The 55,846-nt window shown below is 69.6% G+C and carries 53 protein-coding genes and 2 pseudogenes (1 of these 55 cut by a window edge); 12 read left to right on the top strand and 43 right to left on the bottom strand.

Going from position 1 to position 55,846, the window contains the following annotated elements; all coding sequences use genetic code 11:
- Positions 1 to 1,831 carry the 5' portion of a DNA helicase RecQ gene (gene recQ / locus ACFY4A_RS19495; RefSeq protein WP_390830709.1) on the bottom strand. 170 nt of this gene lie to the left of the window's left edge, so only the first 1,831 of its 2,001 coding nucleotides appear in the window; it begins with the start codon at positions 1,829 to 1,831; its stop codon lies off the left edge, out of view.
- A 199-nt stretch (positions 1,832 to 2,030) separates the two neighbouring features.
- Here recQ and ACFY4A_RS19490 point away from each other — a divergent pair, with 199 nt between their 5' ends.
- Positions 2,031 to 2,636 carry a Uma2 family endonuclease gene (locus ACFY4A_RS19490; protein WP_390830634.1) on the top strand — a complete coding sequence of 202 codons (606 nt, stop codon included), beginning with the start codon at positions 2,031 to 2,033 and terminating at the stop codon, positions 2,634 to 2,636.
- A gap of 68 nt (positions 2,637 to 2,704) precedes the next feature.
- On the opposite strand, the gene nuoN is transcribed toward ACFY4A_RS19490, so the two are convergent.
- From nuoN to ACFY4A_RS19420, 14 genes are read right to left on the bottom strand one after another with little or no spacing between them, the layout of a single operon-like run.
- Complete coding sequence (gene nuoN, locus ACFY4A_RS19485; protein WP_390830633.1) at positions 2,705 to 4,354, bottom strand: NADH-quinone oxidoreductase subunit NuoN; 1,650 nt, start codon at positions 4,352 to 4,354, stop codon at positions 2,705 to 2,707.
- The gene (locus tag ACFY4A_RS19480) at positions 4,351 to 5,922 is read right to left on the bottom strand and encodes an NADH-quinone oxidoreductase subunit M (protein ID WP_390830632.1); all 1,572 of its coding nucleotides are present in this window, start codon (positions 5,920 to 5,922) and stop codon (positions 4,351 to 4,353) included. The genes nuoN and ACFY4A_RS19480 overlap by 4 nt, the downstream gene beginning before the upstream one ends.
- Before the next feature lie 5 nt (positions 5,923 to 5,927).
- Entirely contained in the window at positions 5,928 to 7,841 is a 1,914-nt protein-coding gene (gene nuoL, locus ACFY4A_RS19475) for an NADH-quinone oxidoreductase subunit L (protein ID WP_390830631.1), read from the bottom strand.
- Positions 7,842 to 7,856: 15 nt separating this feature from the next.
- Entirely contained in the window at positions 7,857 to 8,156 is a 300-nt protein-coding gene (gene nuoK, locus ACFY4A_RS19470; RefSeq protein ID WP_100569676.1) for an NADH-quinone oxidoreductase subunit NuoK, read from the bottom strand.
- Positions 8,153 to 8,995 (bottom strand): NADH-quinone oxidoreductase subunit J, encoded by an 843-nt coding sequence (locus ACFY4A_RS19465; RefSeq protein WP_390830630.1) that lies wholly within the window; start codon positions 8,993 to 8,995, stop codon positions 8,153 to 8,155. The genes nuoK and ACFY4A_RS19465 overlap by 4 nt, the downstream gene beginning before the upstream one ends.
- On the bottom strand, positions 8,992 to 9,621 hold the full coding sequence (gene nuoI / locus ACFY4A_RS19460; protein ID WP_390830629.1) for an NADH-quinone oxidoreductase subunit NuoI: 630 nt from the start codon (positions 9,619 to 9,621) through the stop codon (positions 8,992 to 8,994). The genes ACFY4A_RS19465 and nuoI overlap by 4 nt, the downstream gene beginning before the upstream one ends.
- Positions 9,614 to 10,978 (bottom strand): NADH-quinone oxidoreductase subunit NuoH, encoded by a 1,365-nt coding sequence (gene nuoH, locus ACFY4A_RS19455; protein ID WP_390830628.1) that lies wholly within the window; start codon positions 10,976 to 10,978, stop codon positions 9,614 to 9,616. Before nuoH ends, nuoI begins: the two co-directional genes overlap by 8 nt.
- Positions 10,975 to 13,479 carry an NADH-quinone oxidoreductase subunit G gene (locus ACFY4A_RS19450; protein WP_390830627.1) on the bottom strand — a complete coding sequence of 835 codons (2,505 nt, stop codon included), beginning with the start codon at positions 13,477 to 13,479 and terminating at the stop codon, positions 10,975 to 10,977. Before ACFY4A_RS19450 ends, nuoH begins: the two co-directional genes overlap by 4 nt.
- On the bottom strand, positions 13,476 to 14,858 hold the full coding sequence (nuoF, locus tag ACFY4A_RS19445; RefSeq protein ID WP_390830626.1) for an NADH-quinone oxidoreductase subunit NuoF: 1,383 nt from the start codon (positions 14,856 to 14,858) through the stop codon (positions 13,476 to 13,478). The genes ACFY4A_RS19450 and nuoF overlap by 4 nt, the downstream gene beginning before the upstream one ends.
- A complete protein-coding gene (gene nuoE / locus ACFY4A_RS19440) occupies positions 14,855 to 15,733 on the bottom strand; it encodes an NADH-quinone oxidoreductase subunit NuoE (RefSeq protein ID WP_390830625.1) in 879 nt (292 codons plus the stop codon). The genes nuoF and nuoE overlap by 4 nt, the downstream gene beginning before the upstream one ends.
- Entirely contained in the window at positions 15,730 to 17,061 is a 1,332-nt protein-coding gene (locus ACFY4A_RS19435; protein ID WP_390830624.1) for an NADH-quinone oxidoreductase subunit D, read from the bottom strand. The genes nuoE and ACFY4A_RS19435 overlap by 4 nt, the downstream gene beginning before the upstream one ends.
- Positions 17,058 to 17,828 (bottom strand): NADH-quinone oxidoreductase subunit C, encoded by a 771-nt coding sequence (locus tag ACFY4A_RS19430; protein ID WP_390830623.1) that lies wholly within the window; start codon positions 17,826 to 17,828, stop codon positions 17,058 to 17,060. The genes ACFY4A_RS19435 and ACFY4A_RS19430 overlap by 4 nt, the downstream gene beginning before the upstream one ends.
- The gene (locus ACFY4A_RS19425; RefSeq protein ID WP_007383964.1) at positions 17,825 to 18,379 is read right to left on the bottom strand and encodes an NADH-quinone oxidoreductase subunit B family protein; all 555 of its coding nucleotides are present in this window, start codon (positions 18,377 to 18,379) and stop codon (positions 17,825 to 17,827) included. The genes ACFY4A_RS19430 and ACFY4A_RS19425 overlap by 4 nt, the downstream gene beginning before the upstream one ends.
- Positions 18,380 to 18,394: 15 nt before the next feature.
- Complete coding sequence (locus ACFY4A_RS19420) at positions 18,395 to 18,754, bottom strand: NADH-quinone oxidoreductase subunit A (protein WP_100569667.1); 360 nt, start codon at positions 18,752 to 18,754, stop codon at positions 18,395 to 18,397.
- Between the two features lie 804 nt (positions 18,755 to 19,558).
- On the opposite strand from ACFY4A_RS19420, the gene ACFY4A_RS19415 reads away from it, so the two are divergent.
- Positions 19,559 to 20,383 carry a C40 family peptidase gene (locus ACFY4A_RS19415; protein WP_390830622.1) on the top strand — a complete coding sequence of 275 codons (825 nt, stop codon included), beginning with the start codon at positions 19,559 to 19,561 and terminating at the stop codon, positions 20,381 to 20,383.
- A gap of 152 nt (positions 20,384 to 20,535) precedes the next feature.
- Here the strand turns inward: ACFY4A_RS19415 and ACFY4A_RS19410 are convergent, their stop codons facing one another.
- On the bottom strand, positions 20,536 to 21,876 hold the full coding sequence (locus ACFY4A_RS19410; RefSeq protein ID WP_390830621.1) for a geranylgeranyl reductase family protein: 1,341 nt from the start codon (positions 21,874 to 21,876) through the stop codon (positions 20,536 to 20,538).
- 48 nt (positions 21,877 to 21,924) lie between these two features.
- Between ACFY4A_RS19410 and ACFY4A_RS19405 the strand changes: the two genes are divergently transcribed.
- Positions 21,925 to 22,431, top strand: a complete 507-nt coding sequence (locus ACFY4A_RS19405; RefSeq protein ID WP_390830620.1) for a GNAT family N-acetyltransferase — start codon at positions 21,925 to 21,927, stop codon at positions 22,429 to 22,431.
- Between the two features lie 113 nt (positions 22,432 to 22,544).
- Positions 22,545 to 22,874 (top strand): PASTA domain-containing protein, encoded by a 330-nt coding sequence (locus ACFY4A_RS19400; RefSeq protein WP_390830619.1) that lies wholly within the window; start codon positions 22,545 to 22,547, stop codon positions 22,872 to 22,874.
- Positions 22,875 to 22,889: 15 nt separating this feature from the next.
- Here the strand turns inward: ACFY4A_RS19400 and ACFY4A_RS19395 are convergent, their stop codons facing one another.
- Positions 22,890 to 23,582 (bottom strand): demethylmenaquinone methyltransferase, encoded by a 693-nt coding sequence (locus tag ACFY4A_RS19395; protein WP_390830618.1) that lies wholly within the window; start codon positions 23,580 to 23,582, stop codon positions 22,890 to 22,892.
- Positions 23,583 to 23,762: 180 nt separating this feature from the next.
- On the opposite strand from ACFY4A_RS19395, the gene ACFY4A_RS19390 reads away from it, so the two are divergent.
- Entirely contained in the window at positions 23,763 to 24,758 is a 996-nt protein-coding gene (locus tag ACFY4A_RS19390) for a chitinase (protein WP_390830617.1), read from the top strand.
- A gap of 34 nt (positions 24,759 to 24,792) precedes the next feature.
- Here the strand turns inward: ACFY4A_RS19390 and ACFY4A_RS19385 are convergent, their stop codons facing one another.
- The 4 genes from ACFY4A_RS19385 to ACFY4A_RS19370 form a co-directional block, all read right to left on the bottom strand.
- A complete protein-coding gene (locus ACFY4A_RS19385; protein WP_390830616.1) occupies positions 24,793 to 25,239 on the bottom strand; it encodes a hypothetical protein in 447 nt (148 codons plus the stop codon).
- Positions 25,240 to 25,246: 7 nt separating this feature from the next.
- Positions 25,247 to 26,446, bottom strand: a complete 1,200-nt coding sequence (gene mqnC / locus ACFY4A_RS19380; RefSeq protein WP_390830615.1) for a cyclic dehypoxanthinyl futalosine synthase — start codon at positions 26,444 to 26,446, stop codon at positions 25,247 to 25,249.
- Between the two features lie 79 nt (positions 26,447 to 26,525).
- Positions 26,526 to 27,359, bottom strand: a complete 834-nt coding sequence (locus ACFY4A_RS19375) for a prepilin peptidase (protein ID WP_390830614.1) — start codon at positions 27,357 to 27,359, stop codon at positions 26,526 to 26,528.
- The gene (locus ACFY4A_RS19370; RefSeq protein ID WP_390830613.1) at positions 27,356 to 30,304 is read right to left on the bottom strand and encodes a BTAD domain-containing putative transcriptional regulator; all 2,949 of its coding nucleotides are present in this window, start codon (positions 30,302 to 30,304) and stop codon (positions 27,356 to 27,358) included. The genes ACFY4A_RS19375 and ACFY4A_RS19370 overlap by 4 nt, the downstream gene beginning before the upstream one ends.
- A 208-nt stretch (positions 30,305 to 30,512) precedes the next feature.
- Between ACFY4A_RS19370 and ACFY4A_RS19365 the strand changes: the two genes are divergently transcribed.
- Both ACFY4A_RS19365 and ACFY4A_RS19360 read left to right on the top strand, forming a co-directional pair.
- Positions 30,513 to 31,196: a hypothetical protein gene (locus ACFY4A_RS19365; protein ID WP_390830612.1), complete on the top strand. Its 684-nt coding sequence runs from the start codon at positions 30,513 to 30,515 to the stop codon at positions 31,194 to 31,196.
- Entirely contained in the window at positions 31,196 to 32,275 is a 1,080-nt protein-coding gene (locus tag ACFY4A_RS19360) for a hypothetical protein (RefSeq protein WP_390830708.1), read from the top strand. Before ACFY4A_RS19365 ends, ACFY4A_RS19360 begins: the two co-directional genes overlap by 1 nt.
- A gap of 128 nt (positions 32,276 to 32,403) precedes the next feature.
- Here the strand turns inward: ACFY4A_RS19360 and ACFY4A_RS19355 are convergent, their stop codons facing one another.
- Together ACFY4A_RS19355 and ACFY4A_RS19350 are read right to left on the bottom strand one after the other, a co-directional pair.
- On the bottom strand, positions 32,404 to 32,664 hold the full coding sequence (locus ACFY4A_RS19355) for a hypothetical protein (protein WP_390830611.1): 261 nt from the start codon (positions 32,662 to 32,664) through the stop codon (positions 32,404 to 32,406).
- 249 nt (positions 32,665 to 32,913) lie between these two features.
- Positions 32,914 to 33,321 (bottom strand): ATP-binding protein, encoded by a 408-nt coding sequence (locus ACFY4A_RS19350; protein WP_390830610.1) that lies wholly within the window; start codon positions 33,319 to 33,321, stop codon positions 32,914 to 32,916.
- Positions 33,322 to 33,552: 231 nt separating this feature from the next.
- Between ACFY4A_RS19350 and ACFY4A_RS19345 the strand changes: the two genes are divergently transcribed.
- Genes ACFY4A_RS19345 through ACFY4A_RS19335 form a run of 3 tightly spaced genes read left to right on the top strand, consistent with a single transcriptional unit; the run spans position 33,553 to position 35,191 of the window.
- Complete coding sequence (locus ACFY4A_RS19345; RefSeq protein ID WP_390830609.1) at positions 33,553 to 34,404, top strand: helix-turn-helix transcriptional regulator; 852 nt, start codon at positions 33,553 to 33,555, stop codon at positions 34,402 to 34,404.
- Between the two features lie 8 nt (positions 34,405 to 34,412).
- A complete protein-coding gene (locus tag ACFY4A_RS19340; protein WP_390830608.1) occupies positions 34,413 to 34,610 on the top strand; it encodes a DUF397 domain-containing protein in 198 nt (65 codons plus the stop codon).
- Positions 34,607 to 35,191, top strand: coding sequence for a hypothetical protein (locus ACFY4A_RS19335; protein WP_390830607.1), 585 nt, complete (start codon positions 34,607 to 34,609; stop codon positions 35,189 to 35,191). Before ACFY4A_RS19340 ends, ACFY4A_RS19335 begins: the two co-directional genes overlap by 4 nt.
- Here the strand turns inward: ACFY4A_RS19335 and ACFY4A_RS19330 are convergent.
- From ACFY4A_RS19330 to ACFY4A_RS19265, 14 genes and pseudogenes are all read right to left on the bottom strand, one after another.
- Entirely contained in the window at positions 35,183 to 35,773 is a 591-nt protein-coding gene (locus ACFY4A_RS19330; protein WP_390830606.1) for a hypothetical protein, read from the bottom strand. The two genes, ACFY4A_RS19335 and ACFY4A_RS19330, sit on opposite strands and share 9 nt — an antisense overlap.
- Positions 35,774 to 35,781: 8 nt before the next feature.
- On the bottom strand, positions 35,782 to 36,399 hold the full coding sequence (locus tag ACFY4A_RS19325; protein WP_390830605.1) for a hypothetical protein: 618 nt from the start codon (positions 36,397 to 36,399) through the stop codon (positions 35,782 to 35,784).
- Positions 36,396 to 37,727 (bottom strand): hypothetical protein, encoded by a 1,332-nt coding sequence (locus ACFY4A_RS19320; protein ID WP_390830604.1) that lies wholly within the window; start codon positions 37,725 to 37,727, stop codon positions 36,396 to 36,398. Before ACFY4A_RS19320 ends, ACFY4A_RS19325 begins: the two co-directional genes overlap by 4 nt.
- Positions 37,724 to 39,151: a hypothetical protein gene (locus ACFY4A_RS19315; RefSeq protein ID WP_390830603.1), complete on the bottom strand. Its 1,428-nt coding sequence runs from the start codon at positions 39,149 to 39,151 to the stop codon at positions 37,724 to 37,726. Before ACFY4A_RS19315 ends, ACFY4A_RS19320 begins: the two co-directional genes overlap by 4 nt.
- Positions 39,148 to 39,465 (bottom strand): hypothetical protein, encoded by a 318-nt coding sequence (locus ACFY4A_RS19310; protein ID WP_390830602.1) that lies wholly within the window; start codon positions 39,463 to 39,465, stop codon positions 39,148 to 39,150. The genes ACFY4A_RS19315 and ACFY4A_RS19310 overlap by 4 nt, the downstream gene beginning before the upstream one ends.
- An 8-nt stretch (positions 39,466 to 39,473) precedes the next feature.
- Positions 39,474 to 39,947, bottom strand: a complete 474-nt coding sequence (locus tag ACFY4A_RS19305; RefSeq protein ID WP_390830707.1) for a pilus assembly protein TadG-related protein — start codon at positions 39,945 to 39,947, stop codon at positions 39,474 to 39,476.
- A 5-nt stretch (positions 39,948 to 39,952) separates the two neighbouring features.
- Positions 39,953 to 40,381 carry a TadE/TadG family type IV pilus assembly protein gene (locus tag ACFY4A_RS19300; protein ID WP_390830601.1) on the bottom strand — a complete coding sequence of 143 codons (429 nt, stop codon included), beginning with the start codon at positions 40,379 to 40,381 and terminating at the stop codon, positions 39,953 to 39,955.
- Positions 40,382 to 40,855 carry a TadE family protein gene (locus ACFY4A_RS19295; protein ID WP_390830600.1) on the bottom strand — a complete coding sequence of 158 codons (474 nt, stop codon included), beginning with the start codon at positions 40,853 to 40,855 and terminating at the stop codon, positions 40,382 to 40,384. It lies immediately after the preceding gene.
- Positions 40,856 to 40,950: 95 nt separating this feature from the next.
- On the bottom strand, positions 40,951 to 41,202 hold the full coding sequence (locus ACFY4A_RS19290) for a hypothetical protein (RefSeq protein WP_100569654.1): 252 nt from the start codon (positions 41,200 to 41,202) through the stop codon (positions 40,951 to 40,953).
- Positions 41,203 to 41,252: 50 nt separating this feature from the next.
- Positions 41,253 to 42,176 (bottom strand): type II secretion system F family protein, encoded by a 924-nt coding sequence (locus ACFY4A_RS19285; protein WP_390830599.1) that lies wholly within the window; start codon positions 42,174 to 42,176, stop codon positions 41,253 to 41,255.
- On the bottom strand, positions 42,173 to 43,102 hold the full coding sequence (locus tag ACFY4A_RS19280) for a type II secretion system F family protein (protein WP_390830706.1): 930 nt from the start codon (positions 43,100 to 43,102) through the stop codon (positions 42,173 to 42,175). Before ACFY4A_RS19280 ends, ACFY4A_RS19285 begins: the two co-directional genes overlap by 4 nt.
- A 35-nt stretch (positions 43,103 to 43,137) precedes the next feature.
- Positions 43,138 to 44,445 carry a CpaF family protein gene (locus ACFY4A_RS19275; protein WP_390830598.1) on the bottom strand — a complete coding sequence of 436 codons (1,308 nt, stop codon included), beginning with the start codon at positions 44,443 to 44,445 and terminating at the stop codon, positions 43,138 to 43,140.
- Between the two features lie 110 nt (positions 44,446 to 44,555).
- A pseudogene (locus ACFY4A_RS19270) lies at positions 44,556 to 45,440 on the bottom strand (hypothetical protein); the annotation flags it as partial.
- A gap of 16 nt (positions 45,441 to 45,456) precedes the next feature.
- The gene (locus ACFY4A_RS19265; RefSeq protein WP_390830597.1) at positions 45,457 to 46,185 is read right to left on the bottom strand and encodes a hypothetical protein; all 729 of its coding nucleotides are present in this window, start codon (positions 46,183 to 46,185) and stop codon (positions 45,457 to 45,459) included.
- Between the two features lie 471 nt (positions 46,186 to 46,656).
- Here ACFY4A_RS19265 and ACFY4A_RS19260 point away from each other — a divergent pair.
- Positions 46,657 to 46,893 (top strand): annotated as a pseudogene (locus ACFY4A_RS19260) (hypothetical protein); the annotation flags it as partial.
- A gap of 62 nt (positions 46,894 to 46,955) precedes the next feature.
- On the opposite strand, the gene ACFY4A_RS19255 reads toward ACFY4A_RS19260, so the two are convergent.
- The 6 genes from ACFY4A_RS19255 to ACFY4A_RS19230 all read right to left on the bottom strand — a co-directional run bounded on the left by ACFY4A_RS19255 (position 46,956) and on the right by ACFY4A_RS19230 (position 50,820).
- Positions 46,956 to 47,504, bottom strand: coding sequence for a hypothetical protein (locus ACFY4A_RS19255; RefSeq protein ID WP_390830596.1), 549 nt, complete (start codon positions 47,502 to 47,504; stop codon positions 46,956 to 46,958).
- The gene (locus ACFY4A_RS19250; RefSeq protein ID WP_390830595.1) at positions 47,501 to 48,199 is read right to left on the bottom strand and encodes a hypothetical protein; all 699 of its coding nucleotides are present in this window, start codon (positions 48,197 to 48,199) and stop codon (positions 47,501 to 47,503) included. Before ACFY4A_RS19250 ends, ACFY4A_RS19255 begins: the two co-directional genes overlap by 4 nt.
- On the bottom strand, positions 48,196 to 48,768 hold the full coding sequence (locus tag ACFY4A_RS19245) for a hypothetical protein (RefSeq protein ID WP_390830593.1): 573 nt from the start codon (positions 48,766 to 48,768) through the stop codon (positions 48,196 to 48,198). Before ACFY4A_RS19245 ends, ACFY4A_RS19250 begins: the two co-directional genes overlap by 4 nt.
- An 11-nt stretch (positions 48,769 to 48,779) precedes the next feature.
- Positions 48,780 to 50,036, bottom strand: coding sequence for a putative T7SS-secreted protein (locus ACFY4A_RS19240; protein ID WP_390830592.1), 1,257 nt, complete (start codon positions 50,034 to 50,036; stop codon positions 48,780 to 48,782).
- Positions 50,037 to 50,062: 26 nt separating this feature from the next.
- On the bottom strand, positions 50,063 to 50,377 hold the full coding sequence (locus ACFY4A_RS19235) for a hypothetical protein (protein WP_390830591.1): 315 nt from the start codon (positions 50,375 to 50,377) through the stop codon (positions 50,063 to 50,065).
- A 134-nt stretch (positions 50,378 to 50,511) separates the two neighbouring features.
- Entirely contained in the window at positions 50,512 to 50,820 is a 309-nt protein-coding gene (locus ACFY4A_RS19230) for a WXG100 family type VII secretion target (RefSeq protein WP_390830590.1), read from the bottom strand.
- A gap of 279 nt (positions 50,821 to 51,099) precedes the next feature.
- Here ACFY4A_RS19230 and ACFY4A_RS19225 point away from each other — a divergent pair, with 279 nt between their 5' ends.
- Positions 51,100 to 55,755 (top strand): FtsK/SpoIIIE domain-containing protein, encoded by a 4,656-nt coding sequence (locus ACFY4A_RS19225; RefSeq protein WP_390830589.1) that lies wholly within the window; start codon positions 51,100 to 51,102, stop codon positions 55,753 to 55,755.
- Positions 55,756 to 55,846 lie beyond the last annotated feature (91 nt).

The raw sequence follows: 55,846 nt of genomic DNA, 5'->3' as shown, positions 1-55,846 counted from the left end.
ACGTCACCAGCTTCTTCTCGCCGACGCCGCCGACCGTGCCGAGCTGCGCCACCGACGTCGGCCAGATCGTGACGATCTCCCGGAGCGTGGCGTCGTGGAAGATGACATACGCCGGGACGCCCTGCTCGCGGGCCTGTTCGGCGCGCCAGGCGCGCAGGGCCTCGAAGGCGGGAAGCAGTTCCTCGGGCAGCTCGGGCGCCGCCGCCCTGGACCGGCGGTCGTCCCGGGCGGCCGAAGCCCGCGACGCGGCCGGCTTCTTCGGCTCCTTGCGCAGCGGCACCTCCCGCTCGCCGCGCAGCACCGACGCGCTGGTGTCGGTCAGCACCAGCGTGCCGTACTCGCCCTCGACCGCGAGCAGTCCCTGCGCCAGCAACTGCCGTACGACACCGCGCCATTCGCCTTCGGTGAGCTCGTCGCCGATGCCGAACACGGACAGCTGGTCGTGGTCGAACTGGATCACCTTGCCGGTGCGCTTGCCGAGCAGGATGTCGATGATCTGGCCCGCGCCGAACTTCTGCCCCCGCTCCCGCTTCAGCCGCACCACCGTCGACAGCACCTTCTGGGCCGCGACCGTGCCGTCCCAGCTCTCGGGCGGGGTCACGCAGGTGTCGCAGTTGCCGCAGCCGGCCGGGCCCGGTTCCTGGCCGAAGTAGGCGAGGAGCTGGCCGCGGCGGCACCGGGCCGTCTCGCACAGGGCGAGCATCGCGTCCAGGTGGGCCTGGGCCCGGCGGCGGAACGCCTCGTCGCCCTCACCGGACTGGATGAGCTTGCGCTGCTGTACGACGTCGTTCAGGCCGTAGGCCATCCAGGCCGTCGACGGCAGGCCGTCCCGGCCCGCACGGCCCGTCTCCTGGTAGTAGCCCTCCACCGACTTGGGCAGGTCCAGGTGGGCGACGAACCGGACGTCGGGCTTGTCGATGCCCATGCCGAAGGCGATGGTGGCGACCACGACCAGGCCGTCCTCGCGCAGGAAGCGGGACTGGTGCGCCGCGCGGGTGCCCGCGTCCAGGCCCGCGTGGTACGGCACCGCCTCGACGCCGTTGCGGCTGAGGAACTCGGCCGTCTTCTCCACCGAGTTGCGCGACAGGCAGTACACGATGCCCGCGTCGCCCGGGTGCTCCTGGCGCAGGAAGGACAGCAGCTGCTTCTTGGCGTCGGCCTTGGGCACGATCCGGTACTGGATGTTGGGCCGGTCGAAGCTGGCCACGAAGTGCCGGGCCTGCGGCATGTTCAGCCGCTGGGTGATCTCCTGGTGCGTGGCGCGGGTGGCCGTCGCGGTGAGCGCGATCCGCGGCACGTCCGGCCAGTGCTCGCCCAGCAGGGACAGTGCCAGGTAGTCGGGGCGGAAGTCGTGGCCCCACTGGGACACGCAGTGCGCCTCGTCGATGGCGAAGACGGAGATCTTGCCGCGGGAGAGCAGGTCGAGCGTGGCCTCCAGGCGCAGCCGCTCCGGTGCCAGGTAGAGCAGGTCGAGCTCGCCGGCCAGGAACTCCGCCTCGACCACCCGGCGCTCGTCGAAGTCCTGAGTGGAGTTCATGAACCCGGCGCGCACGCCCAGCGCCCGCAGCGCGTCCACCTGGTCCTGCATCAGCGCGATGAGCGGCGACACCACGACGCCCGTACCGGGTCTGACCAGGGCCGGAAGCTGGTAGCACAGCGACTTGCCGCCACCGGTCGGCATGAGCACGACGGCGTCACCGCCCGCCACCACGTGCTCGACGACCGCTTCCTGCTCACCCCGGAAGTCCTCGTACCCGAAGACCCGGCGCAGCGTCGCCAGCGCCTCGCTCTCCGTCACTGCCATGCCGGTGCCACCACCCGTCCCGCCCATCGTCTCGTCCCCCACACCTCGCTCCACGACCACTGCCTCCACGATAGGCGCCCTCACGGACAGCCCCGGAGTTGTCCACAGGCCTGCGCCACCTCCCCCGGTCAACGACACGACCTCGTTCACACGTACGCAGGAGACTCGTCCCTTTCGGGCCGATAGTCTGAACCGACCGGCGAGACTCCGTCCCATGGGAGTACTGATGAGCGTCGCACCGAAGGCGTCCGAGCCCACCTGGCCGACCCCGCCGAAAGGCGGCTGGACCGCCGACGACCTGGACCGCCTCCCGAATCTGCCTCCGCACACGGAATTGATCGACGGGAGCCTTGTCTTCGTGAGCCCGCAAACCGCCTTCCATGAGCGTGCCGTCGACTTCTTCAAGTGGCACTTGCAGTCGCTGGCACCGGAGGACTACGAGGTCTTTCGCGAGTTCACCATCGACATCGACCGTCAGAACAGGCCCGAGCCCGACGCGGTTGTCGTACGAGGAGACGTGGTGGACGACGGCCCGGGGCAGACGAGGTTCCCGGCCGAGGCCGTGATCCTGGCAGTGGAGGTCGTCTCCGAGGACTCCGTCTCCCGGGACCGCGAGACCAAGCCGCTCAAGTACGCGCGGGCGAAGATCCCCCACTACTGGCGGGTCGAGAACGAGGACGGCCGCGCCGCCGTGCATGTCTTCGAACTGGAACCCACGACCGGCTCCTACACCAGCGTCGGCATCTTCAGGGGGCGGATGAAGGTGGAGGCCCCGTTCTCCGTGGACCTGGACCTCACCGAGATCAGGACGCGCCACGGCAAGGGCAAGTAGGCCCGAGCACGCCGGAACGCGGTGGCCCGGCCCCTTGGTGGGGCCGGGCCACCGCGTTCCGCGCTGCCTCAGCGCACGAACACTCCCGCCTGGTTCGCCAGGTCCAGGAAGTACTGCGGGGCCACGCCGAGGACCACCGTGACCGCCACGCCCACACCGATCGCGGTCATCGTGAGCGGGGACGGCACCGCCACCGTCGGGCCCTCCGGGTGGGGCTCACTGAAGAACATGAGCACGATGACGCGGATGTAGAAGAAGGCCGCGACCGCCGACGAGATCACACCGATCACGACCAGAGGCACCGCGCCGCCCTCGGCCGCCGCCTTGAACACCGCGAACTTCCCGGCGAAGCCGGAGGTCAGCGGAATGCCCGCGAAGGCCAGCAGGAACACCGCGAACACGGCCGCCACCAGCGGGGAACGCCGGCCGAGCCCCGCCCACTTGGACAGGTGGGTCGCCTCGCCGCCCGCGTCCCGCACCAGCGTGACCACGGCGAACGCGCCGATCGTCACGAAGGAGTAGGCGGCCAGGTAGAACAGCACGGACGAGACGCCGTCCTTCGAGGTCGCGATGACACCGGCGAGGATGAAGCCCGCGTGGGCGATCGACGAGTACGCGAGCAGCCGCTTGATGTCGGTCTGCGTGATCGCGACGATCGCACCGCCCAGCATGGTGACGATCGCGACGGCCCACATGACCGGCCGCCAGTCCCAGCGCATACCCGGCAGGACGACGTACAGCAGCCGCAGCAGCGCGCCGAAGGCCGCCACCTTGGTCGCCGCCGCCATGAACCCGGTGACCGGGGTCGGAGCGCCCTGGTAGACGTCCGGCGTCCACATGTGGAACGGGATCGCGCCCACCTTGAACAGCAGACCCATCACGACCATCGCGGCGCCGATGAGCAGCAGCGCGTCGTTGCCCATGGTGTTGGCGAGCGCCGGGTCGACGTTCGGCACGTTGCCGTCGACGACCTGCGCGATCCTGGCGTACGACACGGAGCCCGCGTACCCGTACAGCAGCGCGATGCCGAACAGGGTGAACGCGGAGGCGAACGCGCCCAGCAGGAAGTACTTGACCGCGGCCTCCTGCGACATGAGCCGCTTGCGGCGGGCCAGCGCGCACAGGAGGTACAGCGGCAGGGAGAAGACCTCCAGGGCCACGAACAGGGTCAGCAGGTCGTTGGCCGAGGGGAACACCAGCATGCCGGCGACCGCGAAGAGCAGGAGCGGGAAGACCTCGGTGGTGGTGAAACCGGCCTTGACCGCGGCCTTCTCGCTCTCACCGCCCGGTACGGCCGCCGCCTGCGCGGCGAAGGAGTCGACGCGGTTGCCGTGCGCCGCCGGATCCAGTCGCCGCTCGGCGAAGGTGAACAGGGCGACCAGGCTCGCCAGCAGGATCGTGCCCTGGAGGAAGAGCGAGGGTCCGTCGACGGAGATGGCCCCCATGGCCGCGATGTGCGCCTTGGTGGTGCCGTATCCGTCCACCGCGAGCGCGACGACCGCGGCGAACGCGGCCGCGAGCGCGACGACGGACACGAACACCTGTGCGTAATAGCGCGACCTGCGCGGGACGAACGCCTCGACGAGCATTCCGACGATCGCCGCGCCCACGACGATCAGGGTGGGCGACAACTGCCCGTATTCGATCTTCGGCGCCTCGATCTTCGAGATCGGGTCGGCCGCGGTTGTCCACAGGCTGTGGACGGCTGCTCCGCTCACTTGGCCGCCTCCACTGCGGGCTTCGGGTCGGTCTGGTGTACGTCGGACATGGTCTGCTTGACCGCCGGGTTGACGATGTCCGTGACGGGCTTCGGATAGACACCCAGGAAGATCAGCAGCACGACCAGCGGGGCCACGACCACCAGCTCCCGCACCCGCAGGTCCGGCATCGCCGAGACCTCCGGCTTCACGGGACCGGTCATCGTCCGCTGGTACAGGACGAGCGTGTACAGCGCGGCGAGCACGATGCCCAAGGTGGCGACGATGCCGATCGCCGGGTAGCGCGTGAACGTGCCGACCAGGACCAGGAACTCACTGACGAAGGGCGCGAGTCCCGGCAGGGACAGGGTGGCGAGGCCACCGATCAGGAAGGTGCCGGCGAGCACCGGAGCGACCTTCTGCACACCGCCGTAGTCGGAGATGAGCCGGGAGCCGCGCCGGGAGATCAGGAAGCCGGCGATCAGCATGAGCACGGCCGTCGACAGGCCGTGGTTGACCATGTAGAGCGTCGCCCCGGACTGGCCCTGGCTGGTCATCGCGAAGATGCCCATGATGATGAAGCCGAAGTGCGAGATCGACGCGTACGCGATCAGGCGCTTGATGTCCCGCTGGCCCACCGCGAGCAGCGCCCCGTAGATGATGCTGATCAGGGCGAGGACGAGGATGGCGGGTGTGGCCCACTTGCTCGCCTCCGGGAACAGCTGGAGGCAGAAGCGGAGCATCGCGAAGGTGCCCACCTTGTCCACGACCGCGGTGATGAGGACGGCCACCGGCGCGGTGGACTCCTGCATCGCGTTGGGCAGCCACGTGTGCAGCGGCCACAGCGGCGCCTTCACCGCGAAGGCGAAGAAGAAGCCGAGGAACAGCCAGCGTTCGACGTCGGTCGCCATGTGCAGCGAGCCGTTGGCGCGCGCCTGCGCGATCTCGGTGAGCGAGAAGCTCCCGGCGACCACGTACAGCCCGATCACCGCGGCCAGCATGATCAGACCGCCGGTCAGGTTGTAGAGGAGGAACTTCACCGCCGCGTACGACCGCTGGGTCGACGCCGCCTCCTCGCCGTGCTCGTGGGCACGGTCCCCGAAGCCGCCGATGAGGAAGTACATCGGGATCAGCATGGCTTCGAAGAAGATGTAGAAGAGGAAGACGTCGGTGGCCTCGAAGGAGATGATCACCATCGCCTCGACGGCCAGGATCAGCGCGAAGAAGCCCTGCGTCGGCCGCCAGCGGCGGCTTCCGGTCTCCAGCGGGTCGGCGTCGTGCCAGCCGGCCAGGATCACGAACGGGATGAGCAGGGCGGTCAGCCCGATCAGCGCCACCCCGATGCCGTCCACGCCCAGTTCGTACCTGACGCCGAAGGACGCGATCCAGGAGTGGGACTCGGTGAGCTGGTAACGGGCGCCGCCCGGGTCGAAGCGGACCAGGACGGTGACGGCCAGCGCCAGCGTGGCCAGCGAGGCGACCAGCGCGAGCCACTTCGCGGCGGTGCGCCGGGCGGCCGGCACGGCGGCCGTGGCGATGGCCCCGAGGGCCGGGAGCACCGCCGTCGCTGTCAGCAGAGGAAAGGACATCGGTATCAGACCGCCCTCATCAGCAGGGTCGCGGCGACCAGGAGCGCCGCACCGCCGAACATCGAGACCGCGTAGGAGCGCGCGAAGCCGTTCTGCAGCCTGCGCATCCGCCCGGACAGGCCGCCGACCGAGGCCGCCGTGCCGTTGACGACTCCGTCGACCAGGGTGTGGTCGACGTACACCAGGGACCGCGTGAGGTGCTCGCCGCCGCGGACCAGGACGATGTGGTTGAAGTCGTCCTGGAGCAGGTCCCGGCGGGCGGCCCGGGTGAGCAGCGACCCGCGCGGGGCGACGGCCGGGACCGGCTTGCGGCCGTACTGGGCCCAGGCGATGGCCACGCCGACGAGCAGGCACACCATCGTCGCGCCGGTGACCGTCCACGCGCTGAGCGGCGAGTTGCCCTCGCTGTGCCCGGTGACCGGCTCCAGCCAGTGCAGGAAGCGGTCGCCGATGCTGAAGTACGCGCCACCCAGGGCCGAGCCGACGGCCAGCACGATCATCGGGATCGTCATCACCTTGGGCGACTCGTGCGGGTGCGGCTCGTTGCCGTTCTCGTCGGGCTGCCAGCGCTTCTCGCCGAAGAACGTCATCAGCATCACGCGCGTCATGTAGAACGCCGTGATGGCCGCGCCCAGCAGGGCCGCGCCGCCGAGGATCCAGCCCTCGGTGCCGCCCTTGGCGAAGGCCGCCTCGATGATCTTGTCCTTGGAGAAGAAGCCGGACAGGCCCGGGAAGCCGATGATGGCGAGGTAGCCGAGGCCGAAGGTGATGAAGGTGACCGGCATGTACGTGCGCAGCCCGCCGTACTTGCGCATGTCCACCTCGTCGTTCATGCCGTGCATGACCGAACCGGCGCCGAGGAACAGCCCGGCCTTGAAGAAGCCGTGCGTCACCAGGTGCATGATCGCGAAGACGTAACCGATGGGGCCGAGGCCCGCGGCCAGCACCATGTAGCCGATCTGCGACATGGTCGAACCGGCCAGCGCCTTCTTGATGTCGTCCTTCGCGCAACCGACGATCGCACCGAACAGGAGCGTGACCGCGCCGACGACGGTGACCACCAGCTGCGCGTTCGGCGCCGCGTTGAAGATCGCCGCGGAGCGGACGATGAGGTAGACACCCGCCGTCACCATGGTCGCGGCGTGGATGAGGGCCGAGACCGGGGTCGGACCCTCCATCGCGTCCCCGAGCCAGGACTGCAGCGGCACCTGGGCGGACTTGCCGCAGGCGGCGAGCAGCAGCATCAGCGCGATGGCGGTGAGCTTGCCCTCGGTGGCGCCGCCCACGAGACCCGGTTCGCCGTGGGTGCCGAGCAGCGGCCCGAAGGCGAAGGTGCCGAATGTCGCGAACATCAGCATGATCGCGATGGACAGGCCCATGTCGCCGACCCGGTTGACCAGGAAGGCCTTCTTCGCCGCGGTCGCCGCGCTGGGCTTGTGCTGCCAGAAGCCGATCAGCAGGTAGGAGGCGAGACCGACGCCCTCCCAGCCGACGTACAGCAACAGGTAGTTGTCGGCGAGGACGAGCAGCAGCATCGCCGCGAGGAACAGGTTGAGGTAGCCGAAGAAGCGGCGGCGCCGCTCGTCGTGCTCCATGTACCCGACCGAGTACAGGTGGATCAGCGAGCCGACGCCGGTGATCAGCAGGACGAACGTCATCGACAGCTGGTCGAGCCGGAACGTGACGTCCGCCTGGAAGCCGGCCACCGGGATCCAGCTGAACAGGTGCTGGGTCAGTGTCCGTTGGTCGGCGCTCCTGCCGAGCAGGTCGGCGAAGAGGACCAGGCCGATCACGAAGGAGACGGCCGCGAGCAGGGTGCCGATCCAGTGGCCGGCGGCGTCGAGTCGCCGGCCGCCGACCAGGAGGACGGCCGCTCCGAGCAGGGGCGCCGCGATCAGCAGCGCAATCAGGTTCTCCACGATTCTTCCGACCCCTTACAGCTTCATCAGGCTGGCGTCGTCGACCGAGGCCGAGTGGCGGGAACGGAACACCGACACGATGATCGCGAGCCCGACCACGACCTCCGCTGCGGCGACGACCATCGTGAAGAACGCGATGATCTGGCCGTCGAGGTTGCCGTGCATCCGGGAGAAGGTGACGAGCGCGAGGTTGCAGGCGTTCAGCATCAACTCGATGCACATGAAGACCACGATGGCGTTGCGCCGGATCAGCACGCCGGTGGCGCCGATCGTGAACAGCAGGGCGGCGAGATAGAGGTAGTTCACAGGGTTCACTTCGACGCCTCCTCGGGCCGCTTGAAGGCCGTCGGCTCGATCGCGGTGCGCTCCAGGCGTTCCGCGGCGCGCTGCTCCAGGGCCTTGAGGTCGTTGAGTGCCTCGGCCGAGACGTCACGGATCTGCCCGCGCTCGCGCAGCGTCTTGCTGACGGTGAGCTCGGACGGGGTGCCGTCGGGCAGCAGTCCGGCGATGTCCACGGCGTTGTGCCGGGCGTACACGCCGGGGGCGGGCAGCGGCGGTACGTGCCGTCCCTCGCGCACGCGCTGCTCGGCCAGCTCGCGCTGGGTCCTGGCCCGCTCGGTGCGCTCCCGGTGGGTGAGCACCATGGCGCCGACGGTGGCCGTGATGAGCAGCGCGCCGGTGAGTTCGAAGGCGAAGACGTACCGGGTGAAGATGAGGGACGCCAGGCCCTCCACGTTGCCGCCCGCGTTGGCCCTGCCGGTGCCGTTGAACTCCTTCAGGGAGGCGTTGGCGATGCCGGCGACGAGCAGGATGCCGAAGCCGAGCCCGCACAACAGGGCCAGCCAGCGCTGGCCCTTGATGGTCTCCTTCAGGGAGTCCGCGGCGGTCACGCCGACGAGCATCACCACGAACAGGAACAGCATCATGATCGCGCCGGTGTAGACGACGATCTGCACGATGCCCAGGAAGTAGGCGCCGTTGGCGAGGTAGAACACCGCCAGGACGATCATGGTGGCGGCCAGGCACAGCGCGCTGTGCACGGCCCTCTTCATGAAGACGGTGCACAGGGCGCCGATCACCGCGACGGTGCCGAGCACCCAGAACTGGAAGGCCTCTCCGGCGGAGGTGGAGTAGGCGGCGAGCTGCGCGCTCATGCGTCAGCCCCCTGTTCTTCGGCCGGGCCCGAAGGGCCTGACATGTGACCCTGTTCTCCCCTGGAGACGGCGACCTGGCGCACCGTGCCGGGCGCGGCCTCCGTCACCAGGCCCCGGTAGTAGTCCTGCTCGTCCGTCCCCGGGTAGATGGCGTGCGGCGTGTCGACCATGCCCTCTTCGAGACCGGCGAGCAGCTGCTCCTTGGTGTAGATGAGGTTGGCGCGGCTGGAGTCGGCCAGTTCGAACTCGTTGGTCATCGTCAGCGCGCGGGTGGGGCACGCCTCGATGCACAGGCCGCACAGGATGCAGCGGGCGTAGTTGATCTGGTAGACGCGGCCGTACCGCTCGCCCGGCGAGTAGCGCTCCTCGTCGGTGTTGTCGGCGCCTTCCACGTAGATGGCGTCGGCGGGGCAGGCCCAGGCGCACAGCTCGCAGCCGACGCACTTCTCCAGGCCGTCCGGATGGCGGTTGAGCTGGTGCCGTCCGTGGAAGCGCGGAGCCGTGGTCTTCTTCTGCTCCGGGTACTGCTCGGTCAGCCGCTTCTTGAACATGGCCTTGAAGGTCACGCCGAAGCCGGCCACGGGGTTCAGGAAACCGGGTTTGGTCTCCTTGGGCTCCTCAGCCATCGGACGCCTCCTTTCCATCCAGAGGTCCGTCACTGGCAGTGTCCGACCCGCCACTGACAATCAACTCCCGCTCGCGGCGCGAGCGGCGCCGCGGCACCGGCGGCAGCTCCTGCCCCGGCAGCGGCGGTACGGGGAATCCGCCGGCCATCGCGTCGAAGGCGGCCGGCTGGGCCTCGGGCTTCTCGGCGCTCTTCGTCCGCTCGCGGAACATGTCGGCGACGAAGGACAGGACCAGCACCGCCAGCACGGCACCGGCGACGTAGAGGGCGATGTCGGCGAAGCCGTAGTTCTCGTTGCGCAGGACCCGGACGGTCGCGACGAGCATCAGCCAGGCCACGGAGACCGGGATGAGGACCTTCCAGCCGAGCCTCATCAGCTGGTCGTAGCGGACCCGCGGGAGCGTGCCGCGCAGCCAGATGAAGAAGAACAGCAGCAGCTGGACCTTGATCACGAACCAGAGCAGCGGCCACCAGCCGTGGTTGGCGCCCTCCCAGAAGGTGCTGATCGGCCAGGGGGCCCGCCAGCCGCCCAGGAAGAGCGTGGTCGACACCGCGGAGACCGTCACCATGTTCACGTACTCGGCGAGCATGAACATCGCGAACTTGATCGACGAGTACTCGGTGTTGAAGCCGCCGACCAGGTCGCCCTCGGACTCCGGCATGTCGAACGGCGCGCGGTTGGTCTCCCCGACCATCGTGACGATGTAGAGGACGAACGAGACCGGCAGCAGCAGGATGTACCAGCGGTCGTGCTGCTGCTCGACGATCGTCGAGGTCGACATCGAGCCCGAGTACAGAAAGACCGAGGCGAACGCGGCGCCCATGGCGATCTCGTAGGAGATCATCTGCGCGCAGGACCGCAGGCCGCCCAGGAGCGGGTAGGTCGATCCGGAGCTCCAGCCCGCCAGCACGATGCCGTAGATGCCGACGGAGGCGACCGCGAGGATGTAGAGCACCGCGATCGGCAGGTCGGTCAGTTGCATCGCGGTGCGGTGACCGAAGATCGAGATCTCGTTGTTCGCCGGTCCGAAGGGGATCACGGCGATCGCCATGAAGGCCGGGATGGCCGCGACGATCGGCGCGAGGACGTAGACCACCTTGTCCGCGCGCTTGACGACGACGTCCTCCTTGAGCATCAGCTTCACGCCGTCGGCGAGCGACTGGAGCATGCCCCAGGGCCCGTTCCTGTTGGGGCCGATGCGCAGCTGCATCCAGGCGACGACCTTGCGCTCCCAGACGATGGAGAACAGCACCGTCACCATCAGGAAGGCGAAGCAGAACACCGCCTTGACGACGACCAGCCACCAGGGATCGGTGCCGAACATCGACAGGTTCTCAGCGGCGAGGTACGGGCTCATGCCTCCACCTCCTTGGGGGCCTCGGTCGAGGACGTCGCCGGGCCGATGCGGACGAGGGAGCCGGGCAGCGCCCCGGTGTCGGAGGCGACGCCCCCGCCGACGGAGTTCAGCGGGAGCCACACCACCCGGTCGGGCATCTCGGTGATCTCCAGCGGGAGTTCGACCGTCCCGGCGGGACCGGTCAGGGCGAGCACGGCGGAGTCCGCGACGCCCGCCTCGGCGGCCGTGGCGGCCGACACGCGTGCGCGTGCGGCGTGCCGGGTCCCGGCGAGCGCCTCGTCGCCCTCCTGGAGGAGGCCCTGGTCGAGCAGCAGCCGGTGCCCCGCGAGTACGGCCTCCCCGGCGGCCGGCCGCGGCGCCGGGCCCGCGCTGCGCACCGGGTCGGTGGCGCGCGGTCCGGTCCAGGCGCCCAGCCGGTCCAGCTCCGTGCGCACGGTCCGCAGGTCCGGCAGGCCCAGGTGGACGTCCATGGCGTCGGCCAGCATCTGCAGCACGCGCGCGTCGGAGGGCGACAGGGTGCGCGTCATCTGGTCGGGCTTGAGCGCGGCCTCGAAGAAGCGGACCCTGCCCTCCCAGTTGAGGAAGGAGCCGGCCTTCTCGGCGACGGCGGCGACGGGCAGGACCACGTCCGCGTGTTCGGTGACCTCGCTGGGCCGCAGCTCGAGCGACACCACGAAACCCGCCTCGGACAGTGCCGCACGCGCACGTGCCGGATCGGGCAGGTCCGCGACCTCCACGCCGGCGACGAGCAGGGCCTGGAGCTGTCCTCCCGCCACGGCCTCGATGATCTGCCCGGTGTCGCGGCCGTAGCGGTGCGGGAGTTCGGTGACGCCCCAGAGCGCGGCGACCTCCTCCCGCGCGCGCGGGTCGGTGGCCGGACGCCCGCCCGGCAGCAGCGACGGCAGCGCGCCGGCCTCGACGGCGCCGCGCTCGCCGGCCCGGCGCGGGATCCACACCAGCTGTGCGCCGGTCGCGGCGGCGGCCCGCACGGCGGCGGTCGGGCCACCGGCGACTCCGGCGAGCCGTTCGCCGACGACGATGACCGCGCCCTCGGCCCGCAGGGCCTCGGCGGCCCGGGTGCCGTCGTCCTCCAGTCCGACGCCGCCCGCCAGCGCGTCCAGCCACTCGTTCTCGGTGCCGGGCGCGGCCGGCAGCAGGGTGCCGCCCGTCTTCTCCAGGCCCCGTGTGGCGTGCGTGGCCAGCGCGAACACCTTCTGCCCGTGCTTGCGCCAGGCCTTGCGCAGCCGGAGGAAGACGCCGGGGGCCTCCTCCTCGGACTCGAACCCGACGAGCAGCACGGCGGGCGCCTTCTCCAGCGCGGTGTACGTGACACCGCTGCCGTCGAGGTCCCGGCCGCGGCCGGCGATCCGGGCGGCGAGGAAGTCGGCCTCCTCGTCGCTGTGCACACGCGCGCGGAAGTCGATGTCGTTGGTGTCGAGCGCCACGCGCGCGAACTTGCTGTAGGCGTAGGCGTCCTCGACGGTGAGCCGGCCGCCTGTGAGGACACCGGTCCGCCCGCGCGAGGCGAGCAGGCCCTGGGCGGCGATCTCCAGCGCCTCCGGCCAGGACGCCGGCACCAGCTCACCCTCGGGGTTGCGCACCAGGGGCGTGGTCAGCCGGTCCTTCAGCTGCGCGTACCGGAACGCGAACCGCCCCTTGTCGCAGATCCACTCCTCGTTGACCTCGGGGTCGTCGGCGGCGAGCCGTCGCATGACCTTGCCGCGCCGGTGGTCGGTGCGGGTGGCGCAGCCGCCGGAGCAGTGCTCGCACACCGACGGCGAGGAGACCAGGTCGAAGGGGCGGGAGCGGAAGCGGTACGCCGCCGAGGTGAGCGCCCCGACCGGGCAGATCTGGATGGTGTTGCCGGAGAAGTACGACTCGAAGGGGTCGCCTTCGCCGGTGCCGACCTGCTGGAGCGCGCCCCGCTCGATCAGCTCGATCATCGGGTCGCCGGCGATCTGGTTGGAGAACCGGGTGCAGCGGGCGCACAGCACGCACCGCTCCCGGTCGAGCAGCACCTGCGTGGAGATCGGCACGGGCTTCTCGTAGGTCCGCTTCTTCCCCTCGAAGCGGGACTCGGCGTTGCCGTGCGACAGGGCCTGGTTCTGCAGCGGGCACTCGCCGCCCTTGTCGCAGACCGGGCAGTCCAGCGGGTGGTTGATGAGCAGCAGCTCCATCACACCGTGCTGGGCCTTCTCGGCGACAGGCGAGGTCAGCTGGGTCTTGACGACCATCCCGTCCGTGCAGGTGATCGTGCAGGAGGCCATCGGCTTGCGCTGGCCCTCGACCTCGACGATGCACTGGCGGCAGGCACCGGCCGGGTCGAGCAGGGGGTGGTCGCAGAACCGGGGGATCTCGATGCCGAGCTGTTCGGCGGCCCGGATGACCAGGGTGCCCTTGGGCACGCTGATCTCGACCCCGTCGATCGTCAGCGTCACGAGATCTTCCGGCGGGACCGCCGCCTCTCCCCCGCCCGCGGGAGCGTTGGTGGTCACGGTCATGCGTTCACCTCCGTGCGATCGGCCCAGGCCGTGGACTTGGCCGGGTCGAAGGGGCATCCCCGGCCCGTGATGTGCTGCTCGTACTCCTCGCGGAAGTACTTGAGGGAGGAGAAGATCGGCGAGGCGGCACCGTCGCCGAGGGCGCAGAACGACTTGCCGTTGATGTTGTCGGCGATGTCGTTCAGCTTGTCGAGGTCGGACATGACGCCCTTGCCGGCCTCGATGTCCCGCAGCAACTGCACCAGCCAGTACGTTCCTTCACGGCACGGCGTGCATTTGCCGCAGGACTCGTGGGCGTAGAACTCGGTCCACCGGGTCACCGCCCGCACCACGCAGGTCGTCTCGTCGAAGCACTGGAGGGCCTTGGTGCCGAGCATCGAGCCCGCGGCGCCCACTCCCTCGTAGTCGAGCGGCACGTCGAGGTGCTCGTCGGTGAACATCGGCGTCGAGGAGCCGCCCGGCGTCCAGAACTTCAGCCGGTGCCCGGGGCGCATGCCGCCGCTCATGTCGAGCAGCTGACGCAGCGTGATGCCGAGGGGGGCCTCGTACTGGCCGGGGCTCGCGACATGGCCGCTGAGCGAGTAGAGCGTGAAGCCGGGGGACTTCTCGCTGCCCATCGACCTGAACCATTCCTTGCCGTTGTGCAGGATCGCGGGAACCGACGCGATGGACTCGACGTTGTTCACCACGGTCGGGCACGCGTAGAGGCCCGCGACGGCGGGGAAGGGGGGACGCAGCCGCGGTTGACCGCGGCGGCCTTCGAGCGAGTCCAGCAGCGCGGTCTCCTCACCGCAGATGTACGCGCCGGCACCGGCGTGCACGGTGAGTTCGAGGTCGAGGCCGCTGCCCAGGACGTTCTCGCCGAGGTAGCCGGCCGCGTAGGCCTCGCGCACGGCCGCGTGCAACCGCCGCAGTACGGGGACGACTTCGCCCCGCAGATAGATGAAGGCATGCGACGACCTGATGGCGTAGCACGCGATGACGATGCCCTCGATGAGGCTGTGCGGGTTCGCGAAGAGGAGCGGGATGTCCTTGCAGGTCCCGGGCTCCGATTCGTCGGCGTTGACAACAAGATAGTGCGGTTTGCCATCACCCTGGGGAATGAACTGCCACTTCATTCCCGTCGGGAACCCGGCGCCGCCGCGCCCGCGCAGACCGGAGTCCTTGACGTACGCGATCACGTCGTCCGGCGACATGGCGAGCGCCTTGCGGAGTCCCTCGTACCCCTCGTGCCTCCGGTACACGTCCAGCGTCCAGGACCTGTCCTCGTCCCAGAAGGCCGACAGCACGGGTGCGAGCAGCTTCTCGGGGCTGCTCTCTCCCCCGCCCTCGACTCCGCTCGGGCGGGCGGTGCCCCCATTCTCGGGTGCCAAGGTCATCCCTCCCCCTCCTCTCCGACAGGTCCCGCCGGATGGGACGGATCGGATGCGGATGTCTCCTGCGGCGCGTCGTGCGAGCTCAGGTGCTCGGTCGGCGACGGCTGGTGCACGGCGGCGTCGTGCGGACCGGCGTCGTGCGGTCCGCCGTCGCGCGGGTGGACCACGCGCGCGGGTGCGGCCTCTCCCCTGGCCAGGCGGAGGCCCACCAGCGAGGCGGGTCCCGCGCTGCCGCCGGACTCCGTCGCCCCTTCGCGCTCGTCGGGGAAGCCCGCCAGGATCCGGGCGGTCTCCTTGAACGTGCACAGGGGCGCGCCGCGCGTGGGCGTCACCGGCCGCCCCGCGCGCAGGTCGTCGACCAGGCGCTTGATGCTCGCCGGGGTCTGGTTGTCGAAGAACTCCCAGTTGACCATCACGACCGGCGCGTAGTCGCAGGCGGCGTTGCACTCGATGTGCTCCAGGGTGACCTTGCCGTCGTCGGTGGTCTCGCCGTTGCCGACGCCGAGGTGCTCCTGGAGGGCCTCGAAGATGGCGTCGCCGCCCAGCACGGCGCACAGGGTGTTGGTGCAGACGCCCACCTGGTAGTCGCCGGACGGCTTGCGCCGGTACATGGTGTAGAAGGTGGCGACCGCGGTGACCTCGGCCGTGGTCAGGCCGAGCGTGTCCGCGCAGAACCGCATCCCGGTGCGCGTGACGTGCCCCTCCTCCGACTGCACCAGGTGCAGCATCGGCAGGAGGGCGGACCGGGAGTCCGGGTAGCGGGCGACGATCTCGCGCGCGTCCCGCTCGAGCCGGGTGCGGACGTCGTCCGGGTAGTCGGGCGCGGGCAGTTCGGGCATGCCCAGGCTGACGCCCCGCTCCGAAGAACTGGTGGTCACCGGTCGACGCCTCCCATCACGGGGTCGATGGACGCGACGGCGACGATGACGTCGGCGACCTGGCCGCCCTCGCACATCGCCGCCATCGCCTGCAGGTTGGTGAAGGACGGGTCCCGGAAGTGGACCCGGTAGGGGCGGGTGCCTCCGTCGGAGACGGCGTGCACCCCGAGTTCGCCCTTGGGGGACTCGACCGCCGCGTACGCCTGTCCCGGCGGGACGCGGAAGCCCTCGGTGACCAGTTTGAAGTGGTGGATCAGGGCCTCCATGGAGGTGCCCATGATCTTCTTGATGTGGTCGAGGGAGTTGCCGAGTCCGTCCGGTCCCAGGGCGAGCTGGGCGGGCCAGGCGATCTTCTTGTCGGCGACCATGACCGGACCCGGCTCCAGCCGGTCCAGGCACTGCTCGACGATCCTGAGCGACTGGCGCATCTCCTCCAGGCGGATCAGGAAGCGGCCGTAGGAGTCGCAGGTGTCGGCGGTCGGGATGTCGAAGTCGTACGTCTCGTAGCCGCAGTAGGGCTGGGTCTTGCGCAGGTCGTGCGGCAGGCCGGTGGAGCGCAGGATCGGGCCGGTGGCGCCGAGGGCCATGCAGCCGGCCAGGTCGAGGTAGCCGACGTCCTGCATACGGGCCTTGAAGATGGGGTTCCCGGTGGCGAGCTTGTCGTACTCGGGGAGGTTCTTCTGCATCTTCTTCACGAATTCGCGGATCTGGTCCACCGCGCCGGGCGGCAGGTCCTGGGCGAGTCCGCCGGGGCGGATGTACGCGTGGTTCATCCGCAGGCCCGTGATGAGCTCGTAGAGGTCGAGAATCATTTCACGATCACGGAATCCGTAGATCATGATCGTGGTGGCGCCGAGCTCCATGCCGCCGGTGGCGATGCACACCAGGTGGGAGGAGATCCGGTTCAGCTCCATCAGGAGCACCCGGATGATCTTGGCGCGCTCGGTGATCTGGTCCTCGATGCCGAGGAGTTTCTCCACGGCGAGGCAGTAGGCGGTCTCGTTGAAGAAGGACGTCAGGTAGTCCATGCGCGTGACGAAGGTGGTGCCCTGCGTCCACGTGCGGAACTCGAGGTTCTTCTCGATGCCGGTGTGCAGATAGCCGATGCCGCAGCGGGCCTCGGTGACCGTCTCGCCGTCGATCTCCAGGATCAGGCGGAGCACGCCGTGGGTGGACGGGTGCTGGGGACCCATGTTGACGACGATGCGCTCGTCGTCGGCGCGGGCCGCGGACCGGGCGACCTCGTCCCAGTCGCCACCGGTGACCGTGTAGACCGTGCCCTCGGTGGTCTCGCGTGCGGAGGCTGACGACGGGGTGTGCGTGCTCATGAGTACGACCTCCGCTGGTCCGGAGCCGGGATCTGGGCGCCCTTGTACTCGACGGGGATGCCGCCGAGGGGGTAGTCCTTGCGCTGCGGATGGCCCTGCCAGTCGTCCGGCATCATGATCCGCGTCAGGGCCGGGTGGCCGTCGAAGACGATCCCGAAGAAGTCGTAGGTCTCGCGCTCGTGCCAGTCGTTGGTCGGATAGACGGAGACCAGGGACGGGATGTGCGGGTCGGCGTCCGGGGTACTGACCTCGAGGCGAACCAGCCGGTTGTGGGTGATCGAGCGCAAGTGGTACACGGCGTGCAGCTCGCGGCCCTTGTCGTGCGGGTAGTGGACACCGCTGACGCCGGTGCACAGCTCGAAGCGCAGGGCGGGGTCGTCGCGCAGGGTACGGGCGACGCGCACCAGGTGCTCGCGTTCGATGTGGAAGGTCAGTTCGCCGCGGTCGACGACCGTCTTCTCGATCGCGTTCTCCGGGAGGAGGCCCTGTTCCTCCAGCGCGCCCTCGAGTTCGTCGGCGATCTCGTCGAAGCATCCGCCCGGGCCGCCGTAGGGACGGCTCGTCGGCCCCGGGAGCCGGACCGAGCGGACCAGCCCGCCGTAGCCGGAGGTGTCGCCGCCGTTGTTGGCGCCGAACATGCCGCGCTGGACGCGGATCTCCTCGCCGCCCTGGCCGCGCCGGCCGGGGAGGTTCTCGGCGGACAGGTCCTTCTCGGGGTTGACCCCGTTCGCGGACCCGTTCACGCCCTTGCCGTGTCCGTCGCTCATCGCAGCAGCCCCTTCATCTCGATCGTGGGCAGGGCCTTGAGCGCCGCCTCCTCCGCCTCGCGGGCGGCCTCCTCGGCGTTCACGCCGAGCTTGGAGGACTGGATCTTCTGGTGCAGCTTGAGGATCGCGTCCATCAGCATCTCGGGCCGGGGCGGACAGCCCGGCAGGTAGATGTCGACGGGGACGATGTGGTCGACGCCCTGGACGATCGCGTAGTTGTTGAACATGCCGCCCGAGGAGGCGCAGACGCCCATCGAGATCACCCACTTGGGGTTGGGCATCTGGTCGTAGACCTGCCTCAGGACCGGCGCCATCTTCTGGCTGACCCGGCCGGCCACGATCATCAGGTCCGCCTGACGGGGCGAACCGCGGAAGACCTCCATGCCGAAGCGCGCCAGGTCGTAGCGGCCGGCGCCGGTGGTCATCATCTCGATCGCGCAGCAGGCGAGGCCGAAGGTGGCCGGGAAGACGGACGCCTTGCGCACCCAGCCCGCGGCCTGCTCGACGGTCGTCAGCAGGAAGCCGCTCGGCAGCTTTTCTTCGAGTCCCATGTCGTTAAAGGCCCCTCAGTCCCATTCCAGGCCGCCGCGCCGCCATACGTACGCGTACGCGACGAAGACGGTGAGCACGAAGAGCAGCATCTCCACGAGCCCGAAAACACCCAGGGCGTCGAAGCTGACGGCCCACGGGTAGAGGAAGACGATCTCGATGTCGAAGACGATGAAGAGCATCGCCGTCAGGTAGTACTTGATGGGGAAGCGCCCGCCGCCGGCCGGCGTGGGGGTCGGCTCGATACCGCACTCGTACGCCTCGAGTTTGGCGCGGTTGTACCGCTTCGGTCCGATCAGCGTGGCCATGACCACGGAGAAGATCGCAAAGCCTGCCCCGAGGGCTCCCAGTACGAGGATGGGCGCATACGCGTTCACCGCTCCTCGCTCCTCTCAGTCGGCACTGACTGCTGGCGGTCGCTGGGCTCACGGCTGCCTCGTCCGTCCCCCCGTCCCCGGCTCGTCCGGCCAAGATCGAGAACATGTGAAGCAGGTCACAAGCCCAACTGCCTCGCATCTTATGCCCGACGCTCTGTGATCTGCGACACGGGGTATTGCTTGAGCTTTGTGATCTCCACCACCTGACGAACGATCATCAAGTCGGATGAGCGGTGATCTTCGCACGCGAAGCACCTGTGTGATCACTACTGGTCACATTTTACCTCGTATTTGCAGGTCGGAGGGGGTGTGCACTATCAGATGCCCGGCGTCCGGCGCAAAGTGGCGAACAGTGTCAAGGCCTTGATATGGGCCTGCTTTTCACACATCAGGGGGACGGCGACGCGGGATGTGGACACGTTCACCCGTTCACAAGCCGGAGGCCGTGACGCACGAGGCCGCTCGGGCGGACTTTGCCTAATGGGGCTCAAGTGACAAATGGGACCTGTGAGTCAACCGCGCGGACGCGCTGCGGGACGGTGACCGTTCCGTGACCTCCATCACGTCCGCGAGAGAACCCTGAGAGCCGGGCTTGGCCAACGATCCACACGGATGGTAGGTCGAGAGCAATTCGGGCGTAACAGCGAAAGACCATGATCAAAGGCATGATCACGTGCGCCCGCAATGTCCGTTACGGCGTCAATAAGGAACCTCGGCCATGGGATTTGGCCGCCCCGTTGAGCAAATGTGGCGCACCACACGTTTCTTGAAGATATGAAGGAGCCCCTGGTACCGGTTGTTCTCATGTCCCACACCGCTCACATACGCAGCCACCGCAAGCCCCGCCGTAGCGCGTCGAGAGTCGCGATGCGGGCCGGAGTTGCCGGCGGCGTCCTCGGCACCCTGGCAGTGGCCGGCACGTCGGCCTCGTCGGCGAACGCCGCCGAGCCGGTGACCCAGACCCTCGAACTGCCCACCCTGACCTCCGACCTGGCCGCCCAGGTGGCCCAGTCGGCGGACGCCACGGAGCAGGCCGCCGCCAACTACCGGCTGGGCGCCGAGCGCGACGCGGCCGCCTCGAAGGCCGCGAAGCAGGCCAGGGCGGACCTGGCCGACGCCAAGAAGAAGGCGGAGGCCCGCAAGAGGGCCGCCGAGGCCGCCCGGAAGAAGGCCGCCGAGGCCGCCGCCGAGCGTGCCTCGCGCACGGCCGAGCGGCCCACGCTCACCGCCTCGGCGAGCGTCGGCAGCACCTCCACGAGCGTGTCCACGGCGACCGGTTCGGCCGCGGCGGTGGTCTCGTTCGTCAAGGCCCAGGTCGGCAAGGCCTACGTCTCCGGCGCCACCGGCCCGTCCGCCTACGACTGCTCCGGTCTGGTGCAGACCGCCTTCAAGCAGGTGGGCATCAGTCTGCCGCGCGTCTCCCAGGACCAGTCGACCGCCGGCACCCAGGTGTCGCTGTCCAACCTCCAGCCGGGCGACATCCTCTACTGGGGCGGCGCGGGCAGCGCGTACCACGTGGGTGTCTACGTCGGCAACGGTATGTTCGTCGGTGCGCAGAACCCGTCCACGGGCGTCGTCGAGCGTCCGCTGTCCTACGACCCGCCGAGCGGCGCGGTCCGGGTGCTCTGAGGACGCCCGCGCACTGCCGTACGGACTGAAGGGCCGCAGCCGCTCGGGGGCAGCGGCCCTTCCGGCGTTCCCGATTCGCCCGCTTCACCCCCTATGACGCGGCCGGGGCCGGCTCGTTCACGAGCCGGCCCCGCTGTCGTCCCCGCGGGTGCTCACGCCTTCGGGGCCACCTTGCTCAGGCCGTTGATGATGCGGTCCATCGCGTCGCCGCCCGTCGGGTCGGTGAGGTTGGCCAGGAGCTTGAGGGTGAACTTCATCAGCAGCGGGTGGGTCAGCCCGCGCTGGGTGGCGATCTGCATGACCTTCGGGTTGCCGATGAGCTTCACGAAGGCGCGGCCCAGCGTGTAGTAGCCGCCGTAGGTGTCCTTCAGGACGCGCGGGTAGCGCCGCAGGGCGAGTTCGCGCTGCGCCGGGGTGGCCCGGGAGTGGGCCTGGACGATGACGTCGGCGGCGAGCTGGCCGGACTCCATCGCATAGGCGATGCCCTCGCCGTTGAAGGGGTTGACCAGACCGCCCGCGTCGCCGACGAGCAGCAGGCCCCTCGTGTAGTGGGGCTGGCGGTTGAAGGCCATGGGCAGGGCGGCGCCGCGGATCGGGCCGGTCATGTTGTCCGGGGTGTAGCCCCAGTCCTCGGGCATCGACGCGCACCAGGCCTTGAGCACCTCGCGCCAGTCCAGTTCCTTGAAGGACCCGGAGGTGTTGAGCACGCCCAGGCCGACGTTGGAGGTGCCGTCGCCCATGCCGAAGATCCAGCCGTAGCCGGGCAGCAGCCGGTCCTGGGGGCCGCGCCGGTCCCACAGCTCCAGCCAGGACTCCAGGTAGTCGTCGTCGTGGCGCGGGCTGGTGAAGTAGGTGCGCACCGCGACGCCCATCGGGCGGTCCTCACGGCGGTGCAGGCCCATCGCCAGGGACAGCCGGGTGGAGTTGCCGTCGGCGGCGACGACGAGCGGCGCGTGGAAGGTGACCTCGCGCTTCTCCTCGCCCAGCTTGGCCCTGACCCCGGTGATGCGGCCGGTGCGGTCGTCGACGAGGGGCGCAGCCACGTTGCAGCGCTCGTACAGCCGCGCGCCCGCCTTCTGCGCCTGCCGGGCGAGTTGCTCGTCGAAGTCGTCGCGCTTGCGCACGAGTCCGTAGTCGGGGAAGGAGGCGAGGTCGGGCCAGTCCAGCTGGAGGCGGACGCCTCCGCCGATGATCCTCAGGCCCTTGTTGCGCAGCCAGCCGGCTTCCTCGGAGATGTCGATGCCCATCGCGACGAGTTGCTTGACGGCGCGTGGGGTGAGGCCGTCGCCGCAGACCTTCTCCCGCGGGAACTCGGTCTTCTCCAGCAGGAGTACGTCGAGTCCGGCCCGGGCGAGGTGGTAGGCGGTGGTGGACCCGGCCGGCCCCGCGCCCACGACGATCACATCGGCGGTGTTCTCGGAGAGGGGCTCAGTCACGGTCACGGCGGGATCTCCCCAAGGTTCGGAATCTGCGTGCCGACCGGCACTGGACATGGGCAGTCTATGCAGCAGAACTGATCACCCGGCTGAAGGGCTGCCCTCGTGAACCGAGCTCTCCCCGTCGTACGACTGCGTGTCCCCACCGATGAGGACGCCGTCGCCTGGCACCGGATCTTCGCCGACCCGGACGTCATGGAGTTCCAGGGCGGCAGCCCCGCGGAGCTGTCCGTCTACGAGGAGCTCACCGCCCGTCAGCGACGGCACGACGCCGAACGCGGCTTCTGCCTGTGGACGATGCTCGACGAGACCGGCCGGGTCATCGGCTTCACCGGCGCCCAGCCGTGGGAGCGGGACTGGGGCCCCACGGGCGAGATCGAGATCGGCTGGCGGCTCGGCCGCGAGCACTGGGGCCGCGGATACGTCACGGCGGCCGCCCACATGACCCTGGAGCGGCTGCGCGCGGCCGGCCTGACGAGCGTGGTGGCCATGGTCGACGCCCGCAACAAGCGGTCCATCGCGGTCACCGAGCGCCTCGGCATGCGCCTGGCACAGACCTTCGTGACGCCGGTGTCGCAGCGGCAGGGGCACTGCTACCGGCTGGAGCTGTGACACGCGAACGATTACCCTGGGTAATCGACTGTCACAGAAAGACACTCGCCGCTTCCGGGTGACACCCCTGGCCGGTTACCCTGCCAGTACCGCTGGGGGTGACGTCTGTGTACATGACACCCAAGACACCCGAAGTACGCGTGCCGCGCCTGGTCGGGCTGATGGCCGTGGACGCGCGCGAGACCGCCCGGGCCCAGGGCCTGCTCCTCAACGCGCCGGACCGCCCGGACTTCCATCTCACGGTCGTTGACCACGTCGTCCGCCAGTACCCGCAGCCCGGTGCCGAGGTGCCGCGGGACTCCATGGTGTACGTGTGGTTCGACTTCGGCACGGGCGAGGGCGGCGGAGGCGTCCGCGAGCCGCGCGTCCCGCGACCGCCCACGGGCGGCCTCCAGCGCGAACTCGACGAACCGGGCGATCCGTACGCGGTCAGTCCCGTGTGACGGTCGGCGCGGCCGTCAGCCCTTGAACCCCCGGTGCAGGGACACGATCCCGCCGCTGAGGTTGCGCCAGGCCACCTTCGACCAGCCGGCCGTGCGCAGCAGCCCGGCCAGCGCGGGCTGGTCGGGCCAGGCCCGGATGGACTCGGCGAGGTAGACGTACGCGTCCGGGTTGGAGGACACCGCGCGCGCCACGGGCGGCAGGGCGCGCATCAGGTACTCGGTGTAGACGGTGCGGAACGGCGCCCAGGTGGGGTGGGAGAACTCGCAGATGACCACCCGGCCGCCGGGCCGGGTCACCCGGTACATCTCGCGCAGGGCCGTTTCGGTGTCCTGTACGTTGCGCAGCCCGAAGGAGATGGTGACGGCGTCGAAGGTGTCGTCCTTGAACGGCAGCCGCGTCGCGTCGCCCGCCGTGAACGGCAGCCAGGCGTGCCGCCGCTTGCCGACCCGGAGCATCCCGAGCGAGAAGTCGCAGGGGACGACGTAGGCGCCGGCGCGGGTGAAGGGCAGCGAGGAGGTGGCGGTGCCGGCGGCGAGATCGAGGATCTTCTGCGCGGGCCGGGCGTCGACCGCCCTGGCGACCTCCTTCCGCCACCGCCGGTCCTGCCCCAGGGACAGCACGTCGTTGGTCAGGTCGTACCGTTCCGCCACGTCGTCGAACATCGAGGCGACGTCGTGCGGCTGCTTCTCCAGGGATGCGCGGGTCACCGGCCCATTGTGGCAGGCGGGGGTGGCGCCTGTCGGAAGTGCCCCGGCGGCACGGCTCTCGATGGCAGGCTCGGAACGCGGTTCCCGGACCGGAGGCATGTCCTCTCCGGTCCGGGATCCCGCTGTGTTTGGCTGTGTCTCGGTTCCTGGACGGACATCACGAGGGCTGGTGCATGCGCAATGAGGAGTTTCCTGACGCCGGCGGCCGGGCTCGCCTGCCTGTTCGCCCTGGCCGCCACGGGCTGCTCCTCGGTGTCCGACGGCACGTCGGACGCGGCCGCCAAGGCGCCGGAGTCCAGCACCTCGTACGCCCCGTACGTGAGCGCCACGACGGCTACGGCCACCGAGTCCGCGGGCTCGCCCACGACGTACAACCTCGCCTTCGTCATCTCCGGCGGCAGCGACTGCGCACCGCGGTGGGACGGCATGTCCGGGATGGACGACGCCGAGGTGAAGTCCCGGATCGCGAAACTGAGGAAGTCGGGCGCCACGGTGCGCGTCTCCTTCGGCGGGGCCTCCGGCAAGGAGCTGGCGACCACCTGTGACAACGCCTCCGCGCTGGCGGACGCGTACGGGAAGGCCCTGGACGCGGCGGGCTCGGCGCAGGCCGACTTCGACATCGAGGGCCGTACGCTGACCGACTCCGCATCCGTCGACCTGCGCTCCCGGGCGATCGCACGCCTTCAGAAGCAGCGCCCCGGGCTGGAGGTGTCCTTCACGCTGCCCGTCATGCCCTCCGGGCTGGACTCCCACGGCCTGTCCCTGCTGGAGTCCGCGAACGTGCACGACGTCCAGGTCTCGACCGTCAACCTCATGACGATGAACTACGCGGAGTCCTACACCGGCGACATGGGCGACTACGCCCTCACCGCCGCGAAGGCCGCCCACACCCAGCTGAAGAAGGTCTTCGGGCTCTCGGACGCGGCCGCCTGGGAGGGCATGGCGCTCACCTCGATGATCGGCGCCAACGACGTCTCCGGCGAGACCTTCACGCTCGAGGACGCGGCCCAGGTGCGCTCCTTCGCCGAGGAGAGGCGGATCGCCTGGGTCTCGATGTGGTCCACCTTCCGCGACCGGCAGTGCGAGAAGGGCGTCCCGTCCCGGGACGACGCGGCGACCGACTGCAGCGGGGTGAAGCAGAAACCGGGAGCGTTCGCCCGGGAGTTCGGCGGCTGAGGCGGGCGTTCGGAGGCTGGGACGGGCGGCGGCCTCAGCGCCTGCGGTGCACCAGGCGCCCCGCGCACACGGTGGCGAGGCAGGCGCCGCTGCCGTCGAAGACGGCGAGGTCGGCACGGCCGCCCTCCACCACCGCCGCCGGCCGGGGTCCGGCAAGGACGGCGACGTCGTTCCGGGCGGCGGCCTCCCGCAGTCCGGGCGCGTCCGCGTGCCCGGCGAGCACGGCCGTCGCGCCGAGCTTGAGGACCGCGTGGACACGCTCGCGCGGACTCGGCGCGTCCGGCAGCGGCCCTTCGTGGACGCGCGCGGGTCCGAGCACGCCCGGCCAGCGCCGCACGCGCGCGTACGGAAACCGCCGTTCCAGCTCGGCGAGCGTCCCCACGGCCGCGACCCGGGCGCCCTCGACGGCGACCGCGCCGCCCTCGACCGGTTTCGCGTCCCAGTCGGCGCGGACCTCGTCCGCCGCGTGAATCGTCAGCACCCGTACCTCAGTTGGAGGCGAGCAGCTTCAGCTCGGGGTGGGCCGTCCCACCCGCGATCGCCGTCGACGAGATGTGGGACATCACGCGGTCGTCGACCGGGTCGTTCGCCGGGTCGTCGTGGACGACGAGGTGCTCGTACGTCGTCGACCGCTGCGCCGGAACCCGCCCCGCCTTCCGGATGAGCTCGATGATCTCCATCCGGTTGGACCGGTGCTTGGCGCCGGCCGACGACACGACGTTCTCCTCGAGCATGATCGAGCCCAGGTCGTCGGCGCCGTAGTGCAGGGTCAGCTGGCCGACCTCCTTGCCCGTGGTCAGCCAGGAGCCCTGGATGTGCATCACGTTGTCGAGGAAGAGGCGCGCGATCGCGATCATCCGCAGGTACTCGAAGAGGGTGGCCTGCGTACGGCCCTTCAGGTGGTTGTTCTCCGGCTGGTAGGTGTACGGGATGAACGCCCGGAAGCCGCCGGTGCGATCCTGCACGTCACGGATCATCCGCAGGTGCTCGATCCGCTCCGCGTTCGTCTCGCCGGTGCCCATGAGCATCGTCGAGGTGGACTCCACGCCCAGCCGGTGCGCGGTCTCCATGATCTCCAGCCAGCGCTCCCCGGACTCCTTCAGCGGGGCGATGGCCTTGCGCGGCCGCTCCGGCAGCAACTCGGCGCCGGCGCCGGCGAAGGAGTCCAGGCCGGCCGCGTGGATGCGGGTGATGGCCTCCTCCACCGACACGCCCGAGATCCGCGCCATGTGCTCCACCTCGGAGGCGCCCAGCGAGTGGATCACCAGCTGCGGGAAGGCCTCCTTGATGGCGCTGAAGTGCTTCTCGTAGTACTCGACGCCGTAGTCCGGGTGGTGGCCGCCCTGGAACATGATCTGCGTGCCGCCGAGCTCGACGGTCTCGGCGCAGCGCCGCAGGATGTCGTCGAGGTCACGGGTCCACCCCTTCGCGGTGTCCTTGGGGGCGGCGTAGAAGGCGCAGAACCTGCACGCGGTGACGCACACGTTCGTGTAGTTGATGTTGCGCTCGATGATGTACGTCGCGATGTGCTCGGTGCCCGCGTACCTCCGGCGGCGCACGGCGTCGGCGGCGGCGCCCAGCGCGTGCAGCGGCGCGTGACGGTAGAGGTCGAGCGCTTCCTCGGGGGTGATCCGTCCGCCCGCGGCGGCACGGTCGAGGACGGACTGAAGGTCGGCCTTCTCGGTCACCGGCGTCCCTTTCGCAAGGTTCGTAAGGGGTTGTGGACAGACCGAACCAGCCTACGCCAGGCGTTTCGCGGCACGGACCTCAGGTTGCGTACGCGCCGATCAGGACGCCCGTGAACGCCCCCGCGAGCAGGAACGGCCCGAACGCGATCGCCGTCCTGCGTCCCGCCCGCCGTACGACGACGAGCGCGCCGCCGTACAGCGCGCCGAACAGGAACCCGGCGAAGGTGCCCAGCATGACGGTGGGCCAGCCGTACCAGCCGAGGACGGCGCCCGCCCCGAGGGCGAGTTTCACGTCGCCGAAGCCCATGCCGGCGGGGTTGACGAGGAACAGCACGAAGTAGCCGCCGCCGAGCGCGAACGCGCCGTACAGCGCGGTCGGCCAGTGACCCGCGTGCCCGGGGACCAGGGTGGCCAGGCCGAGGAGCGCGAGGGCGGCGCCCGCGAGGGGCAGGGTCAGCACGTCGGGCAGCCGCCGCACCCGGAAGTCGACCGCCGCGAGCAGCACGCCGACCGGCGCGAGCAGCAGCCAGACGGCGAGTTCGGGCCGCGCACCGGTGGCGGCGGCGAGCGCGGCGCAGACCAGGGCGGTGGCGACGGCTGCCGGCAGGGTGCGGGGCCCGTACGAGGCGCCGTCGCCGGCGGGGGTGGCTGCCGGGTCACCGGCAGGGATGACGGCCGGGCCACCGGCAAGAGTGGCTGCCGGGTCACCGGCAGGGGTGGCGGCGCACTGTCCGCACCGCCCGCGCCCGATCCAGCCCCGTACCGGATGCCCGCCCGGGCAGCGCCCCCGCCACGCCTCCCCCGACGGCACGGAGAACCGGTACGCGGCACGCGGCAGCGACGCGCCCGCCACCGCGCCCCACAGCGCGGCGGCGGCGACCAGCGGCAGCCCGGCTGTCGGCACGGTGCTCATCCCGCGGCGACGGCGGTGCGCCAGGCCGGCAGCAGTTCGTCGAGCAGGGCCTCGGTGCGCGGCGGCAGGCCGCGGGAGCCGCCGCGGCCGACGAGGTCGGCGGCGAGCGCCTCGAGGCGGGCGGTGTCGCCGGTGGCGTGCGTGGCGCGCAGCAGCTCGTTCCACAGGCGCTCGTCGGCCGGGGCGGTGCGCAGCGCGGCGTCCAGCGCCTCGATCGCCTTCTCCGCGCGGCCCTTCTCCAGGTGGAAAGAGGCCAGGGCGAGCCCGATGTCCGCGACGATGAGGGGCAGTTGGGCGTCGACGATCTCGTGGGTGAGCCACCGGTAGCGGCCCTCGGGCCGGTCGGCGAGCAGCGGTCCGCGCACCACCACCAGCGCGTCGGTGAGCAGCCGGCCGCGTACGGCCCGGCTGTCCGCGCCCTTGCCCTGCGTGGCCTCGTGGTACAGCGAGCGCAGCACGTCCAGGTCGGAGACGACGGACTTGGCGAGGGTGAGCCGCCCGGAGTCGTCCGTACCGAGCCGGGGGGTGCCGTCGGGGTCGGTGCCGAGCCAGGAACGCAGCCGCTCGACGAGCGCGTCCCGCACGTCGTCGGTGACCCCGCGCGGCCACAGCGCGGAGGACAGCACCCGCGGATGCACACCCTCCCGGTGCAGGAGCAGCAGCGCCAGCGCCTCGTGCAGCAGCGCACTGCGCTCGTCGTCCGGGGTGTCGAGACCGATGATCTCGTACGGGCCCACGAGCCGCGCGTACACCGCGGGCCGCCCCTGCTCACTGATGTCGACGAGGAACGGCGGGGTGGGCACCGGCCCGTCGGGCCCGCTCTCCGGGTCGGCCTCGACGAACAGCTCGACCACCGCCCGCTGTTCGGCGGGCGGCAACATCTGGGCGTCGAGTTCGAGCCCGAGCAGCGGGGCGAGCAGCCTGCCCTCGCCGGTGATCTCCATCTCCCAGGCGGCGCCGGGCAGTTCACCGGACTCGGTGCCGACGAGGTAGCCAATGCCCAACCGGGCGGCGTCGGCAGCGAGTTCGGCGAGCCTGCGGGCGTCCTCGGCCGAGGGCTCGGCGGCCAGCAGCACCAGGTGCGGGGCCCAACGCGTGTGCTGGGCGGGCCCGGTGCGGCCGGTGAGCACGGAGTCGTGCCCGGCGGCGCCCAGTGCGCCGCGACGCTGACGGGTCTCGGCCTCCATGGTCTCCAGCAGCGCCTCGATACCGTCCAGGTGGCGCAGGCGGTTGGGGGCGAGCGGGGTGAGGCCCTGGCCGAAGCCGACAAGGGTCACGGTCATACGGTCCGACCAGCCGTTGGTGGCGAGTTCGGCGGCGACCGAGGCGAACACGGCGGCCCGGTCGGCGGCGCGGCCGCTCAGCGAGACGATGCCGGGCACCGCCTCCAGGTTGAGCAGCAGGCGTGAGTCGTCCATGGTGCCGAGGCTGACGAGCCCGGGGTACGGGGCGGCGGTGCCGGCGTCCTCGTACTGCTCGGCGTCGGCGCGCGCCAGCATCCAGAACGTCTCGTCCTGCCCGGTCTGCCAGGGCGCGGGGGGCTTGCCGGCCGGCTGCGCGAGCTGAAGGTGCAGGTCGCCTCCGGTGAGCCAGGCGGCGTAGACGACGGGCAGCGGCCGGGACTCGGCGGCGAGGGCGGCGGCGAGCCCGCGCAGGGACCGGTCGAGCCGCCGTACGCCCTCGGGGTCGGCGCCCACCAGCAGCGCGTCCTGCACGTCCAGCGCGTCCCCGGTCGGGGTCGGCGGCTCCATGCCGCGCCGCCCGCCGACGGCACCGAGCGCCGACTGCCACAGCGCCTGCCGACGCCGGTGACCTAGTGCGCCGAGGAGACCGGCGGCGAGGAGCGGGGCGCCGAGGAGGGCTTCGGGCAGTCCGAAGGAACGCCCGGAGGAGGCGGGGGTGGCGGCGGTGCCGCCGTCGTGGTGCTGCCGCTGACCCTGCCCGGCGTCGGGCGCGGGCCGCTGGGCCGGAACGGAGGCGTGGGAGCCACCGCCCTGCTGATGGCCGCCGCCCTGGGCGTGCTCGCCGGTCTTGGCGTAGTCGTGGATCTGCTGCCGCACCTGCTCGGAGACGCCCGGCGCGCCGTCGGGCATCTCGACGAGCTCGCCGCCGTGCGCGTCCGCGGGCATCTCCATGATCCAGCCGGGCCGGATGAGGCTGGCCTCGGACAGCCGGGAGCCGTCGGGCTGGGCCCGGTCCTTGTTGAGCTCGTAGATCTCCTTGTACCGGCGCCCGTCACCGAGGTGCCGCTGGGCGATCTCCCAGAGCGAGTCGTGGTGGCGTCCCTCGGGCGGCTGGATCCGGTAGTACTTCGTCTCGCCCTGCTTGGCCTCCGCCTGCGCGGCGGCGCTCGCGGCCTGCTCGGCGACGGCCGCCGCGGCGTTCGCGGCCTGCTCCCGCTGCTGCCCGAACAGCCCGCCCGGCGTCTGCTGCGCGGCGGCGACGGTCCCCTTCTGGTTCCCCTCCAGGCCGTGCCCGAGCTGCGACAGGCCCGGCGTGAGGCTGGCGGCCGTGGCCCCGACGAGCAGCAGCGCGGCGACGAGCTGCCGCGCGAGCAGCTGACTGGGGCCGGCCCCGGGCACCCGCCCGGGCACCCCGACCCCGGAGAGCGCGGCCTTCATCTCCACGAGCACACAGGCGGTGAACTGCGCCCAGGCGAGCCAGACGACGACCGTCAGGATGTTCAGGAAGGTCTGGACGGTGATCTCCTGCTGGAGCCAGTCCAGGCTCGGCACGCCGTGCGGCAGCGGCCATCCGATCTGCGTGGCCAGCGCCAGCGGCACGCCGACGAGCAGGACGAGCAGGGCCAGGAAGGCGAGGAACGCCTTCACGAAGTCCCCGACCGTACGCCGCCGTACCCGCACCGGCTGCGGCGTCCGGTTCCTCGGGGCCGTCGAGCCTCCCGTCGGGTTTCCCGTCGAGCTTGAACTACGGCGTCGCGGCATGGCGGGTGTCCTGATGGTGTGTGAAGTGGGTGCGGTATAGGGGACGTACTGAGCCTACAGAGATCCTATTGACGGGGGCGACACAGCTTCCGCCCCTCAACCTCGGACACCCCCACGCCGTTCACAACAGCCGCGCCGTACCTCTCGACTTCCCCCACAATCCCCCGCCGACCACCCAGATCCTCCCCTGTCACCCCTGATAGCTTCGTTGTCCGCTGCACACGTCGTCGTCTTCCGGGGGAGATCCACCGTGGCCCGCCGCGCCCTACCCGCAACCGCCACCGCGCTCACCGCCATCGCGACCGTCATGCTCACCGCGTGCGGTGGGGGCGGGGACGCCAAGTCCGATGACATCAAGGGGGTGGAGACGGGGGCGGCTACGCCTACGGTTTCGGCATCCTCAGCCGCCGACGCGCAGCGCCCCGAGGTCACCATCCCGAGCAGCTTCCGGCTGACCTTCGAGAACTGGACGAGCAGCGACCCCGACCAGCAGGCCGTCCTGAACGACGGCAAGGAGCAGCTGCGGGCCGGTTACGCGGCGATCATCGCGAACGACCCGGACAGCAGGGCCCTCGCCTTCTACGACACCGAGGCGGGCCTCTCCCAGGACCGCGAGTGGATCAAGTCGTACACGAGCAAGAACGTCACCGTCATCGGCGCGCTCCCCGTGTTTGGCCCCAAGGTCTCGCTCTTCGCGAAGAACACGAAGGCTCAGCTCGCCTACTGCACGGATGAAACCAACGCCCGTACGCAGAACCGGGAAACGGGCAAGGTCGTGGGCAATCCCGTGGGTTCCGACCCCAAGGTGGCCTACACCGTCACGATGCAGAAGAACGGACAGGGTGTGTGGCAGACCGTGTCCACCACCTCGAAGAGGGGCGGTTGCTCCTGATGTTGCGGCCCATCGGCATCGTGACTGCGGCTCTCGCATCGGCCGTGGCGGTCGCCCTCTCCTCCACGTCAGCACAGGCCTTCGGCGAAGGTGACACCAAGGACGACGGCAAGAGCAGCACCAAAGGGGACGCCGGTGGCGACGGGAGCCTGTCGGCCTCCGTCTCCCATATCCGGATCACTTACGTGAGCGGCGGAAACGGCGGGGGCAAGCAGGGCAACCTCGGTACGGTCGACCCCAACTGGAAGCCACCGGCCTGCTGGTACGAACCGGCCTTCACTCCGGCGGGGCTCAAGAAGTTCGTGGACTCGGACGGCGGGGGCGACGTCGGCATCCACGAATCGTGGTTCGGCAAGGGACTGTGGACGGACCACTACCGCGACGGCAAACCCGCGGACAACTTCGACCTGCACTCACCGACCAACAGCAGCGCCGACGGCTACAAGGACTACAACCTCGGCAAGGACGGCTACTTCTGGCGCGGCGTCGCACCCGATCCCGCCGACCCGGCCTCCTGGGACTGCGGCCGCATCATGTTCTGGGTCGACGCGGGCAAACTCCCGGACGACCCGAACACCCCCACCCCCCAGACCCTCGCCGAGTACGCCTACAACAAGGTCAAGGTCCCCGAGACGGAGATCGAGCTCAAACCGCAGGCGAAGTCCACGGTGAATCTCCCGACCTGGGCCTGGCTGGACAAGGGCACCTTCAAGGAGGTCAAGGTCAGGGCCGAGCTCCCGAACACCGGCCTGTGGGCCGAGACCACAGCCAAGCCAGTCACCCTCCACCTGAACCCTGGCACGGAGGATGCCGAGACCTACCCGTCATCCGGCAACTGCACTTTCAACGACGACGGCTCGATCGGGACCCCGTATGCGAAGGGCAACGCGGACAAGACCCCGCCCTGCGGGATCAGATACCTCCGCGCCACGAACGGCCAGCCGTACCGCCTCAAGGCGTCCATCACCTGGCAGATCACCTGGCAAGGCACCGGCGGCGCCAAGGGCAAACTCCCCGACGGCACCTTCGAGACGACCCAGGACATGAACGTCCAGGAAATCCAGTCGATCAACCGCTGAACCACCCGGGGTCGGCCGCCGTTGTCAGGACGACCCGTCGCCGCCGTCCACGAACAACTCCTCCGCGATCGTGGCGTGGACGGCCCGCCGGGCCCAGATCTCGAGCTGGTCCAGGTCGGAGCACGTCTTCACACGATCGCGTACGGAGTCCGGTACGGGGATGCCACGCCATCAAGGATCCGAAGGACCATCGACGCACGCTCCTTCTCCACACCCTCCTCGATGCCCTCTTCGCGAGCCTGTTCCCGTACCTTCTCGGCGACCTCGTGCCGGAAGAAGTAGTTGACCGGCATCATCAGCTCCTTCCAGATCTGCTTGGCCTGGACATCGACCAGGCACGACTCGACGAACTGTGCGAGCATTCCCGCGCTGTCGGTATCGGTGGTCACCAGGGCTGCCGCCAGCGGTTTCAGTATGGCAGCGGCACCCTGGCCCTATGCGTCATCGCCGAGAACGCCGCGAGAAAGACATCCCGCCGGGCCTCCGCCTCGTCGGCGACGAGCGGCACGTTTCGGGATGTGCAGCACACGCTGAAGCGTGCGCGTGAAACCCGCCGGGTCCTTCTGGCAGATCTGGTGCAGACCTTCGTGCGACGAGCTGACCATCCGCCCTCCTTTCCATCCGATGTGATCAACGAGCTAAGCCGCGACCAGGTCACACCACACGTACTTGCCCCGGTTGCCCTCCCTGGACAGCGGCTGCCAGCCCCACAGGTCGGCGCAGGCCCGGACCAGGGCGAGTCCGCGCCCCTCCTCCAGATCGGTGACCTGCTCCAGCCGCGCCGGCGGCTCGGGCGGCGCGGGGTCGGTGTCCCACGCCCCGATCCGCAGCACGCCCACCGACCAGCGCACCCGCAGGGCGGCCGGCCCCTTGGTGTGGCGTACGGCGTTGGAGACCAGCTCCGTTGCCAGTAGTTCGGCCGTGTCGACGAGGCGGACGAGGCCGTGCATCGTGAGGATCAGTCGGAGGGTCCGGCGGGAGATGGTGACGGCGCGGGGGTCGTTCGGGATGTACAGGGTGTACTCCCACGGTTCGTTTTCGGGCATGGGCCACTCCAGTGACGTGAGGCGGGGTGGGATGGCGGCGGTGCCGGGCGGTGGCCTTGCCGCAGCCGTCGTGGCAGGACGGAGCGGTGCGCTTCCGGGTCCCCGGTTTGCCGCAGCGTGTGCGTCGCGTCACCGACGGTAGGGGCCAATTTTGGTCCGGCGCAAGCCGTTGCGTAATCTGCCGCTCGAACGAGACACCGTTGCTGGGCAGTTGGCCCCAGGGAGGAAGCCATGCCACGCAGGCAGCAGGCGACTGCACGCCAGGAGCGTCTCGGCGCCGAGCTACGAAAGCTGCGCGAGGCGGCAGGCCTCAACGGACGTGACGCCGCAGCACTGATCGGAACCGACCCGGCACGAGTGAGTCAGATCGAGGCCGGGATCGCCGGCATCAGCGAGGCTCGCCTGCGCTTGGTCGCGGCTCACTACGCCTGTGGAGACCAGGAGTTGATCAACGCTCTGGTGAACATGGCGACCGTCCGGACACGCGGTTGGTGGGAGGAGTACCGGGGCTTCCTGCCCAACTCGTTCCTGGACCTTTCCGAGCTCGAGCACCACGCCAGTTGTCGATGGGACGTCGACTTCCTGCATGTTCCCGGTCTTCTGCAGACGAGAAGTTACGCCCGCGCCCTCTTCTCCTACGTCAACCCGGACTTTCCGGAGGGTGAGGTGGAGCGCCGGGTGGAGCACCGCATGAAGCGGAGGATCATCATTGAGCGCACCCACCCGATCCCGTACGAGACCGTCATCCACGAGGCCGCTTTGCGCATTAAGGTCGGTGACCCCGCCACGGCCCGTGCCCAGCTCGTCCGGATCCTGGAGCTCTCAGAAGCCGATCACGTCACGGTGCGAGTCATCCCGTTCGCTCTCGACGGCTTCGCCGGAGCGGGCAGCGCCATGGTGTACGCCGGCGGCCAAGTCCCCCAGCTGGACACCGTGGTACGCGACGGGCCCCACGGCACGGTGTTCATCGACGCCGAAGCCCAACTCAGGCGCTTTCGAACCCTCTTTCGTAGGGTAGAGGCGGTGTCACTCGAGCCCACACGTTCGCGTGACTTCATCCATAGGCTGGCGAAGGAGCTGTGAGGCACACCATGACCACACCCGACACCTGGCGGAAGTCGTCCTACTCCGGCGGCGGCGACGGCAACGCCTGCGTAGAGATCGCGCACCGCCCCACCCACATAGCCGTCCGCGACTCAAAAGTCCCCGCCCGAGCCACCCTCTCCTTCCCGGCCGCAGCCTTCTCCACCTTCCTCGACTCCCTCAAAGCGGTGAACGGAGAGGGTTGAGTCTGCGGCGGCACCTCAAGAAGCTGCTGGATGAAACCAGGCAGGACACCGAGCACGGCCACTCGTCGTACACGACAGAGATCCCGTGGCCGTCACTCCGGAAGTTCGCGCAGTTCGCGTACCTTGCCGAGCAGTACGGCTACCGCTACGACGGCCTGGATCCGGACCTGCGAGAGTCCGGCACGCCGTTCTTCGTCCTCCGGCGCCCGCCCGGTGCCCGTGAGCGGGCCGCATGTACGAGGGAACGGTTTCCCGATGCCCCCGACGGCGGTCGGCTGCCCGGGATGCGTTCCTGGCCCGTGCCGGTGCTGACGCTGCCGGAGGCACGGCGCGAGGTGAGGCTGCTGCACGCCAGGATCGCCGTCGACTACTACGGGGCGATACGGCGGCAGCCGCTGCGGCCGTGGCTCATCGGCATCCCGCTCGTCGTTCTTCTCGTTCTGCTGGTGAACGGTGAGCTGCACGCTGCAGGACTGCGGGTCGCGGCCGGTACGGTCGCGGCTCTGCTGCTCGCGCTCGGAGCCTCCAGGGTCTTCATGCGCCGGCGCATCGCGGCGTACCGGCGGTTGCGGTCAGAGTGAGAGCGTCTTCGCGATGTTGTCGGCCATCTGCTCGGCCGCCTCGTCCAGGATCGGTTCCGTCCAGGAGACCAGCATCGTGAGGGCCGTCTCCATGCCGTCCGGGCGGACGCCGTAGAACACGGTGTGGACCACCGGGCGGGGGCCGAAGAAGCCCTTCTTCTCGCCGATGAGGTTCTGCCGGATGCGGACGGCGTCGCCGAGGGGGAGCCGTACCTCGCGTACGTCCGGTTCGCCGAAGTCGTGGCCGGTCATGTGCTCGGCCAGTAGCGGGAGGGTGACCTCGGGGAATGTCTCGTCGGGGTGGATGGCGTCGAGTTCCATGATGGCCGCCACCGTCTCGTGGCCGCTGATGTACCAGCCGAAGGAGGCCAGTGTGTCGCGGGTGTAGCAGTCGGCGACCGTGCGCTTGAGGTTCCGGGCCAGGCGGCGGGCGTCGCCCTGCTCACCGTCCTGCGCGTATCGCTCGGCGAGTTCCGCGCCCTGCTGCTTGGCCCAGGAGTCCAGGTCCACGCTCCCGGCGGCGGGGAAGGGCACCCAGTCCTCCGAGAACTCCAGGCCGAGGTTCGAGAGGTCGTCGGGCATGGTGTCGGTCACTCCGTCCAGGTCAGCGAGTCGGCGATCGCGTCGAAGAGTTCGGCCATCGCGTCCGCGATCGCCTCGAGCGGTGTGGAGAAGGTCAGCAGCAGGAACGCGGTGGTGCCGGGGACCGGGAGGTGGTACTCCACCGAGAGCGAGTTGTGCGGGGGCTCGGTGCCCTCCTCGTCGTTGCTCTGCGGTATCAGCCTGCGGATCCGGACGGCGGGGCCCGAGCGCAGTTCCTCGATGCTCACCGACCCCTCGCCGCCGTCGGCGAACCTCTGCGCCAGGGCTTCCAGCGGCAGCGGCTCGGGGTGCCGCAGCGGCGCGAGGGTGACCAGCAGCGAGGCGGGAATGGTGAAGGGTCCGACCTCCTGGAGGCTGAGGTACAGCTCGATGCCACCGCTGCGGTGCGCCTTGGCGGCGCGACGTCGCAGGTCCCTGCGGAGTTCCTCCTTCAGGTGCGGCGCGTTGTCGATGCCGTGGAACTGGCGCTCCACGAGGGCGTTGATCGGCTTGTCCCGCTGCTCGGGCTCCAGGAGGATCCGGAACCACCCTTCGGGAAGCAGCAGCCGGTAGTCGCCCGGAGGAGCCGCCTCCTCGGTCGTCTCCGTCGCCTCGGTCTGGTTCATACGGGTCGCTCCGTGGGTTTCTGTTCCGGCGCCGGTCGTTCCAGCCAGAGCCGGCTGCGCAACTGGTGTACGGCGTAGGGCACCGCCTGAAGGACGAGGCCTACCGCCCCCGCGAGGATCGCCGCCAGTGCAGCCCGGGGGTGTGCGTCCTCGATCCACAGGCCCTGGACGATGGAGAACCACGAGCCGAACGCCATGATGGCGGTGGAAGACAGGCCGGCGATGGTGCTGGGGAAGCGGGACAGCTTGCGTGCCGTCCTCGCGGAGTCGGGCAGCAGGTCGGTGCCGAGCGTCCCTCGTGCCTTGGGCCACGGGCCCTTCCCAGCCAGCTTGCGCTCGGAGGCGGTCAGCCCGGCGGTCCGACGCAGCCTGGACCAGCCGTCGGCGCCCCCTCCACCGCCGAACCAGAGCCGCCACAGAAGTACGGCTCGCACCTGGTCGTGCGGGCCGCTCAGTTCGACGCCGAGGGGCTGCCCCGTCCGGTCGCGCACCAGCACCAGGGAGGTCAGGGCATGCGGACCGGTGAGCGGAAGCCAGTATTCCCGCCCGCCGAGAGCGCGCAGGACGAGATCGCGGTCCTGCACCCGCACCTCCGTGTCCCGGCAGAACCTGACGGTCGTTCCCAGCCCTTCCACGGGCGTGGGCCGGATCCGTTCCCGTACGACAGGGACGCACCCCCGCAGACGCAGCCGGGTCCACGCCCGCACGACAAGCCGTGCCACCGGGCCGACGAGAGCGGTGGCGGCCAGCGACAGGATGACCCAGGGTTCTGTCGTCTCGGAGAACAGGACCACGGTGAACAGGGCGAACCAGACTACGAAGGCCACGGCCCGAAGGCTCCAGTACCACCGGGGGAATTCGCCCCCCGGAGACAGGGACTTGGCTCCGCGCCGACGTGAACCGGGCACCGCAAGCGAGTCGTTGCGATCATTCACCACGTGCAGGGGAATACCCGCGTCCTTGAACAGGGCGGCCACACCGGTACGGTCGAGCAGTTGCTCGCCTCCCACCCATCGCTTCGGGATCGCGGGCGACTCCGGCAGCCAGTCCTCCATGTCGAAGGAGCCGACCAGCGCACCGTCGCGATCCTGCAGCTGGACCTCTCCCCACGAGCCCTCGATCGTGGGCCCCATGCGTTCCCTGTCGTCACCGGGGACGTCGAGGAAGACCGCACGTGTGATCCCGTCGCCTCCGACCGGAAAACGCCGCGTGCGCGTCCGGGTCCGCAGGACGAGGTCACCGCCGTCCAGGTAGAGCCGTGAGCGGTGGCACAGTTCCAGGCCCGGGCCACGCGAGGCGGCTGGCCTGAGCGCGGGCTCGGGGATCATCGGGTGACCATGTCGTAGAGGCTTGTCACCGCTCCGTACGCCCCTTCGGCTCCGGCGACCACTCCGGTCGCGGTCGCGCCCGCCCAGACGTTGGTCTGGCCGGAGAAGTTGCCCAGCGCACGGCCGACGTCCGGCATCTTCAGAGCGTCCGGTGCGATGCCCTTGAGACCGGACGCGGCCTTGGCGAGGTCGGGGTCCAGTGTGCCCAGCGAGCGGGGTCCGGCCAGCCCGCGGGCCCCGTCACGCCAGGCCTGCTTGGAGAACGCGCCGCCGATCGCTTTCACACCGTCGACGGTATCCCGGTACATGGAGACCGGGCTGAACCCCTCCTTGAGGTTGCTCCACGACGGCAGCTTCCCCTTCGGCATGCCCGCCAGGGCCTTGGCCGCGGCCTTTCCGCGAATCGCCCCCTGGGCTCCGCGGTTGGCGAGGTTCCACGCCCTGTTCGACTTCATGCCCGAGGCGATGGCGTTCTTGAACAGGTTGCTGCGGGCGAGGGCCTTGGTACCCGCCGCCGCTCCCCTGGCGCCCGCCATCGCCGCCCGTCCGATACCGAAGGTCGCCAGGCCCACGGCGTCGAGGAACACCGACTTCCAGCTCCCCTCGCCGCCCAGCGCGAGCACCAGGTCGGTGGCGAGCGCCACGACGCTGGCCAGCAGGGCCACCGCGTTGGCCACGGCGGCGATGACCTGTCCGATGACGGGGATCCATCCGAGGGCGAGTGCCGCCACACCGGCCCACAAGGCAATACGCCCCGCCCACTTGGAGACTTCCGTGAGCCAGCCGGCGTTCTCGTGGACCCAGTTCTTGAACTTGTCCTTCCAGCCGTCCTTCAGCCCGTCGCCCTCGATGACGTCGTATATCGCCTCGGCGGCCGCCTTCGCGGCCCGGTCGCGGATCCCCTTCGCGGTCCGGAGGGCCTCCTTCGCCGCCTTCAGGCTGGAAGAGGCCTGCTCCTTCTGCCGGTTGTACTTCTTGGCGTCCGGATCGTCCTTCGGAGTGTCGTCCGGCTGTCCGTCGAGGGAGCGCTGCGCCGAGGAGAGGTCGCCGTGGGCCTGCTCCGCGTCGGTCAGGGCGTCGTCGGCCATCTGCTGGGCGCGACGCAGCTCGGAGGCGTACTCGTTGCTGCACACGTTCTCCCGCACCTGGGTACCGAGGGCGGTGGCGGCCTCGTCGTAGCGTTTGAAGGCCTTGCGCAGCTTGTCGCCCGCGCCTTCCGCCGCGCTCCGGAACTCGGTGGCGGTCTTGCTCTTCCAGTTCTCGACGGAGGCCAGCGCCTTGATCTCGCGGGCCTCCTTCTCGATGGCCTCGGCGGTCTTGCGCAACTGCCGGCCGAGCCTCGCGACCTCGTACGGGTCACCGGGTATCGGATCGGACGTCTCGTCCAGCACCGACCAGCGGTGAGCGGCGGGCCGACCCGTCACTTCTTCGCCCCCTTCTGCCCGTCCTTGTCCGAGTTCCGCAGCGCCTCGGCGAGTTCGTGGTCGATCTCCTCGTACGACTCCGCCGCGGTCTTGGTGATGCCGTGCAGCGACTCCAGCTCCTCGGCGAGCTTTCGTCGGTGGATCTTCCAGTTGCTGCCGAACTTCGAGAAGGCGTCGAGGATCCGCTGCGAGCCGATCTCCGCGACGCCGAACCCCTCGGCCGGGTTGGCCCGTTCGGCGAAGGTGTCACGGATGCGCTTCAGCGCCCTGGAGCACTCCTTGATCCTGTCTATGTCCGCTTGCTGATCACTCATGGATGGCGTCACCCCACCTCGTTCTTGGCCACGGCCCGACCGTGCACGACCACGCTGCCGCCGTAGAACATGCCGGTGAAGACGGGCGAGTACGTCAGCTGGATCTCGACCTGGACCTGGTCGGCGTCCGCTGCCACGCAGTGGCTCGCGGCGATGTCAGTGCCCGTCATGCTCATCTCCCGGGCGAAGGCCTTCACGCGGGCGTCGCAGTTCTCGTAGTTGATCGGAGCGGGGCCGCCCTGGTTGTCGTAGAGGGCCTCGCGGTCGATGTCCTGGGCGGCGTAGCGGGCCGCCTGTTCGGCAATGTCCGCGGCCCGTTCGCGCTTGGAGATGGACAGGCCCCCGTCGATGACGAAGGCGGACAGGGTGAGGAAGACCAGCGCGAAGATGATGACCGCGCCGGCACCCGAACCGCGGTCGTCCACTGCCGTCCCACGAGTGGACCACCAGGTGCGCAGGCGGTCCGCCGCGGCGGCGCTCACGTTCCTCACGCCGACCTCCGGAAGGGGTCAAGCGGCGAGCTGAAGCTCGCGGACAGCCTCGTCGGGATGTCCAGGCCCAGCGACGCCAGGCCGCGCACCTGGCAGCTGACCTCGACCGTGAACAGGGTGTCGGGGGCGAAGCCCGCGCTCTTCTGCACCACCGAGACAGGACCCGAGCACACGTCCGCCAGATCCGCCTCCGCCGCCCTGCGCGCCTCGGCCATGGCCGTCGCGTGGTCCTTCTGGATCGAGCCCGCGCGTGCCGCGTCCCGTGCCGCGCCGTCGACCGCGCCGCGGCCCTCGACGAGCTGGCCGAAGGCCACCAGCACCAGGATGAACAGGATCATCACCGGGGCGAGGATCACGACCTCCACGGTGGACAGGCCGCTGTCGTCTCGGGCGGACGGGAAAGACCTGCGGGAAGAGCGGTTCATCTAGTTCCCGCCCTCCCGCACGAACCTCTCCACCGGGCCGGACGACTGCGCGTGCACCGTCAGGTCCAAGCCCGGGAACACCGTCGGGATCCGCGCCGAGATCTCCACGCCCACGGTGTTCTGCTCCGGTTGCAGCATCCTCACGTCCGGCGACAGCACCAGCTGCGGGCCCAGTTGGCGGATGTAGGCGTCGACGACGTTCCGCGCCTCGCCCCGCCAGGCGCCGGGTTGCTCGTCGGCCGTGGCGCGGGCCTTGCGGGCGCCGGCCTGGGCCGCCGCCTGGGCGACGTGGTCGGCGAAGAAGTACAGCGCGAACTGCACCGTCGCGAAGATCATGAAGAACAGTACGGGGGTGAGCAGCACGAACTCGATCGCGGTCATCCCGGAGTCGCCGCGGGCGGCCGCCGTCTCACGCGCGGCCCGCACCCTGCGGCGTACCTCGCGTCGCACCCTTCCGCCCACGTCCGCCAGCATCCCCGTCCACCCCGTTGTGCTTCCTCGTCGTACGTGCGTCGTACGTGCGCTCGCCGTACGCGCGCTCGTCGTACGCGCGCTCGCCGTACGCGCGGTCAGCAGGTCTTGCCCGCGTCCGCGCCCTTGATGCAGTTGCCCACCTTGTTGGCGCCCTCGCTCAGCGCGGAGTTGATGATGGCGGCCACCACGCCCACGATCGCCACGACGACCGCGGAGATGATGACCCACTCGACCGCGGAGGCACCACGGTCCAGTTCGCCGGAGCGGGCGCGCTGCACGCGGCCGCCCAGGAAGGTGACCAGGAAGTCCACGGCCGGGATCCCGGTGTGGAAGTCTCGTCCGTTCATGACAGTCGTTTCCTCTCGAATTCAGGGCAGTTGGCAGGGGCGGCGGCGGCTCACACCTGGAACACCCGCATGGCCGCCGGGAAGATCAGGAACACCAGGAAGCCCGCGCACAGCAGCAGCTGGGCCACGAGCATCGACTGGGACTTCTCGCCCGCGCTGCCCTCGATCTCGGCCAGTTCGCGGTGGCGCATGGTCTCGGCGCGCGAGGCGAGCGACTCGCGCACCTTCGCGCCGTCGTCCGCGACCAGGGCCAGGGAGGCCGAAAGGTCCTTCAGCTCCTCCACGCCCAGCTCCTCACCGAGCTGCCCGAGCGCCTGCCACTGGCTGATGCCGGTGATACGGGCGTCGGCGAGGGCGTTGCGGATCCGCTGGTTCGCCCAGCCGTCGGACACCTCGGCCGCCGCCATCAGCGCCTCCGGCAGACCGCGGCCGCCGGCCAGGCTCATGGACACCAGGTCCAGGTACGCGCCGATGACCCGGCGCAGGTCACGGCGCTTGTCGGCCGCGTCCCGCCGAATCTCCAGGTCGGGCAGGAAGAAGAACAGCGCCGCGCACAGCAGCGCCAGCCAGACCGGGATCACCGGGCTGCGCCCGAAGCCCGTCGTGTAGACCACGGCGAACAGCAGCGGGCCGAAGAACAGCCCCGCCACCGACAACAGCACCTTCGTCGCCAGGAACCTCTCCCAGCCGCGCTCCAGCACGGCGAGATCGGCGCGCAGCGAGCGCTGCTCCCAGCCCTGCTGAAGGTAGAACTCGGCGACGCGCGCGCCGACCTGGGCGCGGAACGCGCCGAAGCGGCCCGTCTCCTCCCGGGCCTGGTGCCGCGTCTCGTACGCGGCCCCCCTTGCCCGCATCGCGTCGATCCGCGCGACCTGCGCGACCGCGCTCCGCCTGGACGGCATCAGGGCGCGTACGAGGGCGTAGACGCCGAGGCCGAGGACCGCTCCGACCACGACCGGCATCGTCAGGTTCACCGGCGTACCCCTTCCTCCTGCTGGGCGGGCGTGCGCGGCCGGACGAACTGCACCGCCGCCTCGTCCCGCACCAGGAAGCGTTCCGGCGTCTCGATCGTGGACAGCTTGCGCAGCCACCAGAAGCCGAGCGCGAACAGACCGCAGACGACCGCGAGGACCAGCTGGCCGGCCGGGGTGCCGTACGGCGACACGAAGTCGCGGTTGAAGACGGACAGGCCGAGCACGAAGGCGACGGAGACGGCGACGACGATCTGCACCGAGCGCCGGGTCGAGGCCCGCTGGGCCATCACGCGCTGGCGCATGTCGACCTCCTCGCGCGCCGACTTGGCCAGGGCACCGAGGACCTGGCGCAGACCGGGCCCGCGCAGCCGGGCGTTGAGGATGAGCGCGGCGACGATGATGTCGGCGGAGGCGTCGTCGATCTCGTCGGCGAGCAGTTGCAGCGCGTCGGGCAGCGGAGTCCGGGCGCGCAGCCGGTCGACCAGGGCGTCCAGATGGGGGCGCAGGACCGGGGCGGCGGCGCGCGCCGAGGCCGGGATGGCCTGCTCCAGGCCGACCGCGCCGGCGATCGTGTCGCGCAGCGACTCCGTCCAGGAGGCCAGCGCCTCCACACGGCGCATCGCGGCCCGCTCCTCCGCCGCACCGCCGAAGAGGCGGTCCCAGAAGAAGACGAGGACACCGGCCGCGATGCCGGCGACCGCCCACCGGGTGAGCAGGAGGACGGCGAGGCCGACGAGGGCGGCGAGGGAGCCGCGCTGCCCGGCGAAGCGGAGCAGTTCGCTCACCCGCCGGCTCGCCCGCTGCTTCTCGTGCTCGGGCTTGGCGGGCAGTCCGCGTACGGCGACGACCAGCAGGGCGAGGCCGCCGCCGACGGCGATGCCGGAACCGATCGAGTACAGGACGGTGGTGGAGAACAGGCCCCCCATGGAGCCCAGCGGGGCCAGTGCGGCAAACGTCATGGTCACCCCCAGGTTCCGTGGGGCTGGTAACCGTGCGCCATGAGGTCCTCCAGGCAGGCTATGGGCGCGTGCGGCACGACCCGGCCGTCGGGCGTTTCGGCGAACACCTCGCTGGACAGCACGCGGCCGTCGACGCCGTTGACCTCGCGGACCGAGGTCACCATGCGCTGAAGCCGGCCGCCGGTCTGGAAGTTGTTGCGCCGCTGGATGAAGACGACGAAGTTCACCGCGCCCGCGATCAGCATCTGGCTGGCCTCGATGGGCAGCCGCTCGGACGCCTGCAGCGCGTAGGTGGAGATGCGGTTGAAGACCTCGCTGGAGCTGTTGGCGTGGATCGTGGACAGCGAGCCGTCGTTGCCCTGCGACATCGCGTTCAGCATGGTCACGATCTCGTCGCCGAGCACCTCGCCGACGATGACGCGGGAGGGGTTCATGCGGAGGGACCGGCGCACCAGCTCGGCCATGGAAATGGCGCCCTGTCCCTCGGAGTTGGGCAGCCGCTCCTCGAACGCCACCACGTTGGGGTGCAGTTCCGGGAAGGTGTCGAGTCCGAGCTCCAGCGCCCGCTCGACCGTGATGAGCCGCTCGTGCGGCGGGATCTCGTTGGCGAGGGCGCGCAGCAGCGTCGTCTTTCCGGCGTTCGTCGCGCCCGCGATCATGATGTTCTTGCGGGCACGGACCGCGCAGGCGAGGAAGTGCCCGAGCTCCGGCGCGAGCGTGCCGTTGCCGACCAGGTCGGAGATGAACACCTTGCCCATCCGGGCCCGGCGGATGGACAGCGCGGGCCGGCGGGCCACGTCCATGACGGCCGACAGACGCGAACCGTCCGGCAGCCGCAGGTCGAGCTGCGGGTTGGCGGAGTCGAAGGGGCGGGACGACAGACCCGAGTAGGCGCCGAGCACCTGGATGAGCTCGATCAGTTCCTCGTCGGTCTCGGCGACCGGCTCGCCCTTGACCTCGCGCCCGTCGGCGTACCCGACGAACACCTGGTCGCAGCCGTTGATGTCGATGTTCTCGACCTGCGGGTCGTCGAGCAGCGGCTGGAGCCGACCGACGCCGAACAGTGCCGCGTGCACGGCGGCCGCGTACTGTTCCTCGGTCTCGGCGTCCAGCGGCGTACGGCCCGCGTTGATCTCGGCGCGGGCGTACTCCTCCAGGATCTGGGCTATGACCGCGCGGGCGTACTGCCGCTCGTCCTCGCTGGACATCGGCGTGACGCCGCCCACCTGGTCGAGGCGGCGCTGCTCGGCGATGCGGTCACCGGCGTCCTGTCGGAACCGCTTGACCAGCTGGTGGTCGACAGCGGTCATCGCCCGGCCTCCGGCTGACCGTTCATCTGGTCCTGGTGGGGCTGGTGGCGGGGCTGGTGGTTCTGGCGGGCGTGCTGATCTTGGTACGCCTGTTGGCCCTGAGGTGCTTGATGAGCCTGGTGGGCCTGCTGCTGCGTTTGGTGGACTTGCTGGGCTTGGTGCATCCGGTGCGCCTGGTGCGCCTGTGCCGATACGGCCCAGGCGGCGCCGTACTGCTGGTACAGGTCGGCGGTGACCTTGCGGGCCGAGCGGATCAGCAAGGACTTGTCGAGGCGGCCGCGCCTGCGCCCGGCCAACTGGTCGGCGCCCGCCGGATCGTCGGCGATGGTGCCGACGACTCGCGCACCGGTCTGGGCGTGCACCAGCATGTCGTTGACCTGGCCGGAGACCTTGCCGGCGGTGTTCGGGTCGGCGACCAGGACGACGCCGACCACCGGGGTCGCCAGGCTCGCGGCACCGCGCGGGCCGCCGTGCAGCTTCGCGGCCAGCGCGGCGGCGCGGTCGCGGACGCGCGCGATGGCCTCCGGCTCGGTGCGTGAGACCAGCAGGACGAGGGAGGCGTGCGGGAACAGTTCCACGGCGGGGGTGTCCCCGCTGATTCGACCGCAGTCGGCGATGACGTCGGCGGGCGCGTTCGGGGAGTCGGCGAGCGAGGCGAAGGCGTGACCCAGGGTGGGCCACAGCCCGGCGAGACCGGCGGCCTGCTCGGCGATGCCGAGTCCGACGAGGACCTCCAGGCCGCCACTCAACGGCTGTACGTGATCCCAGAGTTGGTCGGGCACGAGCCCGCGGCGCGCCGTCGCAGCGATGGACAGCATGCCGACGTTCGGGTTGAGCGGCCCGCCGTGCGCGGCGGCGCTTCGGTACACGAGGTCGCCGCCGGCCGGGTCCGTCTCGGCGAGCAGCACGCGCCGCGGCCAGACGGCGGCCAGCGCGACCGCGGCGGTGGTGACGCCGGGCGAACCCTTGTCGGCGGCCAGTGCGATGAGGGCCATGGGTGCGCTGCCGCCCTCAGTTGCCGGGAACGACGACGACGGCGACGGAACCCGCGGACGCGGCCTGGGCCACGGCGGCGGCGTCGGACTGGTCGACGAGAAGGGTGAGCGACAGGCTGCCGGTGCTCACGGCGGCGTCGCTGTTGTCGCTCTTGGAGCTGACGCGCGCACGGTCGACGATGAGGTTGCCGCCGGAGGTGGAGCCGGCGGAGCCGCTGCTCCCGCCGGAACCGGAGCCGGAGCTCGACGCGTTGTCACCGACGCGGTACACGGCGACGACGTCGCCGTTCTTGATGTTCGCCGGGTACTGCCCCTCCTTGAGGGCGACGCCGACGGAGGCCTTGCCGGCCGGAAGGCTGCTCTTCTCGGCGAACATCTGGCCCATCACGACCGTGTCCTTGTAGATCGTGGACTTGGCCTTGAGGGTCTTCAGGGCGTCCAGTTGCGACCACTGGACGTAGTTGATGGAGTCGTCGGCGGCCACCAACACCGAGGTCACGTCATTGGACGTGACGGACTCTCCGGCCGGAATCTCCTTCGTCACCTTGACGACCTCGATCCGGTCCCCGGCCTGCAGCACGAGCATCGTGGCGCCCAGCGCGCCCACCAGGATGAGCAGCACCGCCAGGGCCGCAAGCGCCGGTTTGCGCTCGCGAGGCGCCGTGGGAAGCCGGTCACCGACCGACGGCCGAGCCGGAGCCGCGGCACGTCCCGCGCCCGCCCCCGTACGCTCCTGGATCTTCACGCAACCGCTCCCCGTACACCCAAGATGTCGTCTGCCACGTTCTGACAAGGTCTTTGCATAGGCTGCAAACCCGGACACTTCACCAGCGATCCGGGTGATGTCGCGACTATCCGGCGCGGGGGCGAGTGTCAAGCCATCGCACGGTATCAGCCGCACATAAGCCCCTCAAGGCGAGCCAGGCCCCATGAGTCACAGCCGACTTGACGTTACCTGTCTGCAACGCGACGCCGGACCCGCCCGGTTGACGACGGGCTCATCAGCCCCCACGAGTGCGCGGCAGCAAATCCCCGACCCACCCGGCATACCGCACCGCCAAGTCCGCCGACCCCGAGACCATCAGGCGCCCACGACCCCTGCACGAATTACTCACGAAGCCGCAGACCGGTCACGCCGCGCTCAACTGGTCACCGACGGGGTCGCGGCAGCACGACGTTCATCGGTCCCCGAGGAGCGCGAACGAGCGACTGCACGCTCAACAGCGACCACTCGATCGGTGAGCCCTACGCCAGAGGCAAGGCCAACCAGACCCCACCGTGGGGCATCAAGTACCTGCGGCCCTCTGGCGGCGCAACATACAAGCTGAAGGCAACCGTCACCCGGCAAATCAACTGGACCGGCACAGGCGGAGCCGGGGGCAACCTCCCCGACGGCACCTTCGGCAGCGAACAGGCCGTCACTGTCCAGGAGATCCAGGCAGTGAATCGTTGAGCGGCTGAAACACCCCGCGACAACGGACGACACTCAAACCCGTGGTCGCCGCCTGGTATGCCTCAGACCCACCGCAGCGAATGGGCCATGGCATCGCAGAGTTCACCCATGACGCCCTTGGTACCGCTCAAGGGCATGCCAAAGGCCAAATGCAAGTAGCCGACGCCACCGGGCATGCGCACGTGGTAGTCCATGGTCGTCTCCGTGACGGCACGGACCGTTCGGCCCGCCGGCAGTTCAATGCACTGCACCTTGCCGCCGGGGCTCGTGCGCCGAGCCAACGCCTGAGCCAACTCGTCTCGCTCAGGCGCAAGTCCGGGGCGCGTCTGCGCCAGCGAGATCAGAAGGGAGGCGGGCAGGGCAGAGCCGCCCGGAGACTCCGTCTTGAGAAAGAACTCCAGCGCACCTTGGGCGACACCCTTCTCAGCAGTGTTGCGCAGGGTTGACCAGATACTGCGTACTGCGTTCGGCGGCGTGCCGCTGCCCGCTGATTCCTTGTCCACGAAAGTCTTCAACTGACGGCGCCAGCGTTCTTGGGTGAGATCTACACGAAACCAGTCACGAGGTACGAGCAGCCTATAGTCCGAGGGTGGAGTTTCGAAAGCAGTCACGCCCCCACCTCAGAAGTGATCAGAGGTGATCCGTCAGCATGGAAGAGTCGGATACTGCTGACGAGATTGCCAAAAATGGTGGAAAAGATGTCCCAGCCGGCCATGGTGGGTGTCGCCATCTCCATCACCAGGGACGTGCCGTTGGGGAGGGGAACGTAAACACGAATGTATGAGGTCGGATAGGTCAGGCTTTCACCGGACTCCATCAGGTCACCAGGGATACTCTCCTCCCGTGTGCCGATACACGAGACGGCAGCCCCACAGGGTAGCTCGATCTCGGCAACCTCATCCATGCCAGTCCGACGAAGAGCCGACACGAACGCCTTGAGCATACCCTGAACATTCCCGGCATCCGAACTGTCGAGGAGAGAAGCGTAGAAGGTCGCAGTGCAGGGCACTTCGTCGACAGCGGTCACGCAGATCGCGGCATACTCGGCGCCGGCGGCAAGCAAGGCGTCGACGCAAAGCGCACACATGACCCCGAATTGCGTTTTGCCGTCCTCACCGACGCCGGGGAGGCATCTTTCCACAAGCTCTTCGAGCAGTTCCACCGCTTTTTCATCGTCAGTCTCACGGACGGGAAGGTCGTGGAAAATTTCCGGCACCACCCATCGGACGTGAATGTCTCCGGAATGCAAGGCAGGCGGCGCAGCCTGTCCCGGAACCAAGGGAGAGAGGTCAGGCTGAATCGTCACGGAGACTTTTCCTGTTCAGGGATGGGGCAATCTGGTGCATCCGGAAAGAACTTTCGCGATGTGAGATACATCCCGTAGTAGGGATAAAGGCGCGGAATGTCGGCGCCACCCCGCCGGGCCATGCCTACGATCTTTCGATAAAGGCGAGCTCGGCACCGCGTATTCCGAATTCCCTTGTCTCGCAAACCCCGCAGTCTCCACAGAAAGAGTCCCACGACGGTAGCCGTCAGTAGCAGCGCATCCAGGGTCACGAATGCGATCTGAAATTGCTGAGACTTTTGAGAGGCCACCAGATCCCAAAAAGGCCAGGCTCCGAAACCGAAGATGAGAGCCGGAAGGGCAAGGAGACAGCCTTGAGCGCCGCCTTTCGCTGTGTCCTCACGCCGTTGGAAGAGCATCCAGTGCACGGCCCGGTCATCGAGAAAGTCGAAGCGAGCCTCTCGCCCGTACTGCTCGGCAGCCTCCTTGGCCTGCGGCACCGTGGCGATGACGGATGAGGAGACCATGTTGCGCGTGATGCCTCGGTCATCTACGAACTGCCCGAATTGCAAGGCGTGATAGTCACCCATGACTGCCTTCCTTAACCAGCCGGTGCCAGTGCCGCATGGAATGATGTGGACGAAGGCCTGGGCTGCGGCGTCGGCGAGGGAGTCTTCGATCCCGTGGGGCTAGGCCTTGGCCCTGGTGCCGGAGTGGGTCGGGCGTCACCTGGAGGTGGAGAGATCTCGTCGGGTGTGTCGTGTGCCGGGAACGTCTGGCGCAGCTTGAGGAGAGTATGCACGTACGCGTTACCCAGGGCTGACCCCTTGATGTACCGCGTGACGAGTTCGGGATCGAACCCATTTGCCGGAAGCCTCACCCTTGTAATGCCCCGCTTGGAGAGATACTTGGACGCCAAGACGACGCCCTTGTTGAAGTTCTTCACGGCAAAGCCGTTTGTGAATGCTCCCCAGACACCCTGCTGAGCGGCGAAGAGCCGCGCCCCCTTGGCTGTTGCACTTAGGCCCTTCAGCGCACCGAGGCCGGGAATGACGCCCAGGACATCGATTCCGATCTTGAGCATATCGAGTTTGCCGCCACGCGCGAAGACGTCGTAGAGCCGACCCGTCAGCGCGGTTGCGCTCAAGGCGGATGCCGCAACGACCAGGAACACAGCCAATGTGCCGCCCGACAGGACGATTGCCGCGACCAGAGCAGCCGCAGCCAGGACCGTGGCAGCAGTAGACAACCAGTCAGCGTGGTCTGCCAACCAGTCCATTACTCCGCCTGGATCCCGTACCCCGTCATGATGGATCACTGACTTGATCTTTCGGGCGGCTCGCTTCGCCGCCTCGTCGCGGATTTCCTTCGCAGTCTCGATCTTGCTGCGAGCCTGCGCCATGAGATTCGCAGCGTCGTCCCGCTTCTTTTCATTCTTCGTACGTTTCGCATGGTCGTCCCTGGAGGGGACAGTCCCCTCGTAGGGTTCCAGAGCCTTGCGAGCAGCCTTGTGGTCGGCCTCCGCGGCGCGGAAGTCCTCCAGTGCCTTGTCCGCCATGCGCTGTGCTCGGTGCAGTTCGCTGGCGTACTCCTCCGACTCCCCTTCACCTGCCCGAACCCTGGCACCAAGCGCTGTCGCAGCCTCGTCGTAGCGGTCATACGCCTCTTTCAGGCGCCCCGCTGTGCCGCCGGCGATCTCGTGAAATGCACGGCCCGCGTCGCTGTCCCAGCCCTCAACCGACGCAAGTGCCCGAATGTTCCGAGCCTGCTTGTCGATCTCCTCCGCCATGCCGCGCAACTTCTTGCCCAGTCTGGCAACTTCATACGGATCACCGGGGATGGGGTCGGAGTCGTACATCGGCGACCAGTCCCTGGGGCGGGATGTCACGGATGCTTCCCCTTTCCGCTCTTCCTTGCGCGCCTGAGTGCCTCGGCGAGCTCGTGATCGATCTTTTCGTATGACTTAGCGGCGTTTGCAGTGTATTTGGCTAGGTTCTCAATGTCCTTCATGAGCTTCTTGCGGTTTTTCTTCCAGGTGTCGGAAAAATCATCGAAGACGTCCCGCAGTCTGTCGCTGCCAAGGTCATCGCTGTGTCCGTCAGCAGGGTTGCCGTGTTCCTTGAACTCTCGGTGTATGCGATACAGCGAGTTCGAGCAGTCCTTGATCAGATCGAGGTCGTATCGAATTCTGTCGGCCATCGGGATCAACTTTCCAACTCAGGCTCGCGTAAGAAGCTTCGTGCCGGAATGGTCGCGGCCAGCCCCCGCGTGGAAACCGCCGGATGCGGCGGGGCGTCGCCCGCGCCCCACCGCACCGCCGGTCAGGGACCCCACTAACCCCGCGTCCCCCGCGCCAGCTCCTCGTCCAGGTTCTCGTAGGCCTGCTTGGCCTTCTTCAGGAACTCGGAGAGGCCGTGGAGGCCTTGGATGGTCTTCACGGCGCCCTTGGCGAAGTCCTTCATGGAGTCCTCGTAGGCGCCGGAGGCCTTCTGGGTGGTGAAGCCGTTTTCCACCAGCTGCTTGACCCGCTTCTCGACGGACTTGATCTGGTCCTCGAGGGCGTGCATGTCCTTGAGAAGATCGCCTGCGGTCTTCTCCATCTCGGCGTAAGTGAGGTCTGTGTCCTTGCCGTTCTTGCCCATGACGGCTCCCTCCCGTTTTGATCGCCGCAGGGCCTGCCCCCGTGGCTCTGTTGCGCGGATGCATCGACTGTGTCGACTGCGTCGGCCGGCAGCCCTCGTCCGGCCGTCCGCATGAGCAAAGATCTTACGGGTGGTGCCAGTGGGGATACAGGGACGTCAGTTGGAGGAACCGTGAACCGGTGCACATCCCATTGCACCGGGGAACCACCGGACGGCTAAGGTCACTTCGACTGTGTTCTGCGCTCCGGGGGTGGCCCGAGCACTGCGAGGAGGACGAGTGTGCGCCTGAGTCTGACCGTCGTCGACCCGCTCGGCGGCACCAGTGCCGACGTCGTACTCGACGCCGATCCGGAGTCGTCGGTCGGCGATGTCACCCGGGAACTGGCCGAGCACCTCGGGCTCGGCGGCGGAGCGCAGATCATCTCCCTCTCGGGACACCAGCAAGGGGCCGGGCACGGACCCGGCGGGATCCCGCAGGCGTACGTCGACGGCTATCCCCTCGATCCCGGCGCCACCGTCGTCGGGTCGCCGCTGCGCGAGGGCGCCGTCGTCAGTCTGCACGATCCCGCGGGCTGCCTGCTCGGAGAGCCCACCGGCATCGTCGAGTTCCGGGTGGCCGGCGGGCCCGGCGCCGGTGCCGTGCACCGGCTCGGTGTGGGACGGTACGACATCGGCAGCGGGACCACCGCGCACCTGCGTATCGACGACCCCGAACTCGCCGACCGCGCCGCCACCTTGTCCATCGCCATCGACGGCACCTGCGAGGTCGCCCTTCACGGCGAGCACAGCACCGACGCCGAAGGCTCCAGAGAGTCCAAAGGCGGCAAGGGCGGCAAGGCAGAGAAGAGCAATGAGAAAGAGAGCGGTCGCTCCGGTGTCCGGCTCGACGGTGAGGACTTCGCCGGTGGGAACTGGCCCCTCGGCGCGCAGCTTGCCCTGGGCAACAGCCTTCTGGGGCTCACCCGTTACAGCCCGCCGAACGCGGCGCTGAAGTGGTCGGACGACGGTGCCGGGCTCGACTACAACCGGCCTCCCCGGCTGCGCCCGGCCGAACGCAAGACGCACTTCCGGCTGCCCAATCCTCCCGGCGAGTACGAGGCACGCCCGCTGCCGTGGCTGATGGCGCTGATGCCGCTGGTGGGCGCCGTGGTCTCGGTCATGATCTTCGGCCGCTGGTACTACATGATCATGGCCCTGATGAGCCCGCTGATGCTCATCGCCAACTACTTCATGGACAAGAAGCAGGGCCGCAAGTCCCATGCGAAGCAGGTCAAGGAGTACAAGGAGCACAGGGAGCGGATCGAGGAGGATGCCCAGGAGGCGCTGCGCACGGAGCGGCTCGACCGAAGGGACGCCATCCCCGACCCGGCCGCCGTCCTCACCTTCGCCACCGGCCCCCGTACCCGTCTGTGGGAGCGCCGGCGCACCGACGCCGACCACCTGCTGATCCGTGTCGGCACCGGCCGGGTGCGCTCCGAGGTCGTCCTCGACGACCCCGAGCAGGACGAGCACAAGCGCGAGGTCACCTGGCGCATCGAGGACTCGCCGGTCGCGCTGCCGCTGAAGGACCTCGGCGTGATCGGCATCGCCGGGCCCGGTGACTCCGCGCAGGCGCTGGGCAGATGGGCCGTCGCCCAGACGGCGGTGCTGCACAGCCCCATGGACGTGCAGTTCTACGTCCTCACCGAGAACGACGCGCACTCCCGCTGGGACTGGGTGCGCTGGCTGCCGCACGCCCGCCCCTCGGGCGGTCAGGACGTCAACGTACTGATAGGGACCGACTCCGAGACCGTGGGCGCCCGCGTCGGCGAGCTGACCCAGATGCTGGACGCCCGGCTGAAGGCGCTGAAGGAGAAGGGCAACCGGAGCGACGGGCCGGCCTTCTCCGACCCCGACATCGTGGTGGTCTGGGACGGCTCCCGTCGGCTGCGCTCGCTACCCGGGGTGGTACGGCTGCTGCGCGAGGGGCCGGCCGTTTCCCTGTACGCGATCTGCCTCGACGAGGAGGAACGGTTCCTGCCGGGCGAGTGCCAGGCGGTCGTGCTGGCCGAACCGCGTCGTAACGACGGTCGTAGCGACGACAGCGCCGCCGCCCCACCCTCCGCCCCGCAGGCGGTAGCCGGTGGCTTTCCCTCCTTCCAGGCCTGGCACCAGACGGCACAGCGAAGCGAACAGGCCACGGAAAAGGCCCCCGAACTACGGCTGCGCGTGGAGCAGACCGATACCCGGCGGCGGCGGGACGTACGGCCCGACTTCGTCTCGGCGGCCTGGTGCGCGCGGGTGTCCCGCTCCCTGTCGTCGCTGCGTGACATCAGCGGCGAGACCGAGGACTCCGCCCTGCCGGCCGCCAGCCGCCTGCTCGACGTGCTACAACTCGAGCCACCCACGCGGGACGCGATCTCCGCGCGCTGGCGGATGGGCGGGCAGTCGACGATGGCGGTCATCGGCGAGTCGTACGACGGCCCGTTCGGCATCGATCTGCGGCGCGACGGCCCGCACGGCCTGATCGCCGGTACGACCGGTTCCGGAAAGTCAGAGCTGCTCCAGACCATCGTGGCGGCGCTCGCGGTGGCGAACACGCCCGAGAACATGACGTTCGTGCTCGTCGACTACAAGGGCGGCTCGGCGTTCAAGGACTGTGTGAAGCTGCCGCACACCGTCGGCATGGTCACCGACCTCGACGCACACCTCGTCGAACGGGCCCTGGAGTCGCTGGGGGCCGAGCTGAAGCGGCGCGAGCACATCCTCGCCGCCGCCGACGCCAAGGACATCGAGGACTACCAGGACCTGGTGCGCCGCGACCCCTCGCACGCGCCCGTGCCCCGGCTGCTCATCGTCATCGACGAGTTCGCGTCCATGGTGCGCGACCTGCCGGACTTCGTCACCGGCCTGGTCAACATCGCCCAGCGCGGCCGCTCCCTCGGCATCCACCTGCTGCTGGCCACGCAGCGGCCCAGCGGCGTGGTCTCCCCCGAGATCCGCGCCAACACCAACCTGCGCATCGCGCTGCGCGTGACCGACGCCGGCGAGTCCACGGACGTCATCGACGCGCCCGAGGCCGGGCACATCTCCAAGAGCACACCGGGTCGTGCATACGTCCGTCTGGGGCACGCGTCCCTGATCCCGTTCCAGTCCGGCCGCGTCGGCGGACGCCGGCCGGGCGCGGCCGACCCGCAGGCGCTGGCCCCCTGGGCAGGCCCGCTGAACTGGGAGGACCTGGGACGCGCGGCGCTGCGCAAGCCCAAGTCCGAGACGCGCGAGGACGACGAGATCACCGACCTGAAGGTGCTGGTGGACGCCGTGCGGGAGGCCAACCGGGCTCTAGGCATCCCCGCCCAGCACTCCCCCTGGCTGCCCGCCCTGGAGGAGACCCTGCTCCTCGACGACATTCCGGAGGTGCGGGCCCAGGGCGCGCTGCCCGCCGCCCCGTACGGCATGGAGGACCTGCCCGCCGACCAGGCCCGCCGTCCGGTGGCCGTGGACTTCGCCACGTTCGGGCACCTGCTCGTCGGCGGCGCCCCGCGCACCGGCCGCTCGCAGTTGCTGCGCACCGTCGCGGGCTCGCTGGCCCGGACGCACTCCTGCGCCGACGTCCATCTGTACGGCGTCGACTGCGGCAACGGCGCGCTGAACGCGCTGACCCGGCTGCCGCACTGCGGCGCGGTCGTGGGACGCAACCAACTGGAGCGCGTCGTACGGCTCTTCACCCGGCTGACCGGCGAGCTCAACCGGCGCCAGGACCTGCTGGCCGAGAAGGGCTTCGCCGACATCGGCGAGCAGCGGGCCGCGGTCGCCGAGGACGAGCGGCTGCCGCACATCGTGCTGCTGCTCGACCGCTGGGAGGGCTGGCTGCCCACGCTGGGCGAGTACGACCACGGAGACCTGACCGACCAGCTCTTCGCGATGATGCGGGAGGGCGCGAGCGTGGGCCTGCACGTGGTGCTCACCGGTGACCGGCAGGTGCTGTCGGGACGGGTCTCCTCCCTCACGGAGGACAAGTACGGTCTGCGGCTCGCGGACCGCGGCGACTTCTCGATGCTGGACATCAACGCCCGCAAGGTTCCCGAGGAGATTCCCCCGGGCCGGGCCTTCCGGGCCGAGACCGCCGCGGAGACGCAGTTCGCGCTGCTCTGCGAGGACACCACCGGTCAGGGCCAGGCGGCCGCGCTGATCGCCATCGGCGACGCGGCAGCGGCCCGGGACGCGGACGTGCCGCGCTCCCGGCGGCCGTTCCGGGTGGACGTCCTGCCGAACCGGATCTCCTTCGAGGACGCCTGGGCGATGCGCGACCCGGCGGCGACGTCCTCGCCGCTGTGGGCTCTGATGGGGGTCGGCGGTGACGAGCTCACCGCGTTCGGACCCGATCTCGCCGAGGGTGTACCGGCGTTCGTGATCGGCGGCCCGGCCAAGTCGGGCCGCAGCACGGCACTGATGAACTTCGCGCGGTCCTACCTGGCGCAGGGCGTAAGGCTGGTCGTCGCGGCGCCGCGCCAGTCGCCGTTGCGCGAACTGGAGGGCCAGGAGGGCGTGTTGCGGGTCTTCACCGGCCGGGACATCGACGAGGACGAGCTGGAGGAGGCCATCGGGCCGGCCACGCCCGAGCAGCCGATCGCCGTCCTGGTGGACGACGCCGAGGTCCTGGACGACTGCGAGGCGGAGGACGTCTTCAAGCGCATCATCGAGCGCGGCGGCGAGGAGGGTCTCGCCGTCGTCATCGCCGGTGACGAGGAGGAGATCTGCGACGGCTTCTCCGGCTGGCAGGTCGATGCGAAGAAGGCCCGCCGCGGGATCCTGCTCTCCCCGCAGGACAGCTCCGCGGGCGAGCTGATCGGCATCCGCACGACCCGCAGCATGGTCGGCGGCCCGGTCACCCCGGGCAAGGGAATGCTCCACCTGGGCAGCGGCGAGCACATGACCGTGACGACGCCGAACTAGGGCGCGTTTCGAAAGTCCCGCCTGCCCCGCGACGCCTGGCACGGCGCCTCGCCGCGTTGTCGGGATCGCCCGCGTACGCCCAGTACGCGGA

The sequence above is a fragment of the Streptomyces sp. NPDC001292 genome (assembly GCF_042896465.1).
Taxonomy (GTDB): Bacteria; Actinomycetota; Actinomycetes; order Streptomycetales; family Streptomycetaceae; genus Streptomyces.
The sequence above is the reverse complement of the archived record's forward strand: the minus strand, read 5'-3'. Positions and strand labels throughout refer to the sequence as shown.

Coding starts and splice junctions, on each gene's coding strand:
- ACFY4A_RS19435 (WP_390830624.1), bottom strand. CDS start 17,061: ATGAGCACGCACACCCCGTCGTCAGCCTCCGCACGCGAGACCACCGAG.
- ACFY4A_RS19320 (WP_390830604.1), bottom strand. CDS start 37,727: ATGATCCCCGAGCCCGCGCTCAGGCCAGCCGCCTCGCGTGGCCCGGGC.
- ACFY4A_RS19310 (WP_390830602.1), bottom strand. CDS start 39,465: ATGAGTGATCAGCAAGCGGACATAGACAGGATCAAGGAGTGCTCCAGG.
- ACFY4A_RS19465 (WP_390830630.1), bottom strand. CDS start 8,995: ATGAGCGCGCAGCTCGCCGCCTACTCCACCTCCGCCGGAGAGGCCTTC.
- ACFY4A_RS19490 (WP_390830634.1), top strand. CDS start 2,031: ATGAGCGTCGCACCGAAGGCGTCCGAGCCCACCTGGCCGACCCCGCCG.
- ACFY4A_RS19375 (WP_390830614.1), bottom strand. CDS start 27,359: ATGAGCACCGTGCCGACAGCCGGGCTGCCGCTGGTCGCCGCCGCCGCG.
- ACFY4A_RS19245 (WP_390830593.1), bottom strand. CDS start 48,768: ATGGGTGACTATCACGCCTTGCAATTCGGGCAGTTCGTAGATGACCGA.
- ACFY4A_RS19230 (WP_390830590.1), bottom strand. CDS start 50,820: ATGGGCAAGAACGGCAAGGACACAGACCTCACTTACGCCGAGATGGAG.
- ACFY4A_RS19295 (WP_390830600.1), bottom strand. CDS start 40,855: ATGCTGGCGGACGTGGGCGGAAGGGTGCGACGCGAGGTACGCCGCAGG.
- ACFY4A_RS19345 (WP_390830609.1), top strand. CDS start 33,553: ATGCCACGCAGGCAGCAGGCGACTGCACGCCAGGAGCGTCTCGGCGCC.
- ACFY4A_RS19410 (WP_390830621.1), bottom strand. CDS start 21,876: ATGTCCAGTGCCGGTCGGCACGCAGATTCCGAACCTTGGGGAGATCCC.
- ACFY4A_RS19480 (WP_390830632.1), bottom strand. CDS start 5,922: ATGTCCTTTCCTCTGCTGACAGCGACGGCGGTGCTCCCGGCCCTCGGG.
- ACFY4A_RS19425 (WP_007383964.1), bottom strand. CDS start 18,379: ATGGGACTCGAAGAAAAGCTGCCGAGCGGCTTCCTGCTGACGACCGTC.
- ACFY4A_RS19240 (WP_390830592.1), bottom strand. CDS start 50,036: ATGTACGACTCCGACCCCATCCCCGGTGATCCGTATGAAGTTGCCAGA.
- nuoH (WP_390830628.1), bottom strand. CDS start 10,978: ATGAGCCCGTACCTCGCCGCTGAGAACCTGTCGATGTTCGGCACCGAT.
- ACFY4A_RS19330 (WP_390830606.1), bottom strand. CDS start 35,773: ATGCCCGACGACCTCTCGAACCTCGGCCTGGAGTTCTCGGAGGACTGG.
- ACFY4A_RS19275 (WP_390830598.1), bottom strand. CDS start 44,445: ATGACCGCTGTCGACCACCAGCTGGTCAAGCGGTTCCGACAGGACGCC.
- ACFY4A_RS19340 (WP_390830608.1), top strand. CDS start 34,413: ATGACCACACCCGACACCTGGCGGAAGTCGTCCTACTCCGGCGGCGGC.
- ACFY4A_RS19415 (WP_390830622.1), top strand. CDS start 19,559: ATGTCCCACACCGCTCACATACGCAGCCACCGCAAGCCCCGCCGTAGC.
- ACFY4A_RS19350 (WP_390830610.1), bottom strand. CDS start 33,321: ATGCCCGAAAACGAACCGTGGGAGTACACCCTGTACATCCCGAACGAC.
- ACFY4A_RS19235 (WP_390830591.1), bottom strand. CDS start 50,377: ATGGCCGACAGAATTCGATACGACCTCGATCTGATCAAGGACTGCTCG.
- ACFY4A_RS19280 (WP_390830706.1), bottom strand. CDS start 43,102: ATGGGGGGCCTGTTCTCCACCACCGTCCTGTACTCGATCGGTTCCGGC.
- ACFY4A_RS19290 (WP_100569654.1), bottom strand. CDS start 41,202: ATGAACGGACGAGACTTCCACACCGGGATCCCGGCCGTGGACTTCCTG.
- ACFY4A_RS19400 (WP_390830619.1), top strand. CDS start 22,545: ATGACACCCAAGACACCCGAAGTACGCGTGCCGCGCCTGGTCGGGCTG.
- ACFY4A_RS19370 (WP_390830613.1), bottom strand. CDS start 30,304: ATGCCGCGACGCCGTAGTTCAAGCTCGACGGGAAACCCGACGGGAGGC.
- ACFY4A_RS19300 (WP_390830601.1), bottom strand. CDS start 40,381: ATGAACCGCTCTTCCCGCAGGTCTTTCCCGTCCGCCCGAGACGACAGC.
- ACFY4A_RS19430 (WP_390830623.1), bottom strand. CDS start 17,828: ATGAGCGACGGACACGGCAAGGGCGTGAACGGGTCCGCGAACGGGGTC.
- nuoI (WP_390830629.1), bottom strand. CDS start 9,621: ATGGCTGAGGAGCCCAAGGAGACCAAACCCGGTTTCCTGAACCCCGTG.
- ACFY4A_RS19390 (WP_390830617.1), top strand. CDS start 23,763: ATGAGGAGTTTCCTGACGCCGGCGGCCGGGCTCGCCTGCCTGTTCGCC.
- nuoF (WP_390830626.1), bottom strand. CDS start 14,858: ATGACCTTGGCACCCGAGAATGGGGGCACCGCCCGCCCGAGCGGAGTC.
- ACFY4A_RS19360 (WP_390830708.1), top strand. CDS start 31,196: ATGTTGCGGCCCATCGGCATCGTGACTGCGGCTCTCGCATCGGCCGTG.
- ACFY4A_RS19325 (WP_390830605.1), bottom strand. CDS start 36,399: ATGAACCAGACCGAGGCGACGGAGACGACCGAGGAGGCGGCTCCTCCG.
- ACFY4A_RS19450 (WP_390830627.1), bottom strand. CDS start 13,479: ATGACCGTGACCACCAACGCTCCCGCGGGCGGGGGAGAGGCGGCGGTC.